The 57,671-nt window shown below is 45.5% G+C and carries 50 protein-coding genes and 1 tRNA gene (1 of these 51 running past the window's edge); 13 read left to right on the top strand and 38 right to left on the bottom strand.

The features are described 5' to 3' along the window. The 5 genes in view from Q0218_RS04200 to Q0218_RS04180 are tightly spaced (at most 51 nt apart) and all read right to left on the bottom strand, a layout consistent with a single transcriptional unit that may run on beyond the window. Positions 1-834 carry the 5' portion of a hypothetical protein gene (locus Q0218_RS04200; RefSeq protein WP_297966559.1) on the bottom strand. Its footprint begins 648 nt before the window's first position, so 834 of the gene's 1,482 nt are visible here — the first part of the coding sequence; its start codon is at positions 832-834; the stop codon falls past the left edge of the window. Beyond that, positions 831-2,426: a DUF262 domain-containing protein gene (locus tag Q0218_RS04195; RefSeq protein ID WP_297966555.1), complete on the bottom strand. Its 1,596-nt coding sequence runs from the start codon at positions 2,424-2,426 to the stop codon at positions 831-833. The genes Q0218_RS04200 and Q0218_RS04195 overlap by 4 nt, the downstream gene beginning before the upstream one ends. Positions 2,427-2,446: 20 nt before the next feature. After that, entirely contained in the window at positions 2,447-3,361 is a 915-nt protein-coding gene (locus Q0218_RS04190; RefSeq protein WP_297966552.1) for a DNA ligase, read from the bottom strand. Further along, a complete protein-coding gene (locus Q0218_RS04185) occupies positions 3,358-4,416 on the bottom strand; it encodes an NAD-dependent epimerase (RefSeq protein WP_297966549.1) in 1,059 nt (352 codons plus the stop codon). The genes Q0218_RS04190 and Q0218_RS04185 overlap by 4 nt, the downstream gene beginning before the upstream one ends. Before the next feature lie 51 nt (positions 4,417-4,467). Further along, entirely contained in the window at positions 4,468-5,385 is a 918-nt protein-coding gene (locus tag Q0218_RS04180) for a 3'-5' exonuclease (protein WP_297966546.1), read from the bottom strand. Between the two features lie 63 nt (positions 5,386-5,448). Between Q0218_RS04180 and waaC the strand changes: the two genes are divergently transcribed. Genes waaC through rfaQ form a run of 4 tightly spaced genes read left to right on the top strand, consistent with a single transcriptional unit; the run spans position 5,449 to position 9,164 of the window. Further along, complete coding sequence (gene waaC / locus Q0218_RS04175; protein WP_297966544.1) at positions 5,449-6,435, top strand: lipopolysaccharide heptosyltransferase I; 987 nt, start codon at positions 5,449-5,451, stop codon at positions 6,433-6,435. Next, complete coding sequence (locus Q0218_RS04170; protein ID WP_297966542.1) at positions 6,428-7,321, top strand: lipid A biosynthesis lauroyl acyltransferase; 894 nt, start codon at positions 6,428-6,430, stop codon at positions 7,319-7,321. Before waaC ends, Q0218_RS04170 begins: the two co-directional genes overlap by 8 nt. After that, positions 7,315-8,079: a glycosyltransferase family 2 protein gene (locus Q0218_RS04165; protein WP_297966539.1), complete on the top strand. Its 765-nt coding sequence runs from the start codon at positions 7,315-7,317 to the stop codon at positions 8,077-8,079. Before Q0218_RS04170 ends, Q0218_RS04165 begins: the two co-directional genes overlap by 7 nt. Beyond that, positions 8,076-9,164, top strand: coding sequence for a putative lipopolysaccharide heptosyltransferase III (rfaQ, locus tag Q0218_RS04160; protein WP_297966536.1), 1,089 nt, complete (start codon positions 8,076-8,078; stop codon positions 9,162-9,164). The genes Q0218_RS04165 and rfaQ overlap by 4 nt, the downstream gene beginning before the upstream one ends. 730 nt (positions 9,165-9,894) lie before the next feature. On the opposite strand, the gene Q0218_RS04155 is transcribed toward rfaQ, so the two are convergent. The 3 genes from Q0218_RS04155 to Q0218_RS04145 all read right to left on the bottom strand — a co-directional run bounded on the left by Q0218_RS04155 (position 9,895) and on the right by Q0218_RS04145 (position 12,862). Then, on the bottom strand, positions 9,895-10,653 hold the full coding sequence (locus Q0218_RS04155) for a hypothetical protein (RefSeq protein ID WP_297966533.1): 759 nt from the start codon (positions 10,651-10,653) through the stop codon (positions 9,895-9,897). A 117-nt stretch (positions 10,654-10,770) separates the two neighbouring features. After that, positions 10,771-11,529 (bottom strand): polysaccharide deacetylase family protein, encoded by a 759-nt coding sequence (locus Q0218_RS04150; protein WP_297966530.1) that lies wholly within the window; start codon positions 11,527-11,529, stop codon positions 10,771-10,773. Continuing rightward, positions 11,519-12,862 (bottom strand): hypothetical protein, encoded by a 1,344-nt coding sequence (locus Q0218_RS04145; protein ID WP_297966528.1) that lies wholly within the window; start codon positions 12,860-12,862, stop codon positions 11,519-11,521. The genes Q0218_RS04150 and Q0218_RS04145 overlap by 11 nt, the downstream gene beginning before the upstream one ends. A 163-nt stretch (positions 12,863-13,025) precedes the next feature. On the opposite strand from Q0218_RS04145, the gene Q0218_RS04140 reads away from it, so the two are divergent. Further along, positions 13,026-14,507: a lipopolysaccharide heptosyltransferase family protein gene (locus tag Q0218_RS04140; RefSeq protein WP_297966526.1), complete on the top strand. Its 1,482-nt coding sequence runs from the start codon at positions 13,026-13,028 to the stop codon at positions 14,505-14,507. On the opposite strand, the gene Q0218_RS04135 is transcribed toward Q0218_RS04140, so the two are convergent. Genes Q0218_RS04135 through Q0218_RS04120 form a run of 4 tightly spaced genes read right to left on the bottom strand, consistent with a single transcriptional unit; the run spans position 14,455 to position 18,683 of the window. After that, positions 14,455-15,642 (bottom strand): glycosyltransferase family 4 protein, encoded by a 1,188-nt coding sequence (locus tag Q0218_RS04135; protein ID WP_297966523.1) that lies wholly within the window; start codon positions 15,640-15,642, stop codon positions 14,455-14,457. The genes Q0218_RS04140 and Q0218_RS04135 overlap by 53 nt on opposite strands. Continuing rightward, positions 15,639-16,712: a glycosyltransferase family 9 protein gene (locus Q0218_RS04130; protein ID WP_297966520.1), complete on the bottom strand. Its 1,074-nt coding sequence runs from the start codon at positions 16,710-16,712 to the stop codon at positions 15,639-15,641. The genes Q0218_RS04135 and Q0218_RS04130 overlap by 4 nt, the downstream gene beginning before the upstream one ends. Continuing rightward, positions 16,699-17,751, bottom strand: a complete 1,053-nt coding sequence (locus Q0218_RS04125) for a glycosyltransferase family 4 protein (protein WP_297966517.1) — start codon at positions 17,749-17,751, stop codon at positions 16,699-16,701. The genes Q0218_RS04130 and Q0218_RS04125 overlap by 14 nt, the downstream gene beginning before the upstream one ends. Continuing rightward, positions 17,748-18,683, bottom strand: coding sequence for a glycosyltransferase family 9 protein (locus Q0218_RS04120; protein WP_297966515.1), 936 nt, complete (start codon positions 18,681-18,683; stop codon positions 17,748-17,750). Before Q0218_RS04120 ends, Q0218_RS04125 begins: the two co-directional genes overlap by 4 nt. A gap of 133 nt (positions 18,684-18,816) precedes the next feature. Between Q0218_RS04120 and Q0218_RS04115 the strand changes: the two genes are divergently transcribed. Both Q0218_RS04115 and Q0218_RS04110 read left to right on the top strand, forming a co-directional pair. Then, positions 18,817-19,848, top strand: coding sequence for a glycosyltransferase family 4 protein (locus Q0218_RS04115; RefSeq protein ID WP_297966513.1), 1,032 nt, complete (start codon positions 18,817-18,819; stop codon positions 19,846-19,848). Then, the gene (locus Q0218_RS04110; protein ID WP_297966509.1) at positions 19,832-21,421 is read left to right on the top strand and encodes a glycosyltransferase family 9 protein; all 1,590 of its coding nucleotides are present in this window, start codon (positions 19,832-19,834) and stop codon (positions 21,419-21,421) included. The genes Q0218_RS04115 and Q0218_RS04110 overlap by 17 nt, the downstream gene beginning before the upstream one ends. A 702-nt stretch (positions 21,422-22,123) precedes the next feature. On the opposite strand, the gene Q0218_RS04105 is transcribed toward Q0218_RS04110, so the two are convergent. From Q0218_RS04105 to Q0218_RS04095, 3 genes are read right to left on the bottom strand one after another with little or no spacing between them, the layout of a single operon-like run. Beyond that, entirely contained in the window at positions 22,124-23,512 is a 1,389-nt protein-coding gene (locus Q0218_RS04105; RefSeq protein WP_297966506.1) for a CAP domain-containing protein, read from the bottom strand. A gap of 17 nt (positions 23,513-23,529) precedes the next feature. Next, positions 23,530-25,107, bottom strand: a complete 1,578-nt coding sequence (gene pckA, locus Q0218_RS04100; protein ID WP_297966504.1) for a phosphoenolpyruvate carboxykinase (ATP) — start codon at positions 25,105-25,107, stop codon at positions 23,530-23,532. An 18-nt stretch (positions 25,108-25,125) separates the two neighbouring features. Beyond that, positions 25,126-26,946 carry a biotin/lipoyl-containing protein gene (locus Q0218_RS04095; RefSeq protein ID WP_297966502.1) on the bottom strand — a complete coding sequence of 607 codons (1,821 nt, stop codon included), beginning with the start codon at positions 26,944-26,946 and terminating at the stop codon, positions 25,126-25,128. A gap of 108 nt (positions 26,947-27,054) precedes the next feature. On the opposite strand from Q0218_RS04095, the gene Q0218_RS04090 reads away from it, so the two are divergent. Beyond that, a complete protein-coding gene (locus Q0218_RS04090) occupies positions 27,055-28,062 on the top strand; it encodes a hypothetical protein (RefSeq protein ID WP_297966500.1) in 1,008 nt (335 codons plus the stop codon). Between the two features lie 512 nt (positions 28,063-28,574). On the opposite strand, the gene Q0218_RS04085 is transcribed toward Q0218_RS04090, so the two are convergent. From Q0218_RS04085 to Q0218_RS04065, 5 genes are read right to left on the bottom strand one after another with little or no spacing between them, the layout of a single operon-like run. After that, positions 28,575-30,014 carry a DUF4139 domain-containing protein gene (locus Q0218_RS04085; RefSeq protein WP_297966497.1) on the bottom strand — a complete coding sequence of 480 codons (1,440 nt, stop codon included), beginning with the start codon at positions 30,012-30,014 and terminating at the stop codon, positions 28,575-28,577. A 54-nt stretch (positions 30,015-30,068) separates the two neighbouring features. Next, positions 30,069-31,394 carry a TRAP transporter large permease subunit gene (locus tag Q0218_RS04080; protein WP_297966495.1) on the bottom strand — a complete coding sequence of 442 codons (1,326 nt, stop codon included), beginning with the start codon at positions 31,392-31,394 and terminating at the stop codon, positions 30,069-30,071. Beyond that, positions 31,391-31,942: a TRAP transporter small permease subunit gene (locus Q0218_RS04075; protein ID WP_297966493.1), complete on the bottom strand. Its 552-nt coding sequence runs from the start codon at positions 31,940-31,942 to the stop codon at positions 31,391-31,393. The genes Q0218_RS04080 and Q0218_RS04075 overlap by 4 nt, the downstream gene beginning before the upstream one ends. Next, positions 31,943-33,283: a sodium-dependent transporter gene (locus Q0218_RS04070; protein ID WP_297966490.1), complete on the bottom strand. Its 1,341-nt coding sequence runs from the start codon at positions 33,281-33,283 to the stop codon at positions 31,943-31,945. A 2-nt stretch (positions 33,284-33,285) separates the two neighbouring features. Next, a complete protein-coding gene (locus Q0218_RS04065; RefSeq protein ID WP_297966488.1) occupies positions 33,286-34,623 on the bottom strand; it encodes a sodium-dependent transporter in 1,338 nt (445 codons plus the stop codon). 272 nt (positions 34,624-34,895) lie between these two features. On the opposite strand from Q0218_RS04065, the gene Q0218_RS04060 reads away from it, so the two are divergent. Together Q0218_RS04060 and Q0218_RS04055 are read left to right on the top strand one after the other, a co-directional pair. Continuing rightward, the gene (locus Q0218_RS04060; RefSeq protein WP_122874270.1) at positions 34,896-35,195 is read left to right on the top strand and encodes a F0F1 ATP synthase subunit C; all 300 of its coding nucleotides are present in this window, start codon (positions 34,896-34,898) and stop codon (positions 35,193-35,195) included. Between the two features lie 42 nt (positions 35,196-35,237). Then, positions 35,238-35,321 (top strand) — tRNA-Leu (locus Q0218_RS04055). Between the two features lie 412 nt (positions 35,322-35,733). On the opposite strand, the gene Q0218_RS04050 is transcribed toward Q0218_RS04055, so the two are convergent. From Q0218_RS04050 to nhaD, 12 genes are all read right to left on the bottom strand, one after another. After that, complete coding sequence (locus Q0218_RS04050) at positions 35,734-36,585, bottom strand: universal stress protein (RefSeq protein ID WP_297966484.1); 852 nt, start codon at positions 36,583-36,585, stop codon at positions 35,734-35,736. A gap of 16 nt (positions 36,586-36,601) precedes the next feature. Then, positions 36,602-38,797, bottom strand: a complete 2,196-nt coding sequence (locus Q0218_RS04045; RefSeq protein WP_297966482.1) for a polyribonucleotide nucleotidyltransferase — start codon at positions 38,795-38,797, stop codon at positions 36,602-36,604. After that, the gene (locus Q0218_RS04040; protein WP_297966480.1) at positions 38,782-39,492 is read right to left on the bottom strand and encodes a phosphoribosyltransferase family protein; all 711 of its coding nucleotides are present in this window, start codon (positions 39,490-39,492) and stop codon (positions 38,782-38,784) included. The genes Q0218_RS04045 and Q0218_RS04040 overlap by 16 nt, the downstream gene beginning before the upstream one ends. Next, positions 39,492-41,663 (bottom strand): LPS assembly protein LptD, encoded by a 2,172-nt coding sequence (gene lptD / locus Q0218_RS04035; RefSeq protein WP_297966477.1) that lies wholly within the window; start codon positions 41,661-41,663, stop codon positions 39,492-39,494. The genes Q0218_RS04040 and lptD overlap by 1 nt, the downstream gene beginning before the upstream one ends. Beyond that, a complete protein-coding gene (locus Q0218_RS04030) occupies positions 41,653-42,102 on the bottom strand; it encodes an RDD family protein (RefSeq protein WP_297966475.1) in 450 nt (149 codons plus the stop codon). Before Q0218_RS04030 ends, lptD begins: the two co-directional genes overlap by 11 nt. Further along, on the bottom strand, positions 42,099-43,352 hold the full coding sequence (purD, locus tag Q0218_RS04025; RefSeq protein ID WP_297966473.1) for a phosphoribosylamine--glycine ligase: 1,254 nt from the start codon (positions 43,350-43,352) through the stop codon (positions 42,099-42,101). Before purD ends, Q0218_RS04030 begins: the two co-directional genes overlap by 4 nt. Before the next feature lie 232 nt (positions 43,353-43,584). Further along, complete coding sequence (locus Q0218_RS04020) at positions 43,585-44,217, bottom strand: uroporphyrinogen-III synthase (protein WP_297966665.1); 633 nt, start codon at positions 44,215-44,217, stop codon at positions 43,585-43,587. A gap of 208 nt (positions 44,218-44,425) precedes the next feature. Beyond that, positions 44,426-45,643, bottom strand: coding sequence for a PIN domain-containing protein (locus Q0218_RS04015; RefSeq protein ID WP_297966470.1), 1,218 nt, complete (start codon positions 45,641-45,643; stop codon positions 44,426-44,428). A 38-nt stretch (positions 45,644-45,681) separates the two neighbouring features. Continuing rightward, positions 45,682-46,326: a cupin domain-containing protein gene (locus Q0218_RS04010; RefSeq protein ID WP_297966468.1), complete on the bottom strand. Its 645-nt coding sequence runs from the start codon at positions 46,324-46,326 to the stop codon at positions 45,682-45,684. A 106-nt stretch (positions 46,327-46,432) separates the two neighbouring features. After that, complete coding sequence (locus Q0218_RS04005; protein ID WP_297966466.1) at positions 46,433-47,035, bottom strand: NAD(P)H-dependent oxidoreductase; 603 nt, start codon at positions 47,033-47,035, stop codon at positions 46,433-46,435. A 1-nt stretch (position 47,036) separates the two neighbouring features. Next, the gene (guaA, locus tag Q0218_RS04000; RefSeq protein WP_297966464.1) at positions 47,037-48,569 is read right to left on the bottom strand and encodes a glutamine-hydrolyzing GMP synthase; all 1,533 of its coding nucleotides are present in this window, start codon (positions 48,567-48,569) and stop codon (positions 47,037-47,039) included. 9 nt (positions 48,570-48,578) lie between these two features. Continuing rightward, complete coding sequence (gene nhaD, locus Q0218_RS03995) at positions 48,579-49,970, bottom strand: sodium:proton antiporter NhaD (protein ID WP_297966461.1); 1,392 nt, start codon at positions 49,968-49,970, stop codon at positions 48,579-48,581. Between the two features lie 137 nt (positions 49,971-50,107). Between nhaD and Q0218_RS03990 the strand changes: the two genes are divergently transcribed. Genes Q0218_RS03990 through uvrC form a run of 3 tightly spaced genes read left to right on the top strand, consistent with a single transcriptional unit; the run spans position 50,108 to position 52,544 of the window. Beyond that, positions 50,108-50,590, top strand: coding sequence for a hypothetical protein (locus tag Q0218_RS03990; protein ID WP_297966458.1), 483 nt, complete (start codon positions 50,108-50,110; stop codon positions 50,588-50,590). Continuing rightward, a complete protein-coding gene (locus tag Q0218_RS03985; protein WP_297966456.1) occupies positions 50,587-50,736 on the top strand; it encodes a hypothetical protein in 150 nt (49 codons plus the stop codon). Before Q0218_RS03990 ends, Q0218_RS03985 begins: the two co-directional genes overlap by 4 nt. Beyond that, on the top strand, positions 50,730-52,544 hold the full coding sequence (uvrC, locus tag Q0218_RS03980; protein ID WP_297966455.1) for an excinuclease ABC subunit UvrC: 1,815 nt from the start codon (positions 50,730-50,732) through the stop codon (positions 52,542-52,544). Before Q0218_RS03985 ends, uvrC begins: the two co-directional genes overlap by 7 nt. A gap of 235 nt (positions 52,545-52,779) precedes the next feature. Here the strand turns inward: uvrC and Q0218_RS03975 are convergent, their stop codons facing one another. The 6 genes from Q0218_RS03975 to Q0218_RS03950 all read right to left on the bottom strand — a co-directional run bounded on the left by Q0218_RS03975 (position 52,780) and on the right by Q0218_RS03950 (position 57,241). Continuing rightward, positions 52,780-53,073 carry a hypothetical protein gene (locus Q0218_RS03975; protein WP_297966453.1) on the bottom strand — a complete coding sequence of 98 codons (294 nt, stop codon included), beginning with the start codon at positions 53,071-53,073 and terminating at the stop codon, positions 52,780-52,782. A 5-nt stretch (positions 53,074-53,078) separates the two neighbouring features. Next, on the bottom strand, positions 53,079-54,899 hold the full coding sequence (locus tag Q0218_RS03970; protein ID WP_297966450.1) for a hypothetical protein: 1,821 nt from the start codon (positions 54,897-54,899) through the stop codon (positions 53,079-53,081). A 70-nt stretch (positions 54,900-54,969) separates the two neighbouring features. Then, on the bottom strand, positions 54,970-55,998 hold the full coding sequence (locus Q0218_RS03965) for a hypothetical protein (RefSeq protein WP_297966447.1): 1,029 nt from the start codon (positions 55,996-55,998) through the stop codon (positions 54,970-54,972). 3 nt (positions 55,999-56,001) lie between these two features. After that, positions 56,002-56,265 (bottom strand): YkgJ family cysteine cluster protein, encoded by a 264-nt coding sequence (locus Q0218_RS03960; RefSeq protein ID WP_297966444.1) that lies wholly within the window; start codon positions 56,263-56,265, stop codon positions 56,002-56,004. Beyond that, entirely contained in the window at positions 56,262-56,780 is a 519-nt protein-coding gene (locus Q0218_RS03955; protein ID WP_297966442.1) for a hypothetical protein, read from the bottom strand. Before Q0218_RS03955 ends, Q0218_RS03960 begins: the two co-directional genes overlap by 4 nt. Positions 56,781-56,782: 2 nt before the next feature. Beyond that, positions 56,783-57,241 (bottom strand): hypothetical protein, encoded by a 459-nt coding sequence (locus Q0218_RS03950; protein ID WP_297966440.1) that lies wholly within the window; start codon positions 57,239-57,241, stop codon positions 56,783-56,785. Between the last annotated feature and the right edge of the window lie 430 nt (positions 57,242-57,671).

Below are 57,671 nucleotides of genomic sequence, written 5' to 3'. Positions count from 1 at the left end.
TACCATATCCATACTAAGCAAAATATCATCTAGCACTATTAGTTTTAGTATATTTGGATTGTCCTGAGGCAACTTCTCTTCTTTAATTGACACAAAAAACATCATTATAGAAATTAGCTTTAATCTAGCCTCATTTATTCTAAATTTAAAGTCCTTAAATTCATTTATTTTAATATTAATCTTGGGCTCATTTAATATTGCTCTTCCATCAGCAGGTATCTCTATGAGAAATATCTCTTCTATCTCAAACGAGATTTTTAAATCACCTTGAATTTTATTTAGACCATCATTGATTAAATTCTCTAATTTATTTAAGCTATCCATCAACTTTTTATTAATATCTTCTGTATTTATTTTTGAGCTATCATTTTTAAATTCATTAACTTCTATATTAAGTTCACTAAATAAATCAAATTTTTCTACAAAGTATTTCTTTAAAATATCATAAAAATTACCCTCTAATATTTTTAGCAATTTATTATGATTGATAAAATGCATAAATTTAGCAGATGTTACATCTATTATGCTCAAATTATCTATGCCGTCCTTTGAAATTTTTATAGAACCGCCATTATCAAAAGTTAAATTTAATACAGCATCATCTTTTTCATTGTGGTTACATAAATTTTCATTTGGATTATTATGGTCAAGTTTTTTACAAAAATCGCAATCATTGTCCTGAATAAGAATTTTATGTATAGTATGCAAAGCATAATACAACGAGCTTTTTCCACTTCCATTTTCTCCAAAAAGAATTATATTTTTACTATTCGCATTAAAACAACTTTTTTTATGAAATTTAAAATTATTAATCTCTAATTCTTTTATTTTCACTCTTTATTCCTTAAAAAATTATCTATGGTTGCTTTTATCTCTTTTTCCCTATTTATCATCAAACTTTCATCCCAATTCTCTATCTTATCTACTATATATTCTTTTAATTCTATAATTGAGGATTTTCTAAAAGCTTGTTGCCTAGAATGAATGCTTTTTTTTCTACTAAGATATGATAAACGATCAACAACTAAGTAATTGCCGATATTTCTTGGATCATCACCAATACTATCAATAAAATATTCAGAAATCAATCCCTGCCCCCATCTTTCATATAAATATATAAGTAAAAATCCCTTTTTTAACTTACCATAAAATTCCAATTCATTATTATTTGGCATTTCATATTCATGCGAATAACCATCCATAGTATCTTTTATTACTTTATATATCTCAAATTTTACGGTAGTTGTTGCACCCATTTTATATACATATCTAATTAAATTTTTAATATATAATATAAAATCATCTATGTTTTTATTAGGCAAGTTATCTTCTTGTATATTTTTAAACAGATATATAAAGATTGCTATTTTTGGGATATTATTTGAATATACATTAATAATTTCAAGCCACTTAGAAATTTCTTTGTCCGTATCACTACTTGGCTTTTTCAATAAAATACAATAATACTCTACACATAAAACTATTTTCTCTAAATCGCTCATAATTTCACTATAATTTTGCTTTTTCAATGCCTTTGTATATTCACCATCAGTTGCAAAAAAGACCCTTAAACTCTTTTCAACCTTTATATCCGCATTTTTTCCACGAATTATATGCATATAAACACGAAATACATCATCTATTTTATAATTTATAGCATCACATCTTTTTGCCATCTCATTCCATCGCTCTATAAAATCATCTTGCTTGGATATGTTAATAGCGGCACTATAAATTTGTGCTTTAAATATATCGGCATCAGATAGATCAAGTCCCCTATTGTTAATGGTTTCAAATATCGTTAATGCGCTATTTCTAGCTTTATCTTGAGTGCTTTCCTTTGTCTCTATTGGCAAAAGAAATACTTTATCTAGTAAAAAATCTATAAACTGTTGCAAATCAAATTTATCACGTTGTTTTTTAAGCTCAGATAGAAAATATGTAATATTTGCATGAAATTTTGATTTTTTATTATCAAAATTTATATCTTCTATTTCTAAACATTCTTTAAGATTATCATTATCAGACTCCTCAAAAACAGCCGTCTTTACTCGTTGTTTCTTATCACTTTCGTCTCTTCTATTTTTAGCCCATAAAATATTCTCTAATGCTGTATTTTTATCATCATATAAGGATAATGCCTTCGCTAACAACACAATAGTAATAAGACGCTGTTGCCCATCTATAACCTCACAATATCCTTTGTTGTCATTGCCTCTGGCTAAAACTATATTTCCTAAAAAGTATCCATCATCCTTTTCGTTACCCATAGAACTATCTTCAAAAACATTAAACAAATCATCCCATAAAATTTGACAATTTTGCTCATCCCAAGAATATGGACGTTGATAGTTAGGAATTAAATATTCCACGTTAGCAAAAATATTTAAAATAGATTTCTGCTCTGCATTTAGATTAAGTGCCATTTTGTCTCCTTTAAGTTTGTCTAGTCCTCCCTGACCCGCAAAAATACGGGAAATCTCGGAAGCCCTTTTGCCGTTAAATTTTGATATTTATATGTTATGACCGAGCCGATCTTTGGTGGGTTTGCGCGCTCTTTGTCACTAAAACCAGAGCCTATTTTAAAGCGTTTTTTATCGCTTAAATTTTCGCAAACGACCGAGCCAAGAAGCCTGCTAAATTTGCCCTGCCCCACCTTATGTGCGACCACCACGCACTCGGCGTCTTTAAATTTTTTGTATTTCAGCGCGTTTTTGCTTCGTTTTCGCTCGTAGGGCGCGTTTGGTTCTCGCGCGACCGCGCCCTCGCCGCCTTTTGCGACGATCTGCTCGGTAAACGCCTCAAATTCGGCGTTATCTTTTACTTTTACCTGCTTGATTATCTTTAAATTTTGCCCCGCTTGCGGGTTTTTTGCGATAAATTTTTCAAGCTCGCTAAGGCGCTTTAAAAGTCCGCCGCTAGCTTCTGGCACATCGAAAACGCAAAATTTAACCTCGCTCCACGCCGCGACGCTAGGCGTTTTATCCATCACGATCGATTGTATTTTTTCAAATTCGCCCCGCGCGGTGTAAAGCTCGCCGTCAAGCGCAAATGGCGGAAAATGCGCGCTCCAAGCCTCTGGCGCGGCTAAAATTTTACCGTTTCGCGAACGCAAATTTCGCCCGTCCCAGTAGGCGCGCACGCCGTCAAGCTTCTCGCTAGCTAGCCAGCCGCCGACGTTTTGGCCTTTGTATTCGCTAAGCTTTAAAAGCTCAAATTTAGCGTTTTTATCAGCATCTGCACTTGCGGCGCTACTTAGATTTTCGCCCTGCGCCGAAAATTTTTCAGGCTGCAAAGCAAAATCCTGCGCCGCCAAAGCTAAATTTAAAAAGGCAGCCAGCAAGAGCGCGAAAAATCTCAAATTTTAACCCCGTAAAACTCGCAGTACCACTCGATAAACCTAGCCACCCCATCGTTTACGCTAGTTGCGGGCTTATACTCAAAGTCCGCTACCAGATCGCTAACGTCCGCAAAGGTCGCAGGTACGTCGCCGGCTTGCAGCGGGAGGAAGTTTTTCTCTATCTCGCGACCGATTTTTAGCTCGACGGCCTTGATGTAGTCCATGAGCTCGACGGGGCTATTGTTGCCGATATTATAGACCTTAAACGGTGCGCTTGAGGTGGCTGGATCAGGGTGCTTCGCATCCCACACGGGGTTTGGTTTTGCGGGGTTATCGACGCATTTTATGATGCCCTTTACGATGTCGTCCACGTAGGTAAAGTCGCGCTTCATCTTGCCGTAGTTAAAGACGTCGATTTTCTTGCCCTTTAGCGCGGCGTCGACGAACAAAAACAGCGCCATATCAGGGCGTCCCCATGGGCCGTAAACTGTGAAAAATCGCAGCCCCGTAGTCGGCACGCCAAATAGATGCGAATACGTATGCGCCATCATTTCGTTGCTTTTTTTGGTCGCGGCGTAGAGGCTGATGGGGTGATTTACGCCCTCGTGCGTAGAAAACGGCATATTTTCGTTTAGTCCGTAGACCGAGCTCGAGCTTGCGTAGACCAGATTTTTAGTTTGGTTGTGGCGGCAGCATTCAAGGATGTTCATAAAGCCCGTGACGTTGCTGTCGATGTAGGCTTGCGGATTTATGAGCGAGTAGCGAACGCCCGCTTGCGCCGCTAAATTTACCACTACGTCAAATTTTTCCTTCTCAAAAAGCTCTTTCATCATCTCTGTATCGGCTAGATCGGCTTTTATAAATTTTAAATTAGGCTGTGTTTTTGAGCTTATCAGCTTGCCTTGCTTGATCTCGCTTGTCTCAAAGCCAGCCGTTTTTAGGCGCGCAAGCTTTAAATTTACGTCGTAGTAGTCGTTTATCACGTCGTATCCGACGACCTCGTCGCCTCTTTTTGCAAGGGCGTTTGCCAAGTGAAATCCGATAAATCCCGCCGTTCCGGTTACTAAAATTTTCATGTTTTTTCCTTTGTGATTTGACGCTATTTTAGCGTATTTTTGCGCCCGTTCTCACTGCTCGTCTAAATTTATCTCGGGCATATTTTCTTCGGTGTAGTACTCCTCTACCCCGGCCTGCTCGTCGTCTTCTCCGAGTTCGGGCTCATCCTCGTAGTTTTGCGTTTCAAGGCGCACCAGCTCGCGATCGACCGCCTCGCAAAAAACCGGCGTATAGCCCATCTGAGCGCAGTTTGCTGCGAGCCACTCGCTCATCACCGAGATATCGTCCGCGTAATCGTCCAGCGTCAAATTTCCGCGCAAAAGCTCGTATTTTAGGAATAGCCAGTAGGTATTTAGCACGTCGCTTTCGCAGTATTCGTTGATCTTATCTATCTTGCCGTCAAAAAATAGCTCCATCACCTGATCGCCGTGCACGTCGTATTTGCCGGGCAAATTTAAGCTAGCGCAGAGCGTATCGAGCTTTAGCCCGCGCACGGAGCCAAACTCGCTCACGTGATCGAGCAAATCGAAGTGAAATTTGCCGCTGTACCTGTCGCGGTAGTTGCCGTCCCATTTGCCTTTGCCAAGCTCCTTGTTTTCGACCTCGTAAAAGCTCGGAAACGAGACGTTATACCTCATCGCGCGCGTTAAAATCATCGGCAGATCAAAGCCGCGCCCGTTAAAGCTAACTAGGCGCGGGTTGTGCGAGTTTACGAAGCCGATAAATTTATTTAGGATTTCGCGCTCGTTTGCGCCTTTCATCGTGCTTACGCGCAAAAATTTACCGTACTCGTCCGCCATCACAGCTGAAATTGCCACGACGCGGTGAAACATCACGGGTAAAAACTCGCTTCCGCTTGCTGCTTTTTGCGCGGCAAACGCCTGCCTCGCCACCTCCGCATCGCTTCCCTCAAAGCCGTAAATTTTACGCAAAAGCGCGGTGTCTGGCACCGTCTCGCAGTCAAAAACGCAGATATAATTTTTAGCCATTTCAAACCTTTTTTAGCTATTTTTGCCTAAAATGATAGCTAAAAATCTTTATAAAAGCGATAAATGAATAAAAACCCAGCCCCAAACATCGCCGTTATCAAGCTCTCCGCCCTGGGCGACATCGTCCACGCGGTAGTCATTTTGCAGTTTATCAAAAAGTACTTGCCAAAAGCGACAATAACGTGGTTTGCCGACGCTAAATTTAGCGAGATTTTATTCCTTTGTCCGCAAATTTCGCGCGTCGTATCGCTACCGCTAAAAAACGGCGAATACAAAAAAAGCTTGGAGCTGATCGCGTCTGCTAAGCAGGAGGGCAAATTTGACTACGTCATCGACCTGCAAGGACTTCTCAAATCCGCCGCGGTTGCGAAGCTTCTTGGCAAAAATAGCTACGGATTTGATAAATTTAGCGTGAAAGAGCCACTCGCGGCACTGTTTTACGGGCATAAATTTAACTGCGACTACGCCCAAAATATCATATTGCGAAATTTGGGCCTTACGGCTTTTGCTCTGGGGTTTAGCTTTAGCGAGGATGAGATTTTAGCCAAACAGCCTTGTTTTAGTGCTTCTCAAAGTAAATTTGATAGCTCAAAAAAGAAAATTTTGATAGCACCCTTTGCTAGCGAACCGAGTAAAATTTACGATAAATTTGGCGATGTTATCGCGCTGCTAGACGATTCGCAAAATGAAATTTTCGTCTGCTTTAACGGCGAAAAAGAGAAAAAAAAGGCTCTAAATTTGATAAAAAACTCAAACGCAAAAACTCTAAATTTGAGCCTAAAAGAGCTTGTAAATTTTATCTCGTCCTGCGACCTTGTTATCGGCAACGATAGCGGCGTGACGCATATCGCCTGGGCGCAAAATCGCCCCTCTATCACGCTTTTTGGCAACCGACCAGCAGAGCGAAACGCCTACGCGACGCCCGCAAATTTGACCATAGACGCAGGCAAAAAAATAGACGCAAAAAAGATAGACAAAAGCGACTTTTGCGTGCGAGATATAGCGCCGCAGACTATCGCAAACGCGGCAAAAAGGCTACTTGATGCGTGATTTATTTTACCTTTGGCTTTATAGATTTTTTAAATTTATCTTTACCGTTACGCCCGCGTTTTTGCTTGATCCATTTTTAAATTTCATCGCGTTTTTGTTTTATAAATTTGACGCCAAACACACAAAAATCATCAGAGCAAATCTAAATTTCGCCTATGCGGGCGAGCTAACGGCCGAGCAAAAAGAGCAAATCATCAAAGACACGTACCAAAACTACGCCAAATTTGCGGTAAATTTTATAAAAAACCAAAACGCGAGCAAGGAAAAAATCCTAGAAAAGGTCGAATTTAAAAACGAGCAAATCTTTCAAAACGCGCTCGCATCGGGCCGCCCGATCATCGTGCAAACCGCGCACTACGGGCAGTGGGAGCTCTTTTCGCTGGCGATGGCGGCGAAATTTGGAGGCGTTAGCATCGTCGGACGCGCGCTTGATAGTGCGGTCATGCAGCGCATTTTGGAGGCGAACCGCACCCGCTTTGATATCGAGCTCATCGATAAAATGGGCGGCGCCAAGCAAATTTTAAAAGCGGTTAAGGCGCGCCGATTAGTCGGTATCCTAGTCGATCAAAACACCGCAAAAGACGAGGGCGTAGAGGTCAAATTTTTCGGACGAAAGGTCCTGCATACGCCTGCGGTTAGCATTTTCGCGCAAAAAACGGACGCGCTCATCGTTCCCGCCTTTATCCGCGAAAAAGGGGCAAACCTCAGCGAAATTTGCTTTTTTCCGCCAATTGACGTTAGAGATTTTGACAAAGACGAAGCCGTACTAAAGGCCACGCAAGCGCAAGCTGACGCCACCGAGGCCGCCGTACGCGAGAAGCCGGACGAGTACTTTTGGTTTCACAAACGCTTTAAGCATTTTAACGAGGAAATTTATAAATGCTAAGCGTCGTTATCCTCACGCTTAACAGCGAAAAATATCTCGCCGAGGTGCTAAAAAGCTGCGAATTTGCAGATGAAGTCGTCGTGGTCGATAGCGGCTCGCAGGACGCTACGGAGCAAATTTGCTCTGGGTTTAAAAACGTCAAATTTCACAAAGAAAAATGGCGAGGATTTGGCGCGCAAAAGCAGCTAGGCGTGGATCTAGCGCGTAATCGCTGGGTTTTCGTGCTAGATAGCGACGAGGTGATTTTAGAGCCGCTGAGGGAGGAAATTTTGCGGGTTTTACAGCGACCCGAGTTTTGCGCGTACGAGGTAGCCCGCGCAAATATCTTTTTCGGCAAAGAAGTGCGCACTATGGGGCTTTACCCGGACTGCACGGTTAGGCTTTTTGATAGGACACTGGCGAAGTTTGACGGGCGCGAGATACACGAAAAGGTCGTTTTAAAAAGCGCGGCAAAAATGGGCGAACAAATCCAAGCAAACACCGCAAACGGCGCAAATTTAACCGCTCTGAAAAATGAAATCGGTAGGCTAAAAAACCACTTCAAGCACTACGCCTACGACAGCATCGAGCAGTTTATCGCTAAACAAAATCGCTACTCAAGCCTCGGCGCAAAATCAAGCAAATTTAAGGCCGTTTTAAATCCCGCGTGGACGTTTTTTAAGCTATTTTTCCTAAAAGGCGGCTGGCGCGAGGGCTGGCGCGGCTACGTGATAGCAAGGCTTTACGCGCAATACACATTTTGGAAGTACGTAAAATGAAAGATAAAAAAATCAAAATCCTAGTTATGAAATTTAGAAACATCGGCGACGTGCTACTCACGACTCCGCTCATCGAAAACCTACACCGCATCTACCCTGACGCGCAGATAGATTTCGCGCTAAATAAGGGCACGGAAGCGATGATCGAAGGCAACCCGAACATCCAAAACATCCACGTTTACGACCGCGCAAATATAAAAGAGGTCGGCTTTTTCAAACGACTTTGGCGCGAGCTAAAGTTTATCCGCGCTATCAAAAAGCAAAAATACGACATCGCCGTGCAGACCACGACGGGCGACCGCGGCATCATCGTCGCCAAATACGCTAAAATCAAAACCATCGTGGGCTTTGAGGGTAAAAACAAGACCGTAAATAAAATAATAACGCACAAAGCCCCTAAAATAGGCGGCCTGCGCCACACAGTGGATCGTAATCTAGACGCCCTGGCCGCGCTCGGGCTTGAGCCTAGCGGCAAGCGAGTTAGCGTGTATTTTGATCCAGAGTGCATCAGACATCTAAATTTACCGCCTAAATTTATCCACGTGCACCTAACTAGCCGCTGGATGTTTAAGTGCGCGGATGACGAAACTATGGCGCATATCATCGACTTTTGCGAGGGGCTGGGCGCGCGAGTGGTGCTAACGGCCGATAACAACGACGCCGAGCTAAAAAAGCTGGACGACGTGCTGGCGCTGTGCTCCTCTAGCCCCGTAAATCTAGGCGGCAAACTCACCCTAAAACAAACCGCAGCGCTATCAAAGCACTCTGCGATGTTCATCGGCGTAGATACGGCGATCATGCACCTAGCCGCGGCCAACGACGTACCCGTGATCGCGCTGTTTGGGCCTAGCGGAGCGTTTGAGTGGGGGCCGTGGGACAACGATCTAAACGAAAGCGGCTACACGCAGCGCAACGGCAACCAAACTATGGGCAAGCACGCGGTGTTTCAAAAGGACTGGGACTTCGTGCCGTGCGATAAAGAGGGGATGATAAAGCACGGCGTGGAGCGAACGCTGATGAGATTTGAGGGCGAGGAGCTAGAGGCGATAAAAAGCAAAATCAGGGAAAATTTGAGCCAGAGCTAAGCGTACTTTGTAAAATGCGGCCGCTTTGGCTAAATTTTACGAGCAAATTTGAGCCGCGAGCGGTAAATTTGGTAGCTTTGGTCAAATTTGGCGATTAAATTTATCGGCTCAAATTTTGTAAAGTCAAATTTGATTTGAACGCTGGCCGTCAAATTTGACCTTCTTGATTTTATAAATTTGGGCGCTTAAATTTGACGCCTAGGCTTTCTTTTCGTTAAACACATACGAGATCACGAAAACGATCAAACAAACGGGCGCGAACGCAAATGCAAACGCCACGCTCCAGCTGGCAGCCTGCTCGCCCTAAAAATATCCCTCCGCCAAGCACGCCAAAAAGCTGACGTAAAAAGCGCCGAGCGATAAATTTTCTACCGCAAAAAGCAGCAAACTAAGATCGGATTTTTTACAAACAGCTTGCTTGGCTTAAAGTTTTTATACCTGATAAACAAATACCAAAACAGCGCGCAAGCCAAAATCGCAAATATTACGATAAAAACGGCGATTCTTGGCACGCCATCCAAGGGCAAAACCTGCCAAAATTAAAGCCGCTGCCTACCTACAAAACTAAGCCAATCACGCCCGCCGCCCGCCAAACAAGCAAGAAAACCACCCGCTAAGCGAGCAAATATCTCGCTACCCTGTGAAATTTATATCTTTGTTCTGCGTTCATCGATCTTGAGTCTCCTAAATTTTTTATTTCAAAATTTTAATAAAGTTTATTATAAAACTTTTAGCGCCTCTCTATATCTCTACCGCCCAAATAATATTTTTCCAGCGGATAATTTAAATTCCCGCAGTTATCAAATTTAAAACCTTTTCCTATTCCCGCTACAGCATTTTTTCTCTCTTTATAGTATTTCTTGATAATATTAAAATTTTTTATTGTATCGCACAGATACTCCGAATGGTTAAATTGCATATAATTGCCGTTAAATATAGCAAATTTATCAAGGAACAAAGTGCCTGTAGCGTCTTTATCACCACCGCCGATCCTAATTATCGGCCTATCAAGCCCCAGGCTTACGCCATCCGGAGATATTTTTAGATATTTTTTAGGATCGGTTTTTTTAGCTTTTAATTCTTTCATCAGTATCTGCTCGGTCGTTTTTCCCTCTTGATAATATTTTTCTAATACTTCAAAACAATTCGATAAATTTATATTTTCTAATTCATAGTATGCAACCTCATATCTACTGGACCAAAGACTACCGAAGGTTTTCAACCTATAAGCATCGATCATTTGGTATAATTTTACATTATTATCTAAATATGCTCCTCCCACTTTTTTATACAGCTCCTCTTTGGGTAAAATTCTATTCTCTTTGAGGCAGTATCCTTGCTTGTATTTGTCGTAGTCGGAAAGAGAAACTATCACAAAGCCTCGTGAAGTGGAATAATCGGGGATTATACGGATAAATGCGGCACAAAGTATCGCCGCTAGAAGTAGCGCCGCGGCTATCATTTTAAATTTAAGTTTGCGAAATTTCATCACGATCCTTTAGACGCCAAAGCGAGCAAAAACCTCGCCGCGCGAATTTAAGCCCATTATTCCGCGCCTTTCAAATTTGGGCCAATTTTTAGCTAGACTCGTCAAAATACCCAAATTTTACTTTTTTATCTTTGAGTATATCCCGCCCAAAAAGTCGTTTTGATAGATAAAAAGCGTTCGCTTTAGCCACGCGGCGTCCTTTTTAGCGGCGATTCTCTTGATAGCAGATAGGTCGCCGTCAGGCCTGTTTATGCCTCGCTGCGTCGTAAAAAACGCCTCGTAACCCACCTGCCTAGCTAGACGCATCAAATTTTCGTCGTATTTGCCGCGCGGCCAGCATAAAATTTTATCCTCGATGCCTAAATTTTCGCGCATAAACTCGCGGCACCGAGCGAAATTTTCCTCAGGCGAGAGCGCGCCGAAATACTCGTCAAAATGCGTGTGCGTATGCGAGTGAAAGTCAAAAACGTCCCGCATCGCAGCTATCTCGTTAAGACTCAAAAATACGTCCTGCGGGCGCTGGGGCGCTGCTTTTTTGTATTCGGAGTGAGTTAGCTCGATAAACTCGCCCCGCCGCATGCTCGCGCGCTCTATCCACTGCGTCACTAAAAATATCGTCGCCCGTAGCCCAAACTTGCGCAAGACCTGGTAGGCGTAAACGTAATTATCCTTCCAGCCGTCGTCAAAGGTGATGAGGACGCTTTTTTTGGGCACGGCTAGCTCGCCCTTTTTGTAGGCGATAAATTCGCTCATCGTAAGCGTTTTGTAGCCCGCCTCTGCCAAAAACCGCATCTGCGAGGCAAAATCCTCCGCGCTAGAGGCGATAAATCCACCCTTTTTTAAAACGTGATGATACATCAAAACGCTAACGCTCAACGCCGCCTCCTTTAGCTCCCGCCCGCGAATTTGCCGCCAGTAAGACGAAAAATCCTAGCATATAAAACATATAAAGTATGCGTAAATTTATCGCCTCAAACAGCCCGCGCACGCCGAAATAACACGCAAGCGAGATAAAAATCGCCGCAAAAAGCAGCTCGCGCGAGCGTAAAAAATGCCTAAACGAATACGCCAAGAGAGAGATGAAACCACCAAGCAGTAGCACCGTACCGACCGCGCCGTAGTAGTAGTAGTGCCCGATAAAAAACGGCTCGTCGTTAAACCAATACCGCTCGCCGTTTGGCCGCGTCTGCATCATCGAGATATGTGCGCCTTTGTCCGCCTCGTCACGCAAAAAGGCGTCATACTGCTCCTTGCCGTATCCAAGCCCAGTTATCGCACGCGGACTAGCAAAAAGCAGCGGCAAGCGCTCCTTTAAAATCAAATCGCGCCCCGAGCTAAAGCCCGCACCCGCGATACGCTCTCTCATACTCTCGTTTTCGACATTTGCCTCGCTCACTATCCCGATCTGCAAAAATTTATACATCGCCGTGGGCGAACTCAAAACCGCCGCCGACGCGCCCGCGACGCAAACGGCAAAAATAACGGCAAAGAGTTTAAATTTACGCTTCGCCTCGCCGTCTAAGATATACAAACAAAAACCAAACAAAACAAAACAAACCAGCATCGCGCCCCAGCTGCCCCTAACGCCGCTCAAAACGTCAAGCCCGACGGCCGCTAAACAAAGCGCGCCGCACGCAACCCGCGCCCAAAGTCGCCTAAAGATAAAAACTCCCGCCAGCGCAAAAGGCAAAAACCTATCCACATAGTCCGCATACGCTCGGCGCACGACCCGCGCGTCAAATTCGCTCGCGTTGCCAAGCCTCTCAAATTCGCTAAAAAGTGGCGCGGCGTAGTAAATGCTAATAACCGCAAAGGCCGCTATCAGCGCGTAAAAAAAGGCTTTTGCTTGAGTGGTCTCGCCGTTTGCCGCGACGTAGACGATGAGCAAAAAAGCAAATCCGCGCCCAAACTCGCCCGCAGCGTTGCCCAGCGAATCAAACTGCGGCGCGTAGGGAAAAGCCGAGATCAAAAACGCGTAAAAGGTAAATGCGATAAGACAAAACGCTGGCGTGCGAGAGATGCTAAAATTTACGCCAACCCTTGCGGCAAATCGCGTCCTATCGGTAAAATAAAGCCAGATCGCGCAAACGAGCGCGAGGTAAAGCGAGATATTTTTCGCCGCCGTCATACGCGGGATATGCTCGCAGGCGATAAAAACGCAAACGAGGTATAAGGCGGCGTTTTGCAAGCGGTTTTGTAGCTTCGTCATTTTCTCCCTTAATTTTAAAACGCCCATTATAACGATAAAATCATTAAAATCCAGTAAGCGGTTTTTGGCTAAATTTTACTCGCAATCGCTCAAAAACCGGCCGTAAATTTATAAATTTATGCTAAATTTAGGCTAAATTCTATAAATAATAAAGGTCTAAATTTTGATATATTTTCTCATATATTTACTGATTTACCCATATCTTTTTGCGATGAAAAAGCTAAAATTTAAAGGCGAAAAAGGCAAAATTTTACTCATACAAACCGCTAAAATCGGCGACTACGCAAACTCGGCCGTGATCTTTGAAAAGCTGGGCAAATTTGACGTGCTAATCGACGAGATAAATCTAGCCTTCGCAAAACACGACCGGCGAATAGAAAAAATATTTACGATAAACGACGTAAGGCGTAAAAAGGCCTCAAAACTAGGACTCGCGCTTGGGCTTTTTTCGCGCGGCTACGAGAGCGTCTACGTACTGATGCCAAACAGCCTAAATCTTTTTTTGGCGCGCTGCACGCTAGCTAAAAATATCGTCGTCGTGCGTCACTACGCGGTATCTAGCGACTTTGCCCTGCTGGCGCTCGGTATGAAAAAAGTGCCGCATACTCTAAATGATCTAACGCTACTAACCTACCTAAAAACGCTGGACGAGAGCGAGCTAAAATATGAAAAATGCTTGCAAAAACCGCTCGTTGTTCCGCAAGAAAATCTAATAAAAAGCGGCAAATTTAAGATCGGCGTGAGCCTAAGCGCGGGTAATAAAATGAAAACGCCGCCAAAAAAAACTTGGGAAAAAATCTTTGAAATTTTCGCCAAATTTGACTGCGAGGTTTATATTTTCGGCGTCGGCGAGGAGGCTACTCTGCTAAAAAACCTGCTCGCGGAAAATGCGGATCAAAAGCAGGCAAAAAATCCTGGCGATGGACAAATTTGTGCAGATTTGGCTAGCGATACGAGCGAAATTTACGGCGGTCTTAAAAATGCAAACGAGGAGCAAATTTCATATACCCAAAATCAGACCGAAGCAAGCTGTGCCGCAGTAAAATTTGCCGTTCAAAACTCCGCATATAAAAAGCTAAATTTAAACGCAGAGCAAACCGCCGAAAACGGCGACGAAAACATAAATAGCGCGCCACCCCTAAGAGCTAAAAACACAGGCAAGGCGGCATACGATAATGCAAACGGCAAGCAATCAAAAGCTCAAATTTACAGCGAAAAGGGCATTAGCGACGAGTCAAATTTTAGCTCGCAAATTTGCGATACTTACGTCAAAAAATTCGGCCAAAACGAACTAAAAATCATCTCTTTGATAGATAAAATCAAACTTGAGGAGTTGCCGTTTTATCTCTCGCAGATGCAGCTTTACGCGAGCTCGGACACGGGCAACTACTACGTCGCAGATAGCGTGCGCACGCCCACGATCTGCCTGATGGGGCCTTGTTTTGCCAGCGAGCAAAGGGGCGTCGCCGACTCGCTCGTGATAAACTCGCATTTGCCGCCCGTTAGCTCCGTGTTTAAAACTGTACGCGACATCGACGCGAGTGCGTTTTTCGAGCTTAGCGAACAAAACCTCGCAGACATCGAGGCCTTCGTCAAAGTTCGCTATATATCCTATCTATCCCGCGAAGATAATTTTCTATGCTAAATGCCTTTATAACGGCATCGTCGGGGCTTTTTGAGGCGGGTTTTCGCAAGCTCTCAAAGCAGGCTAAAAGCGCGTCCGAGCTTCTTTGAACTATAAAAAAATCTTGCTTTTTTGAGGAAATTTCATAAATCTCCCTTATAACGACGATATCAGAGTACACCACGCCAAGCCCGCAGCCAAGCGCCTCGATGACGACTCTGGGCAGCCCCTCGTCGCTAGAAAATCCAAGCACGTAGTCGCACGCGGCGTAAATCTCGTCCATCTTGGAAACAAAACCCAGATACTCGGCCTTACCCGATTTTATCAGCGCGTCAAATTTGGCTTTCGCACCCGCTTTTAGCTCGCCCGCGCCCGCGAAATAAACCTTTACATCGCTTCTTTTTAGTCCCGCAAGCGCGTCAAAAACGAGCTCATGGCCTTTAAGCGTCAAGAAATTTGCAGGCATTACGATATTTATTTTTTCGGCGTCAAATTCGGCTTTTAGGACGGCGCTTTTACCGTCGCCGCTATCTTTTAAATTTGTCTGCGAGGAGCTCAAATTTTCGCTCGCTTCAGACTTTTCTCGTTTCAAAACAGGCGCCTCCACGGGATTATAAACCACGTTTTTAGGTATCTTTATCTGCGCGGCGTAAAATTCGTAAGTCGCATTTGAAACGCAAACGGGCGTAAATTTTAGCCGCTTTAAAATCTCAAGTTTAAAGGACTCGACGGCAGAGTTTTTACGCAGATGCTGCACTACCGCGATATTTAGGGCGTTTGCGGCGGCGATGTAGGCAAGATTGGTTGAAAAGTGATTATTTAGATGAAGGATATCGGGGCGCGCCTGCCGCAGCAGGCAAAGCGCGTAGTCGTAGTCTTTTTTATAGAGGTGTCTTGCTAAAATTTGACCGCCTAGCGCGCGTAAAAGTTCTTTTTTTAGCTTTGAGGGCTGTTTTTTAGGCGCAAAATTTATAAATTTAGCCCCGACCTCTTCTATGATTTGCGAGATTTTGCGTCCGCCCGCCTCGTAATCAGTCTCAAAAAATGCGCAAAGATCGTATTTTTGCTGCGCGGCAAGCCCCCGCAAAAGATACAAAAAACTCTTCGTCCCGCCGCCGTATTCGCGCCCCGTATCGACGAACAAAATCTTTTTCAAATCATTTCCTTTAGCATCTCCCAGACCTCATCCGCCTCGATTTGCAGCATACACTCCTGAAATTTGCAGTTTTTGCCGACGCAAGGCGAACAGGTGCGCGGCTTTTTGATAAATTTATGGATATTTTCGTCAAAATCCGGATTTGAGTTCACGGGCGAAGCGACGGCAAAAAGCCCGATCGTAGGCGTTTTTAGCGCAGCTGCGACGTGCAGCGGGCCGGTATCGGGCGTGACAAGCACGTCAAGCCTAGCTATCAGCGCGGCAGCCTCTCGCAGACTAAATTTACCCGCCGCATCTATCACGCGAGAACTTCTTAACTCCTCGTCTAACTGCGCGGTCATCGCTCGCTCGGCGGGGCTGCCCGTTAGCACGATGACGGCGTCCGTGCGCTCCAAAATAATTCCCGCCAGCCCCCGCCAACGCTGCCAAAACCACTGCCTGGAAACCGTGCTAGCCCCCATCTGAAAGCCGATAAATTTGCGTTTGCCGTCTTTTTTTAGCATTTCATCGACGCGGGTAAAGTCCTCGTCTCGCAAATATAAATTTAACCTCGTGTCGCGACTCTCGATGCCTACAAATTTAAGCTGCTCTAAGCGGTTTAGCACGACGTATCGCTCATCTCCGTATGGCTCTGGCGCGTTTGAGTGGAAGGGGCTAAATTTACTGCCCGCATTTGGCAGCTTAAAGACGTATTTAGCTCCGCTTAAAACTGCTAGCGGCGTGGCCTCGGGCTCGTTTGAGTGCAGGATAAAGATGACGTCGGGTTTTATCTTTTTTAGCTGCGATAAAGCGCGCAAAAAGCCGCCTTTTTTGCCGTCGTAAAGCAAAATTTCGTCGATATTCGGATCGGTTTTAAAAAGAGGAGCGGTAGATGGATTTAGCAGCGCGACGGTGCGTACGTGCGGGAAATTTTGCCGAAAAACGCGAAAAACGGGCGTGTTAAAAATCGTATCGCCAAGCGCGGTGTTGCTAAAAGAACAGACCGTTTGTATGGGCTGCGTAACCAGCTGCGTTTTGCGCACGCTTTTAAAGCGCAAAATGAGCCGCGCCGCGCTCTCAAAGAGCTTCATACATCGCTTCCGTCTGCGCGACCATCGTCTCTATCGAGAAATTTCGCACGATAAATTCCCTCGCGTTCGCGCTAAATTTCGCCCGAAGTGCCGCGTCTTCTATCAGTGTTTTTAAGGCCGCTTTGAGCGATTCTTTATCGCCGTTTTTAAACAAGAGCCCCGTTTCGCCGCTACTTATCGCCTCGCCGATGCCGCCCGCATCGCTACCGATGCAAGGCACCCCGCACGACTGCGCTTCAAGCAGCGCCGTGCCTAGCGCCTCCATCTTTGATGGCAGCACGAAAACGTCAAAACTACCCAAAAACTCGCTCACGTCGGTGCGGGGGCCCAGCATGTGGATGTTTGGCGTCTTAATTTTTTTTAAATTTTCTTCCTGCGGACCGTCGCCGACCACGACTAGAGTGGTATTTGGCAGATTTAGCTCGCTAAAAGCTTCAAATAAAAGCTGATGATTTTTTGCCGCGCGCAATACCGCTACGATACCGACTACGACGCAGTCCGCGCTCAAATTTAGCTCCGTTTTTATATTTTTAGTAAAATTTGGACTAAACCGCGCCGTATCCACGCCGGTATAGATAACGTCTATCAAATTTCCCTGCACGCCCTGCGAGACGAGTTGTGATTTTACGGCGTTTGAGACGGCCACGATTTTATCGTTTACGTTGTAGCTAAATGCCGACCTGATCGGCGTTTGCAGGTGTCTAGTACGCACGACTTTCGCGCCCGTTAGCTTGGCGACGATCGCGCCGATGTTGCCGTCCTTGCCCGAGTGCGTAGCGATGACCGAGATGCCTTTTTCGCGCACGAAACGGCAAATTTTAAAAATTTCAAAAATATTATAGACCTTGCTTAGGTTAAATTCCGCAAACTCGCAATCAATGGGCTTTTCAAAGCTTTTTGAGCCTGGATTTAGCGCGTAAAATACCTTAAATTTATCCTTATTTAGGCCGTTTATGACGCGCTGCGTACGGTGCTCCTGACCGCCAAAGCCTAGCGAGCTTTCAAGCTCTAGGATGTTGATTTTATCCGTTTTTTTCATATATTTTTGACCGCCTCGTAGATTTCCTCGTCTGCGACGTCTTGCGCCCTTTTACTCGCGCTTTGCAGCAAGGCGCACTCCGCTCCGCCGTAAATGGGAGCCCAGCGAGCGGCGTCCGTTTTGCCAAGTACCAGAACCGTTTTTACGCCAAGCGCAGGAGCTAGATGCGCTACGCCGCCGTCAAGCGTAAGCACGAATTTAGCCGCCCAGATGTAGCCCGCAAGTTCATCTAGGCTCGCTGTCGCGGCAAACTCTACGCCCGCTTCTTGCGCTACTTTTTGGCCTAGTTTCACGTCCTCGGCGCTAACGGCGACGCGTCCGAAATTTTGCTTTAAAAATCCCAAAATTCGCAAAATTTTAGCCTCGTCAATACGGTTTTGCTCCACCCTCGAAGAGACGTGAAAAAATACAAAATCCTTAAATTTTTCGCTTTTAAAGCTCGGTACGTAAAGCGTCTTTTCTCCGTCAAATTTCGCCCCCAGCGGCGCTACTAGCTCGTAACAAAGCAGCACCTCGTGAGGAGGCGGAGGATTAAAGTTTAGTTTATGCGTTATTAGTGGCCCGCCCTCGTTTTGCTTTGCTGCGCCTATGGTCGTTTTAGCTGCGGCGGCTCTGGCAAATATCGCGGCGGAGGGCGAATAAGCGCTTCTAAAAATCACCGTCGCATCGTATTTTTCGCGGCGAATTTGAAGCAAAATTTTGCATTTCCCCCAAAACGCTCGCACCTTTGCCGCCGCTCCTTTTACGTGCTTTGGTTTAGTGTAGATATAGATTTTATTTAAAAATGGATTGTCGCGAACGACGCATGCGTTTAGGCTATTTACCACGATGTCGATTTGCGCACGCGGATGAGCCTTTCGCAGCGCTTCAATCGCTGGCGTCGTGCAGATGAGATCGCCGATGTTATCGTTTCTAACGAGCAAAATTTTCACTATTTTCCTTTTTTGGCGCGATTATACCTATTTTACGCTTATACTTATTTGCGCCCTCATCCGACGCCAGCCCGGCATAACCTAAAATTCATCAAAAAACTTATAAAATACCGCTAAATTTTAAAAGGCGAACATGAAAAAAATAGTATTTTTAAGGCTCGATCCGGGCGCTATCGGCGGGGCGCAGAGGTATCTCTCGCGGCTCGTTAAAGCTCTAAAAGACTCGGGCGTTGCGTGCGAGACGCGCGGATTTAACGGCAGCAAAAAGCTAAGCTCATGGATCAAAGCTCTGCTTTTTAACTCGCAAGCAAAGCGGCAAAAGGGTGCGGACGAGATTTATTTTAGTTTAGAGCGCGTCACCTGCGCCGACATCTACCGAGCGGGCGACGGCGTGCATAAAGTCTATATGAAAACCAAGACTTTTTGGTTTACAAACCCCCTAAATTTCGTCATTCCATACCTTGAAAAGCGCACTTTTAAAAATGCTAAAAAAATCATCGCCAACTCAAATTTCATAAAGCGTCAAATTTGCGAAACCTACGGGATCGCCCCTGAAAAGATCGCAGTTGTCTATAACGGCGTAAATTTGCCTACTCGCGTGCAAAGAGGCGCGGCAAAGCTCGCTCTTTGCGAGGAATTCGGGCTTGATTTTAACCTGCCGACGCTGCTGTTTGTGGGAAGCGGCTTTAAACGCAAGGGCACAAGCGAGTTTTTACGCATCGCGGCTCGCCTAAAAACGCCCGTAAACTGCCTGATCGTGGGCCGCGACAAAAACGCCGCCCGCTACAAAAATCTAGCCAAGGAACTAGGCCTAAACGCCGTATTTACGGGTGCGCAAAAAAGTACGGCGAGATTTTACGAAGGCAGCGAGCTGTTTTTGTTTCCGACGGCGTACGAGCCGTTTTCAAACGTCGTTTTGGAGGCGCTTAGCTACGGCTGCATCGCTATCACGACCGCTCAAAACGGCGCAGCGGAGATACTGCCGGGGGAGTTTGTGATGAACTCGCCGCAAGACTACGGCATCTGCGCTCTGATCGATGAAATCCTAAACGATAACGAGCGGCTAGCAATGCTGCAAGAGCGAAATACGGCGCTTGCCAGCGAGTTTAGCATCGAAAAAAACGCGAACGCGACGATGGAGATAGTGCGTGCGAATCTTGATTGAGCTGCCGACCTGGCTGGGCGACGCCGTGATGGCAAGCGCCGCGGTGGAGGCCATCGCAAGGCACGCGGCGGCGTTTGACGCGGGGAATCAGGCGCGTAAATTTAGCGGCTCGGCAAGCAAAATTTTGAGCGAAGCTAAACCTGATGGTCGAAATTTAGACGCCAAACCCTGGTTTAGCTCGGCGAGTGTGGACGATGTTGCGGGCGATTTTACCGACAATTCAAAACCCGGCGCGGCAAACAAAAGCGCGGGGGAATCAGGCGAGCAAAATTTGACGAGCGACGGTGGCGCGGACGACGGCGACGTTTTTTTTAGAAACGGCAAATTTGACGGGGAAAATTTGGCAAGCGGCGATAACGCGAGCGCTTTTTCGGCTGATGCGAGCGGGCGAAATTTTAGCTTTTTATCGCAAAATTTCGGCGCCGTGACGCAAGAAAGGCAAATTTTTACCGACGAAATTTTAGCTAGCGACGAGGCGAATTTAGGCGGCAAATTTAACGATAAATTTGACGGCGTAAATTTGACGGCAAGCGAGCAAAATTCGGCGCCAGACGGAAAAAAATTTAGCGAGTTAGTTTTCAAAAACTCGGAACTAAAAAACAAACAAGCTGCGCAAAATTTAAAGTCTTGCTTAAAAATTTCCGCCGAGGAAAATCAAAATCTCGAAATTTCGCAAAGCCTAGCGGGCGAAGCGGTCAAAATCGTATTTTTCGGCTCGTTTGCGGCGTGCGAGCTTTTTAAGGCTCATCCAAACTGCGAGCGCGTCGTCGTTGATAACAGCAAAAAGGCTAAATTTAGGCTCTGGCGGCTATTTTGGCAGGCTAGAAATCTCGGTAAATTTGACGCGGCGTTTAGCTTTAGAAGCTCGTTTGCGAGTAAAATTTTACTTTACGGGGCGCGGGCGGGGAGAAAATTCGTTTTTCAAAAGAGCAAAGACGGCGCGCATCAGGTGCAAAAATACCTAAAATTCGCCAAAGCGGCGTTAAATTTAAAACGGGCGGACGACGAGCTAAAGCTTTACTTTGAGCCGCGCAAATTTGACGCTCCGGTGCTCGGGCTAAATCCGGGCGCTAGCTACGGAAGCGCCAAACGCTGGTATCCAGCCTACTTCGCGCAGGTGGCGCTGCATTTTAAAGACGAATTTAAGATTATGATTTTCGGCGGCGCTGGCGAGCGGGATATGTGTGAGCAGATCGAGGAAATTTTAAGCCAAAACGGCGTAGAGTGCCTAAATCTAGCGGGTAAAACGAGCGTGCGGGAGCTTTGCGAAAATATCAGCGGCATCGGACAAAGCGGCGGGATATTCGTCACGAACGACAGCGGCCCGATGCATATCGCCGCAGCCTACAAGACGCCCACGATCGCGCTTTTTGGACCGACGAGATTTACGCAGACCTGTCCATGGCGCAACGAAAACGCCCGCATCCTGCACCTAAATCTAGAGTGCATGCCGTGTATGAAGCGCGTCTGCCCGCTAAAAACCCACGCCTGCATGAAAGATCTCTCGCCGCAAGCCGTCATCCAGACGATCGAGCGAGAGTTTATTAAAAAACGCGAAAAAATAAATTTTTAAAAATAGAAAATTGCGTTTTAACTCTGCTTTTTAATCGGCACTTCGTTATTTTAGCGCTAAAGCATTGCGATATTTATATGAGAACGGTTCTGCGTAGCTAAAACGTCAAAAGCAAGCCGCCCAAATTAATAAAATTCTCAAGATTTCGCATTAATTTAGAAGCAACAAGAAGTAAAGCTATCGCTAACGGAGTCGGTTATTTTCTTTGATATTTAAACGGTAGATACTTGAAACGACAGCGTAAATTCGAGTTTTAAAAATAAAAAATTCGTATCGGTATATTCATAGATTTAATTATTTTTAAATGCACATAGACTAACTTTATCAAAACCAAAATACCCGCACATAGTTTTACGGCGAAATTCGCCTCGCGCATGCCGTTTGTCGCCTTTAGTTTGCCGTAGCGCGTTTTTACGCAAATCTTGATTTTCAAATTATATTGTTTACGAGCCGATTTCGTATCCGCAGCTCACCTATCGCTTACTTTTTTAGACTCTTTTGGAGCTAATCCCAGATCATACCGCTTAAGTTTGATTTGCGTCCATTTTTGCCACATTCGCAAGGTTGGCTTATCGTAAACGCCGTGGCATATTTTACGATTTTTCCAAAATTAGCCGAAAATAACCGACTTAGAGCCGCGATTTAATTAATCGCCGTAAAAATTACGAGATTTATTAAGATTACGCTAAGCTATAGTTAATCCTACCGCCTCATCCTTCTGCCGATCAGAGCAAAGATCACGATCACGCCGGCGATCATCGCTCCCGCCTTCACGTAAAACGCCCTCCTTTCGCGCACGGTCTCGGGCGAGCTGGTTTTGAGCCGCACCTTGACGCTAGTGCTGCCCGCCGTTATGCTTAGCGTATCGCCCGCTAGGCCTTTTAGCTTCACGCTTAGCGTGTTCGTGCCGCTTTGTTTTATTTGCGCTTCGGCAAAACCGGAGACCCTATAAACATAGCGCGTCATGAGGTCGTTGCAGTCTTTGGGGCGGAAAAATATCTCATAAGTCTTACCTGCATCCACGCCCAGCACGTCGCCGTCTCGCGCGTCGAAATACGGGTTTTGCGGGGTTTTGGTTTTAAAACTCCATTTTATCTGCTTTAGCTGCGCGCCCGCGCTTTGGGCATTTGCTTGCTCGTAGCTAAAAACAGCCTCGTACTGCGCGCCGAAATCAAAAACCTCGCGCGCAAAAGCCGCAAACTGCCCTTTGCTAAATTTAGAATTTACGTCGCTTTTACTCGTGATGACGTGCAAATTTTGAAGTTTTTTGCCGTCTTTAAATATCTCAAAATCCTTAAATTTTATCTCGCCCGCATTTGCGTTAAACTCGATGCTAACGGGATTTGCCGTGATCTTGCACTCGGGGAATGGGTCTGGAATCTCGCCGCTAAAGTATGGCGTCACGGCAGTAGAGCCGGGAAATTTGACGAAAGGCTTGCTAGAGCCGGTAAAATTATCAAATTTGTCGTCTTTTATTTTTAGATTTTTATCGGCGCAGACGTTGGTATAAAACCGCCCCGCGCCCGTATCGCTCGCACCCCTAGCGCAAAAAGCGTTAAGGCGCGAGTTGCCCATCTCAAAGACGAAGGCGTTAAATTTATCCTTGGACGCAAGCGCGTAGCCGACCTCATCGACGCTTAGATTTAAAAACGCGAATCGGTGATATATCGCCGAAAACAGCCCGTCCACCGCCTCTTTAAAATCATTTTTATAAGCGATATTTTCAAGAATATGCCTAGATTTATATCCGGCTGCGATAGCTCTACTAACGGGGTCCGCGCCGCTAAATTTAGCCCGTCCGGCCGTCTCGTCGTGGCCCATGTATTCGTTTTGGGCGCTATACTCGGCGTGATTTTTGGCGGCTTGGCTTAAAATTTGATTTTGTTTTAGACCGGAGAGTCCCGAGCCTCGGCGGTACTCGTTTAGATACGAGACCGCGTCGGAGTCAGGAACAAAAGAAAACTCAGGCTGCTTGGCGGACTTTAGCGCGGCGTCTTTACCCTGCCCGCCCAAGATATCGCAACCCGCAAGAAAAAAGGCGCAGGCTAAAAGGCTAAATTTAAGCCCGCATTTTACAAAGTAAAATTTCAATCCCGCGCCCTTTAAATTTAAGCCTTAGGGCCTGCTTTTGCGTATTCCACGCCCTCTTTTACGTCCTCGTAGCGTTTAAAATTCGCCTCAAACATACCCGCTAGTTTATCGCGAGTCGCGACGTACTCGTCCTTATTTTCCCACGTGTTAATCGGATTTAGCAGCTTCGTCTCGACACCTGCGAGCTCTTTTGGAATCGCTAGGTTAAATTTCTCGAAATTTTCAAATTCGCACTTTTTGATGCTGCCGTCCAGTATCGCGTTTATGCAGGCGCGCGTAGCTTTGATGCTCATTCGCTTGCCCACGCCGTATGCGCCGCCGCTCCAGCCGGTGTTTATGAGATAGACGCTGACACCATGTTTGTCGATCTTTTCGCCCAGCAGCTTAGCGTAAACGGTCGGATGTAGCGGCATAAACGGCTCGCCAAAGCACGCGCTAAAGGTCGCCACGGGCTCGGTGATACCGCGCTCGGTGCCCGCGACTTTTGCCGTGTAGCCGCTTAGGAAATAATACATTGCTTGCTCTTTAGTAAGCTTTGCGACCGGCGGCAAAACGCCGAATGCATCGGCTGTTAGGAAGATTATGTTTTTCGGATGGCCGCCCGCAGAGCTTGGCTCGTAGTTGTCGATGTGATAGATCGGGTAGCTGACGCGTGTGTTTTCGGTCTTGCTGCCGTCTTTGTAGTCCACGACGCCAGCTTCGTTGGTGACTACGTTTTCAAGCAGCGCGTCGCGTTTGATCGCGGCGTAAATTTCGGGCTCGCTGCTCGGGTCTAAGTTTATGCACTTCGCGTAGCATCCTCCCTCGAAGTTAAATATACCCTCATCGTCCCAGCCGTGCTCGTCATCGCCGATTAGCTTGCGATTAGGATCGGTCGATAGCGTCGTTTTGCCTGTGCCGCTTAGGCCGAAAAATAGCGTCGTGTCACCCTGCTTGCCCACGTTTGCCGAGCAGTGCATGCTTAGCTTGCCCTCAAGCGGCAGCCAGTAATTCATCATCGAAAAAATTCCCTTTTTCATCTCGCCGCCGTACCACGTGCCGCCGATAACCGCGACATTTTCCTCGACGTTAAAGATAACGAAAACGTCGGAATGCAGCCCGTCGCTCGCGTAATCTTCGTTTTTGCATTTGCACGCATTGAAAACCACGAAATCAGGGCTAAATTTAGCCAGCTCAGCCTCGTTTGGACGGATGAACATATTTTTTACGAAATGCGCCTGCCATGCGACTTCGGTTACGAAACGAACCGATTTTTTACTCTTTTCGCTCGCGCCGCAAAATGCGTCTTGGATAAAGATTTCCTTGCCGCTTAGCTGAGCTTTTGCTTTGGCTAAAAGCTTGTCAAAAAGCTCTTTTGAGATGGGCTGATTTACCTTGCCCCAGGCGATGTATTTTTGGCTCGGATCCTGTTTTACGAAGTACTTATCCTTGGGGCTGCGACCCGTAAAGATGCCGGTATCGACCATAAAGGTGCCGTTGCTTGATACGCGCCCTTCATTCATCGCCTTTTCAAGCTCGAAAAGCTCGTCGTAGCTTAGGTTGTGGTTGATTTTTTTGATATCCTTAAGCCCTAATTTTTCTATTTCATTTACCATTTTTCTTCCTTTTTTAGATTAAATTTTCGCTAAAATTTGACCGTTTGCTACGGTTTGTCCTTGCTGTACCTCGATAGACGTCACCAGCCCGTCTTTTGGAGCGTTTACGTCTATTTCCATCTTCATGGCCTCTAGCACGAACATCCTTTGCCCCTTTTTCACGCTATCGCCCACTGCGACTAGGATTTTAAACACGTTTCCAGGAAGCGTGCTTTTTACAGGTTCGCCACTGCCGCCGGTCGTTTTAGCCGGCGAGAGCTCCGGAGGCGGCATGTGCGCTACGCTTGCGGGTTTTACGCTTTTTATCTCGGCTTTGCCCTCAGCGTCCGAGACCTCGACGTCAAATTTCTTGCCGTTTACGGTGACGCTGTATTTTTCGTTTATCGGAGTTTTTACACGTGGAGTCGGCGCGCTCGTTTCGCACGCGTTTGCGGATTTTTTTCGGATATTTATCTTGCCTTCGCCTTTTAAAAACGCGATGCCCTTTTCTTTGCACGCCGCAGCGATAAAGATATTTTCCTCGCTAGGCTCGATACCCTCTTTTTTAAGCAGCTCGCGCGTAAATTTAAGCGACTTGCTCTCGTCTTTGTCCGCGATATCCATGGCGTGTTCTTTGGTCGGTTTTAAGCTTAACTGCTCGCTAGCTAGCTTAACTACGCTCTTATCGGGCTCCACCGGCGTCTTGCCGAAGTAGCCTAGCACCATTTTACCGTAGCCCTCGGCGATCTTTTTCCATGGGCCAAACATTACGTTATTAAACGCCTGCTGGAAATAAAACTGACTCACAGGCGTCACGCTCGTGCCGTAGCCGCCCTTTTGCACGACTTCGCGCATCGCGAGGATGACTTCGGGGAATTTATCCAGGATATTATTGTCGCGCATCATCTGGGTATTTGCCGTTAGCGCGCCGCCGGGCATCGGGCTAAACGGGATGAGCGGGCTAACCTGCACGGCCTCAGGCGGCAGGAAATAATCTTTCAAGCACTCATTTAGCACGCTTTCGTATTTTAGAATTTTCTCCACGTCAAGTCCGCCCAGATCGTAGTTTTTGCCCTTAACGGCATGCAGCATCGTTAGGATATCAGGCTGACTGGTGCCGCCGCTAACCGGACTTGCGGCTAGATCTATGCCGTCTGCGCCCGCTTCTAAAGCAGCCATATAGCACGCGACGCTAACGCCTGCGGTTTCGTGAGTATGGAGTCTAATGTGGGTATTTTGCGGGAGGAGTTTGCGAGCCATTTTGATGGTCTCATATACTTTTTGCGGACTAGAGGTGCCGCTGGCGTCTTTGAAACAAATGCTGTGATACGGGATGCCCGCGTCTAAAATTTCGCGCAAAATCCGCTCGTAAAACGCCACATCGTGCGCGCCCGAACAGCCTGCTGGCAGATCCATCATCGTGACGACCGCTTCGTGCTTTAGGCCGTGATGAGCGATACGCTCGCCGGAAAATTTTAAATTTTCTACGTCGTTTAGCGCGTCGAAGTTTCGTATCGTGGTCGTGCCGTGCTTTTTAAAGAGCTTCGCGTGCAGATCAACCAGCTCGCGGCTGCCTGTGTCTAGCGTCACGGTATTTACGCCGCGGCTTAGAGTTTGCAGGTTTGCCTCGGGCCCGACGGTTTCGCGAAATTTATCCATCATCGCAAACGCGTCTTCGTTTAGATAAAAATAAAGGCTCTGAAACCGCGCCCCGCCGCCGAACTCAAAGTGCGTTATACCGGCCTCTTTAGCCGCGCTAACCGCGGGCAGAAAATCAGCCATCGCCACGCGCGCGCCGAAAACCGACTGAAAGCCGTCTCTAAAGGTAGTATCCATAACGTCTATAAATTTTTTCGCCATTTTGCCGCCTTATAAAATTTCAAAATCGTGCTAATTTTACCTTGTTTTAGATTAAGTGGATATAATAAATCAAAGCATTATCACAAAAATGTTTAACAAGGGGAGCAAATGCAAGAGCGCACGCTAGAAGAGCTTTATAAAAAGCTAAAAGAATTTGATAGGCTGATGGATAAAGAGGAGTATCTACTTGACGAGATAAGAGACGCCGTAGAGGCGCAGGATTTGGCGTTTGCCGCGCAAATTTGCGACTTTGTGCTAAACGAGGAATTTGAAAAATTCGGCGCATTTTTAAGAACCAGAGCGCTAATGTGGCTCACGGGCTACATCGCGCAAAATTTAAAAGAAAACGAGAGCGAATATCCGAATTTTGACGACTTTGTAGACTGCCTGTGGAAATTTAAATGGATCGTCTCTGGCATCGCTAAAAGCTCGGCGATAGAAAAAGAGCTCATAGACAAGGTAAACGAAGCGATGCTGTTTTACTACGAGCGCTTGGAGCTCTCGCTGGCAGCCTACTACAAGGCCTTGATGAATCAAAACATCGATATGGGCGACGCTAGGGAGGCGAAGGCAAACTATGAGCTGTGGAAAAAGCTCGCCAAGGACGATATGGGTGATTGCGAGGCGTGCGAAGCAAGCGATGAGATCGCGTATTTAAATTTTGCAGGCGAGCACGAAGCGGCGCTGGAGCTTGCCGCGCCGATACTCTCAGGCGAGCTAACCTGTGCCGAAGTACCTCACGCGACCTACGCGCCGATACTTTTTAGCATGATTAAAACAGGCAAGATAGAAGAGGCAAAAGCCCTTTTACCAAAGGCCGCGGCGACGATCGAGTCAAATCCTCGCGTCATAAACGAGATCGCCCCGCTCATCGAGATCGCCGCTAGGCTAGACGAGCGCGAGACGGCGCTAAATTTAGCTTGCAAGCACTCCGCGGCGATCCTAGATGGCAACGACGATCTAAACGACCTGCGATTTTTCATCGCAGTTAGCGCGTTTGGCGACGAGAACGACTACAAAACGGCTTTACGGCTAGCGGGCGAATTTGACGCTAGAAACGGCAACACATACTACTCGGACTACCTGAACGAATTTTACGCTGAGTTTGGTTTTTAGCTTTTGCGGGTTAAATTTTATGGATAAATTCGGAGTTAAATTTATAAAATTTGACGCACCGAGACCCGCATCTCGACGATAGTAAATTTGGCTTGGTTAAAATTTGGCATTGCGAGCTTGGTTTCCTTGAGTAAAAAACAACCGTTTGAGGTTGTTTTTTACTTTATATAAAGGGGGTGGGGGCTTAAATTGCGAAGTCGCTCCCCACCCCCTTTAAATCCCCCTCCCCCTACGACGCTTTTAAGGTGGCGACATGGCTTTGCTGACGCAAAGCGTCGCAGGTTTAAATTTACATTTTCAAGGTACGGGTCTCGGCGACTCAAATTTACAAATTTGACTTCAAATTTGAATGCAAAAAGATAAGGCGAAGTATTTTTGTTCTAGACGAGGCGGATTTAAATTTTACGACGGGAGCTACCTCGTCGGTAGTGACCGAGTAAAATTTAAATCCAACGACGTATAGGGCAAAAAGACAAGCCGAAGCAAGCAAATTTAAGCTAGATTTTGTGCCGTTATTTCCCGGGCTTAGTCAGCTCGTAAGCGAAATTTATCTCCTTGCTCTCGTTTGGTTTAAGCGCGAATTTCCACGTCACCTTGCCCTCTTTATCCAGTTCGCTCTCTTTGGGATCGTTTTTCATGTTTACGCTTACGCTTTCATGCGCGCTAACGGGCGCTCGCTCCTGCAAGACCACGTCCCACGCGAATTTAGAGCCGTTTTTTACGATAAATTTATAGCCCTGCGAGATTTTATTTTTCGAGCCGAAAAACGACTCTTTCGTAAATTCGCCGTTATTTTCCTTTTTTACGGTTACAAGCTCGTTTTTGCCGAAAAACTCCTCGGCCTCCTCGCCCGCAGCGTAGCCTACGTATCTTTTGCCGATATTCACGTCGCCGATTTTAAACTCCGCGTCCGAACTCTCTACGCTTCGTTCGGGCTTAAATTTAGCTCTAACGTATGCGTTTGCTCCGCCGTATCCGTCGATAACTAGGTCAAATTTCGCGTCAAGGCTTTGCTTGTCGTAGCTAAAGCTCTTTTCCTCGCCCGCTTTTAGACTTACGTTATCGATGCGCCAAGTATTTGCAAGCTCGTTTTGGACGTTGCTAGCCTCCGTCTCTTTAGCGTAATTACGGGATACTTGCTTTGCCTTTTTCATCGGCGCGACCGCGGCTCTATCGTAGGCCTCCATCGCTGCCGGGGCCGCTGCTAGCATAGGTTCTGCCTTGCCCTCGTACCACGGATAAAAAGGCTCAGGCGTCAAATTTGACGAGTAGTAAAACGGATAAAGCGCGATCGTGAGATTTGATAAATCCGTATAAAGAGGATTTTTTAGGGTCAAATTTTGCGAGATTTCGACCTTGCCTTTTTCGACCAGGGCGGAAATTTTATTTTTTAAATTTACGCTAACGCCCACCGGATAGGAGATTTTGACCTGTTTTGGATCGCATTCGAATTTAAGGTCTAGCTTTTGAAAATTTACGACCTCTCTTTCTAGTTCTTGCATTTTTAGATTCGCGTCGTTAAGCAGCTTTTTAGCCTGCGAAGCCTCGGCTAGTGCTTTTAGCGTTATATCGTAAAATTTATCCGCATCGGCGCTCAAATTCTCGACGCTTTGCTCTTTGAAAGCCGAGAAATTATTTAAAAATTTGTTTTTCGCGTTTAGTGCGCCTACCTTATTTCCCAGCTCTTCAAACTCGTTTTGAGCTTTTTTAAATTTATCGTATCTTTCGTCTTCTAACGGTTTTGGTTCGTTTAAATTTAGACTGATTAGCTCGCACGACGCGCTCACGTCGATATCCTCAAGCGCTACGAACTCGGGTAAATTTAGGCTAAATTCGCTTTTTTGATCGACGAAGCTTTGGTGGATGAAGGACTTGTTTTTGTAGATCTCCAGTAGATTGCTCTGCGCGCTAGCCAGCGCGGCAAGCGTCGAGATCAGGGCTATTTTTTTCATTTTTTTCCTTTGGATAAATTTGAAAAATTATAGCCCAAAACGTTAAATTTAAATCTAGCTCAACAAAATAACGGCAAAAATCGCTAAAACTAAAATTTGCAGTCCGATAAAAGGCACGACGCCTTTGTAGATATCAGAAGTCTTAATCTCTGCGGGCGCCACGCCTTTTAGGTAAAAGAGGCTAAAGCCAAACGGCGGCGTGAGAAACGACGTCTGTAAGTTCATCGCGATAACGATGGCAAAATAGAGCGGATTTATGCCTAAATTTACGGCAATCGGCGCCAAGATCGGTAGCACGATATACGAAATCTCGACGAAGTCTATAAAAAATCCCAGCGCGAAAATCGTAATCATCGATAAGACGATAAAGCCCCATTTTTCGCCCGGTAAATTTGACATAACTTCCTCGACTATCTCGTCGCCTCCGGTGTAGCTAAACACCATCGAAAACGCCGTCGCGCCGATAAGGATAGTAAAGACGATGGCCGTGGTTTTGACGCTCTCTTCAAGCGCTTCTTTTAGCATTTTAAACGAAAAAGTTTTATAAAAAACCGAAAGCAAGATCGCGCCCACGCAGCCAAACGCCGAGCTCTCAGTCGGCGTAGCGATGCCTTCAAATATCGAACCAAGCACCAGCACGACAAGCACTAGCGGTGGCAAAATCGCGAGGATAGCGTTTAAAATTTGCTTTGATTTAGGCATATCGCTCTCTACTACGACGGGCGGCGCGTAGTCCTTTTTAACGTAAGAGACGATGAGGATGTAGGCTATATAAGCGCCCACGAGCGCAAGACCCGGATATATCGCCTCGCGGAAAAGATCGCCGACGGGCACCGTAAAGACGTCGCCTAGGATAATCAGAACGATCGAAGGCGGGATGATCTGCCCAAGCGTGCCCGAAGCGCAGATAGTGCCGCAGCCTAGAGCTTTGTTGTAGTTGTACTTTAGCATAACAGGCAAGCTCATGACGCCCATAGCTACGACGCTAGCACCCACGACGCCCGTAGATGCGGCTAATAGCGCGCCCACTAGCACGGTGCTAATCGCCACGCCGCCTCTAATCTCGCCGAATAAAAACGCCATACTCTCAAGCAATCTCTCGGCTAGCTTGGTCTTTTGTAAAATAATTCCCATAAAAACGAAAAGCGGCACGGCGATGAGGATTTTATTTTCCATTATCGAGTAGATGCGATAAGGCATGAAGTTAAAGGTCTCTTTAAAAATCTCAAGCCCGCCCATAAAGCCGCCCCCGTCGCCAAAGCTCTCGACCATACCGCCGATGAGTCCGAAAATGACGGCTATCGCGCCAAACGTAAATGCGACGCTAAAGCCGATAGCAAGCATAAAAAGCGCGGCTAAAAACATTACTATGCCGGTCATTTTCCCTCTCCTTGTTGCGCGGTTTTGCTTAAATTTGACCCGGCATCCAGATAGACGTTTAGCCACTTTATAAAATATCCGACGCTAAAAAATATAAGTAGCCAAAAGCTAAACGGTATAAAAGCCTTGATAACCCAGCGGTGCGGCAAACCGCCAGGATCTGCGCTACCCTCGCCACTCTCGTACGCCTCCACGACGTAGTCCCAGCTCAGCCACGCGACCAAAAGCGCAAGCGGCAGGATAAAAAGGATGACGCCCGCCATATTTATGAGCGCCCTTTTCTTTACGCTCATCTTTTCGTAAAATATATCCACTCGCACGTGAGCGTCGTCTTTTAGCGCGTAGCTCATGCCAAGCAGGATGATGACGCTAAAAAAGTGCCACTCAAGCTCTTGCAGGCCTACGTTGCCGTATTTGAAAAAATATCTCGCCGTGACGTTAAAAAAAACGTCCGCAATCATCAAAAACATCACGAGTATACAGACGTAGCCCGCGATGTCGCCTAATTTACCAAAAAATCTCTCTACTTTTTTTAAATTTCGTTCCATTTAACTCCCCAAAATTTGTCTTATCATTATAGCTAAAATACAAATCGGCGCGACGAATCGCAGTAAAAAATACCAAATTTCAAAAACCGCCCTACCCATATACGGCAAAAATAGCTCCTCTAGGCTGCCTCTTTTCATAGCGTAGCCGACAAATACCGCAATCACTATACCGCCCAGCGGCAGCATGATATTTGAGCTAAGATAGTCTAAAACGTCAAAAAATCCCTTGCCGAAAAACGTGAGCGCGTCTTTAAATTCGGCGATATTTGAAAGCGCGCAAAGCGTGCCCAGGCAATAAACGCAAACGCCCACGATCGCGATCGCGCCTAGGCGAGGGATCTTAAACTCGTTTATAAGATAAAAAACGAGCGGCTCGACCATCGAGATAGCAGACGTAAGCCCCGCAAAAATAAGCGCGGTAAAAAACGTAAAACTTAAGACGTTTCCCATCCCTCCTAGCTTAGCAAACAGCGTAGGCAGCGAGATAAAGGCTAGTCCCACGCCCTGACTAGGCTGCTCGCCGTACTCAAAAACAAAGGTAAAAACGATGAGTCCGATGACGACGCTAACGATGATGTTTAGCGCGACGACGTAGAGCGAAGAGGTGAAAAGATTGGTCTTATCGTCCAGGCTAACCGAATACGTCGCGATCGCGCCGATACCCACGCACATCGTAAAAAACGCTAGCCCAAGAGCTACAAACACCGCCTCGCTCGTGATCTTAGAAAAATCAGGCACTAGCAAAAACTCCGCCGCCTGCGAAAATCCGCCCATCTGCGCCGAGTAAATCAGCATAAAAATAAGCAGTAAAAAAAGCGTCGGCAAAAGCCATAAATTTATGCGTTCGATGCCGCCTTTTATGCCCTTTGAAAGGATGAAAAAATATGCCGCAAACGCGATGCTAAAGTATAAAATTTGACCCGAGATATCAGAGCTTATAAATTTGCCGAAATTTTCGCCCGAAACCGCGATACTTTGCGGAAGCTCGCCAAGAGATAAGACCGAATACCTAATAACCCAGCCGATGATGACCGTATAAAACGACGCAACTAAAACGCCCGTTATCATTATGACGCCGGCGTAGCCCCAAAATTTGCCGTTTTTAGGAGCGAGCGAGCGAAAGGCGTTAACGGGATCGGCGTTTGAAATTTTACCCATCGCCATCTCGGCAAAAAATATACTAAGCCCGACCGCAACGGCAAAAACAAGATACAAAAGCACGAAAGCCGAGCCGCCGTTTGCGCCGACCATGTATGGAAATTTCCACGCATTGCCAAGCCCGATCGCGGCACCCACGATGGATAATATAAATCCGATTTTAGAAAATTTATCGCTTGCCACGGTTAGCCTCTTAGCGCATTTATCGTGATGATGACGATGCTAATAGGGGCTACGAATCTAATCATAAAATACCAAATTTCAAAAACGGCCCTGCTCATATACGATCCAAAAAGTATATAAAGCGCATCTTTTTTGATGACAAAGCCCACAAAAATCGACACCGTGATGCCGCCGATCGGCATGATGACGTTTGAGCTAAGAAAATCGAGGCAGTCAAAAAAGCTCTTACCAAAAAACGTCAAATTTTCTTTAACGCCTTCGATGCTTGAAAGTATGCACAAAATGCCCATACAGTAGATGAAAACGCCGATTAGCGCGAGGGATTTTTTACGAGAAAGGCCGAATTCTCGGATGAGATAGTGCGTGAAAGGCTCTAGCATCGAGATAGCCGAGGTAATGCCGGCAAAAAGCAGAGCAGAAAAAAACGCAAACGCAAGCACGTGTCCGAGCGTACCGAGCTTCGCAAACAGCGTAGGCAGCGAGATAAACACGAGTCCCGCACCCTGACTAGGCGTCTCGCCGAACTCAAACACGAAGGTAAAGATAACAAGCCCCATCAAAATGCCCATCACGACGTTTATCACGACGATGATGATCGAGGAGCTAACGAGATTGGTATTATCGGGCAGCGATGCGGAGTAAACGATGATAACGCCAACGCCAAGAGACAGCGTAAAAAACGCTAGTCCAAGCGCGGTTAGAACGCTGCTTACGCCTAGTTTTGAAAAATCGGGAACCAGTAAAAATTTAGCCGACTGCACGAAGCCGTCCATCGTAAAAGAGTAGCCAAGCATTATGATAAGCAAGATAAGAAGCGAGGGCATCATCCAGACGTTTACGCGCTCTATGCCGCTTTTTATGCCCTTTGATACGATAAAAATACAGAGGAAAAACACGATCGTAAAGTAAAAAATTTGAGATAAGGCATCGTTAGCGTAGAAATTTTTGAAAATTTCCTTTGAAGCTTCGACGTCTTTTGGAAGTTCTGTTATTACCATTACTGCGTATTTTAGTATCCATCCGATGATAACCGTGTAAAAAGAGGCGATGATGATCGCGCCTATCATCGTAAAACCCGCAAATTTCCAAGTTTCTTTGCACTTTAAAGCGAGATTTTTAAAGGCATTTACAGGATCAGACTCCGAAAGCTTACCGATAGCTATCTCGCCGAAAAATATCGCAAGTCCGACGAAAAAAGTCATAAAAAGATACAAAAGCACGAAGGCCGAACCGCCGTTTTGACCGACTAAATACGGGAATTTCCACGCGTTTCCAAGCCCCACCGCAGAGCCCGCGACGGCTAAGATAAAGCCGATTTTTGAAAATTTATCCTGTGCCAAATTTAACCTTAGTATTTAAAATTTCAGAAGCGAGGCTAGCATAAAAAAGCTTTTAAAATTCTAATTTTTAAATAAAATCGTAGAAAAACGAAACACGGCTGAAATTTTTTGTAAATTTGTAGCACTACGCGGCGGCAAATTTGACGAGCGGAAAATTTATGAAAAATTTTCTCGGTTTTAAGTAACTCAAAGCTAAATTTTTATAAAATGCGCTCTCAAAGCTTCAAAGTAGGGGTCTGATCCGAAATGGCTTAAATTTACAAGGAGACTTTATGAAAAAAGTTGTTTTTTTAATGATGGCTCTTGCTAGCTTTGCGTTTGCGGGTGACGGCGAGATGTTAAGATCTTACTCTGTTCTTGCAGCAGCGGTCGGTCTAGGCCTAGCAGCTCTTGGCGGCGCTATCGGTATGGGAAATACCGCCTCTGCGACTATTTCAGGCACGGCTAGAAACCCTGGCGTGGGCAGCAAGCTAACTACGACGATGTTCGTTGCTCTTGCGATGATCGAAGCGCAAGTTATCTACGCGCTAGTTATCGCGCTAATCGTTCTTTACGCAAACCCAATGTTTTAATATCGGGCGGGTTAGTCCCGCTCTTTTTCTTTTAATCCACGTGCGACCTTGGTGGAACGGTAGACACGCTACTTTGAGGTGGTAGTGCCGAAGGGTGTGCGAGTTCAAATCTCGCAGGTCGCACCATCATACTTATTAACCTCGACAAAAATTCCCAAAATAGCCAAATACATCAAACCCATCGGCAGGAAATCTATCAAAAAACCGCCAACTAACTGACCAAAAGTACTGACTAACCAAATTTTAGTCAGTACCTGTAAGTATAATCTAAAAGTCACCTTCTAAAATATTATTATGATTATTTAATATATCTTGGCTGATTTCCAATTATGTCCGATTTTTAGACCTCATTAAAAACCATAAACCGTAATTTAGCGATATTTTTGGACTTTGCTTAGTAATAAGCCTCAATAGTTATGCTTTATTTGGAGTCGAATTTAGCATATTTTCTCTTGGATTACGATATTTTAGCCCTGCTTCAAGCTAAATTTAGATTTTGGAGCTAAATTTAAGCTGTAAATTTAGCTCCGATTTTACCTTACATAAATACCGGTATCGTGGTATTTTGTAAGAAATACTTGGTCGTGCCGCCCAAGAAAATCTCCCTAAAGCCGTTTTCTGCGTATCTAGCCGCTACGATTAGGTCAAAATTTCCATCCGTCGCGGCTTTTAAAAGCGGTTCGCCCGGGACCGAAAAAGTTCCTACGACCTCAAAATCCGCATTTATGCCGTGCAGCGCGAAGTATTCGTCCAGCCTCTTTAAGCTAGCCTCGCTTTGATCGCCCAAATTTGCCTTTGAAGTGATGCATTTTACGCGCTTAGCCTCTTTTAAAAGCGGTAGCGAGCTGGTGATGGCGCGCGAGCTCTCAGGCGTACCGGTCCAGCTTACCAGGATATTTTCTGCGCTAAATTTAGTAAGTTTTCTAGGGATCGCGATAACGTTTTTACCGCTTTTTAGCACCGCCGCTTCAAATGTGCCCGTGATCTTGCCGTCAAGCGGTACGGCTGCTACGACCATATCGCAAAATTTAGACTCTTGCTCGACGATTAGGCTTCTTTTGCCACTTTTGGTTATAAATTTCGCGCTCGCCTCGCCTTTTATCGGAGTATCGCTGACGCGTACGCCAAGCTCGGCGCAAAGCTTATTAAAAATAGCCTCATTTTGCTCGTGCTCAAGCCCCAAATCAGCCTTAGCAGCCTTTAAAAACTCCTCGTAAAGCACTCCGCCTCGAAGCGTCATTTTCATATTATAAACGACGCTAGGATCGAGCTGGCAGGCTAAAATTTCGATGTGTCCGCTAAAGTATTTAGCCACTAGCAAAGCCCCTTTTATACGCTCTTTGACGTCGTCGCCGGCACCTATGGGGAAGAATATTTTTTTATACTGCATCGGTTCTCCTTTAAATTTATTGCGCCAAAGAAAGGGAGATTTTGTGCCCTTTTTGCTCGCTGATTTTTACTTTGACCTTATCGCCGGCTTTTAGAGGCGTTTTGATCTTTGAGATGTGTAAAAGTCCGTCTACGCCGCCCGGAAGCCCGATAAAGGCGCCAAATTCTACCACGCTTTTTACCTCGCCCTCAAATTCGTCTCCGATATTAAATTCAGGCGTCTTATGAGGCTTGCCGTCTTTGCCGCCTCTTTTGCTGCCAAAGCCCTTGCCGCCGTCTTTTGAGACGATTTGTATGATGTAATCTTTAGCCGCATCTACGCTTGATTTTTGCGCGCCGGCGATCTTTACCTCGCCTTTTTCGCGGTCGAGGTCGATGGCGACGTCAAATTTATCGATAATCTCTTTTATCGTTTTTCCAGCTTGTCCGATGATATCGACGATCTTGCCCGGATCAACGCTAAAAAGCTCTAGTTTAGGCAGTATGTCTTCGTTTACGGAGATATTTTCGTTTGCTTTTTCCATCAAATTTAATATATGCAGCCTACCCTCGCGCGCCTGCAAAAGCGCCTCTTTTAGCACGTCAAGGCTTATGCCGCCCAGCTTTATATCCATCTGAAGCGCGGTTATGCCGTCTTTGCTACCGGCGACTTTAAAATCCATATCACCGTCGTGATCCTCTAGCCCCATGATATCGGTTAGCACGGCGTGCTTATCGCCTTCGAAAATTAGCCCCATCGCGACGCCTGCGACTAGTTTTGGCGTATCGACGCCAGCAGCCCTTAGCGCCAAAGAGCCCCCGCAAACGCTGGCCATCGAGCTTGAGCCGTTACTTTCTAAAATTTCGGACACGAGTCTGATAGTATAAGGCGAATTTAGATCGATGCTAGGCGCAAGCGCGCGTTTAGCGAGATTGCCGTGACCCAGCTCGCGCCTGCCCGGAGCCTTTAGCGGGCTAGCTTCGCCGACGCTAAAGCCGGGGAAGTTGTAGTTAAACATAAATTTATCCGTCACGGCGCCTTTTTCCGTTAGCATATCGTACATCTGCGCGTCGCCGTCGGTGCCTAGAGTGGCGACTACTAGAGCTTGCGTCTGGCCGCGGGTAAAGAGGCAGCTACCGTGAGCGTTTGGTAAGATGTTCGTCTCGATACTGATCGGGCGAACCTCCTTAAGCCCTCTGCCGTCGGCGCGAACGCCCTCGTTTATGATCTGCTCTCGGACGATTTTTTTCTTAAATTTAGCCAGGACGTTAGAGACGACTTCCTCGTCCCAGCCCTCTTTTTGGGCTACTTCGTCGGTCAAAATTTGCTTAGCGATCTTGGTTAGCTCGCTAGCGCGCTCGCTTTTGGCCATCTGATTTATCGCGGCTTTTACGTCGTTTTTATAAAATTCGTTTAGATAAACCGCGACGCTCTCGTTTTCGATCTCGGGTTTTAGCTCTAGCTGCGCGTCTTCTTTTTTATGCTGGCTAAATGCTTCTTCATAAGCGTTTGAGGCGCGAAGTATGGCTTTACCTGCCTGCGCGATCGCCTCTACGATGAGGTCTTCGCTAAATTCGTTCATATCCTGCATCGCTATAGCGCCGCTTAAATTCGGATCCATCATAGGATCAAGCGCGATAGGCACTATCTCGTCTTTTTCGGTCGGGATACTTCTCATCTCTATCATCAAAAGCTCGTCTTTAACGCCTGCCACGTAAAGATCGAGCGCGGAAGCTTTTAGCTCGGAGTTGCTAGGGTTTATCACGAATTTATTATCTATATATCCCACGCGCACGCCGCAAACTGGCGCATTTACGGGGATGTCGCTAAGATAAAGTGCAACTGAGGCCGCATTTAGAGCGACGACTTGCAAATCAACTTCCGGATCGCAAGATAAAACCATCACGACGATTTGCGTCGGATACGCGTAGCCCTTTGGAAAGAGCGGACGAAGCGAACGGTCGATGATGCGCGAAGTTAGCGTCTCAAAATCCCCCGGCTTAGTTTCTCTTTTTACGTAGCCGCCCGGGATCTTGCCTGCCGCGTAGCTTTTTTCGATGTATTGCACCGTTAGCGGTAAAAAATCCTCGGTAACTTGCGTATCCTCGCGAGCGACGGTGGCCAAAACGACGGTATTTTTTACGCGCAAAAGCGCCGCGCCGCTAGCTTGCTTGGCGACCTTGTTTATATCGTAAATTTCGACTTGATTATTGACTTCTATTGAATACTGCATGCCCTGACGTCTCCTTGTTTTTGTAATGGTATATAAAACGGACTCTCCTCTAATATGGAAAGCACGGTTTCGGGTTTTGGCTCGATTTTGTTTTTGTAGTAAAAATCCACTTCGATAAAATTTGCGATCTTATGCACGGCGTAAATTTCATCCACCAGCGGCGCGATAGCCGCGGCTACGTCGGTAGCAATGAGAGGCGTAGCGTAGGTGACCGACTTTACCCGCTCGCGCATGAGCGTTTTTAGACAAGTTAGCGCCGTGAGTCCCGTCTCGCAGCCCTCGTCGATGAGCAAGATATTTCTATCCTTTAAATCGCCGATGAGATTGCCTTTTCTAAATTTATAGACGTTTTTTAGGATTTTTTCGTCGTACTTGCGGTCGGCCTCGCCGTATACGAAGTCGTAACTAATGCCAAAGCTCTTAATCAGCTCATTGTTTAGCACGACGTCATCCTTTTCGCTAACCATAGCGATCTCGCACTCGGGGTTATTGGGCGCAAAAATACGCTCGCAAAATAAAATCTCATAGCTCAAATTTAGCCCGCGAGCTACGCTATCGACCATGATGACCGAGTCTATAGAGCCGCATATCATTAGATATTCGCCCGCAACTAGCTCTTTTTTGGGTAAAATTTCAAGCAGTTTTTCGGCCGCCTCGAGCTGGTTTTCAAAGACCAAATCCTCGTAGCCGCTCATCAGCTACCCTGCGTCTGACCTACCGAAAAGTCGTAATGCACGCCGCCCATCGGATAGAAATTTATAAAGAAATAAACACCTCTTGATTTCTTTGCAGCCGTTCCGCTCGTGGTCGTAGTAGGCTCTAGCTCCTCTTCATAGACGAATGTATAATTCCAGCACTTTCTGCGGTGAGAGACGCCTAGTTGCCACTGCTTATTGTAGTCTCGCTCGAGGTCATACTGCGAACCGCCAAAAAGCCTATAGTTGTGCGGAAGCTCGACATAACCGTTTAGGTGTAGGTAGTTTTGTTTTTCTTGCGCGTTTTTCCTTTGCATCGTATGCCAGAGGCTAGCGCCGAATTTATCGTGCGTATAGCTAGCTCCGCTTTGAATTTTTTCAAAGTATTTATTTTCGTAAGAGTACTCAAGCCTGTTGTAAAAAGATAAATTTACTAGCGGATACCAGCCGATTATATTTTTCAAATTCGAGCGCTTGTTCTCTTTGGTATAATAACCCTGCGAAATCGTATGTCGTAAAAATTTTCTTCCGTTTTCGTTAAAGAAATACTGCGTCGCTCTGGCTAAAATCTCGTCTCTGGTATGCTGAGGATTTATAAAGCTTTGGTATTTTCGTCCGAGCATATCGTAGACGTATACGTTGCCGTCATCCTCGGCAGTTTCGTATTTATCGGGCAGGTCGCCTTCATTGTAGGCTTTTACGACGTAGTCGATGCCTAAATTCACGCTATGATAAAAGCTCTCGTAAGCTTTAGCTAGATCCGTATAAAGCGAGAATTTGTGATAGTTTTCTATATAATTTGCGCTTCTATCCTCATCTCCGGTCGGACGATACATTTTTTTTGCGTAATCCACGTGAGTAGCATATAGATAGTGATAGTAAGAAAATTTAAGATAATCGTCCGCCAAAGGTAGGTGAAAAGAAACCGGCAGATTAAACTCATACTGCGTCGCTTTTACGCCGATTCTTCTCGTGTAGTTATGCGAGCTTAAATCAACTGAGTAAAGCACGTTAGGCAAGATAAAGCTGTCGGTAAATTTATGATATTGGAAGCTTGGATACTCTTGGAGCGTATCTTTGTTTTCGTTTGGGCTACCGATTTTTGAGGTATTTACATAATATCTCGCGTATGCGCCAAAATAGTGCTTATCGCTACTTAGAAAATAGTTTAGCTTTGACGTCACGAGAGGATTGTCGTCGCTACCAGCGCCGCGTTTTTTCAAATTTATATAATCGATATCGTTTAGCGCCGTAGCATCAAGCCACAAGCCCTCCTGCAAATCCTCGCTTATTAGGTGCTTAACGAGCCTGTCGCGCTCGTATTTGACCTCAGCGCCTTTATGCGTTTTGTTTTTTAGAGGAAGTCTTAGCGAGTTTTTCTCGATCTGTCTTTGGCGGTAGCCCTCCGTATCTCTAAATGCGCCTAGCGTCACCGAGCCTCTGGAATACGGCGAATCGGCAAATCTAAACGTACCGTAGATACCCGTGCCGCGTCTAGTGCGAATTTGTGGATCAAACTGCAAGTCCCAGCTGTCGTATTCTGCGATGTAGATCGGTTGTTTGTAGTAAAATCCGTCGTTTTTGCCGTAGCCAAGCTCCGGCGGCAAAAGCCCGGTACGTCTGCGCGTATCGGTGGAAAAGCCAAAATACGGCAGGTAAAACACCGGGACGTTTCCGACGTAAAATACGGGATTATAAAGGTGTAAAAATTTACTCTCGCGGTTTAGCTTGCCGCTGCTAAATTTGATCTTCCAATCAGGATCTTGAACGTTACAGCTTGATACGACCGCGCCGTTTACCTCGTAAAATTTAGAAGTACTATTGCTCTCGTCGCTTTGCATCCACACTTCCATGTCGCGGTTCATCATAAATAGCGTCTCGTAGTTGCTGTCTTTGCTATTTAGGTCGATCTTTGCATACGAGCAGCGCGAGATTTCGTCTTTATTTCTTATCAAATTTACGTTACCGAAAAGCTCCAAAATCTCTTTTTGCTGATCGTAAACGGCCCTATCCGCGCTCATCAAATAATCCTGCGAATAAACAAGTACGTTTTTATCCGCCGTAACAATGCCGTTGTCGCGTTTTACGTCATCAGCCAGAAGCTCGAAATTTTGAGCCGCAAAGCAACTAAAAGCCCCAAACATTAGTAAAGAAAAAATTCTAGTAAACATCTATAACTACCGTTTTCGCGGCCTTGTCTTGCCACGTTTGAAATAATGGATTTGAAAACGCCCATGCAAAACCAAGAAAGCACAAGTTTTCGCTAACGATACGCATAAAGGCGCGGACTAAGGAGTTTAAAAAGCTCGGTTTGTCGAGCAAATTTACGTCTACGCAGACGATTTTCATAGCTATTTTACCCATCGTCGCGCCGCAGTACCACGTAAAAAAAGTCTGATAAATCACGTCTAGTAAAACGATTTGAAGGGTTAAATTCGCAAGCAAAACGACGGTTTGCTCAAAGTCTATTCCGTCAAATTTATCGTAATAAATCACGAAAAATAACGCAGAAAGTAAAAATTTATCTATCCCCCACGCGACGGCTCTTTTGCCGACGCTAGCGAGCGTGATATTTTCGTTTTCGAGCCTGTCGATAACGCTTCTGCTCATTCGCGTCCTTTTAGCATTTGCCAGGCGATATCTTTTCGGTACTGCGCGCCGTTAAATTCTACGTTTTGGCAAAGCTCATAGGCCTTTTGTTGCGCTTGTTTTATGCTTTTGCCAAGCCCCACGCACACTAGCACTCGTCCGCCGTCGGCATATATTTCGCCGCCTTGCTCGCTCACGCCGGCAAATGCTATGTGCGAGTTTTCAGGCACGTTTTTTACGCTGATTTTGGCCCTAGGCGAGCTTGAAAAAGGATAATTTTTACCGGCCATCACGACCCCGACGGCAAATTCGTCTTTTAGCTTCACGGGTTTTAGATCGCCTTTTGCCGCGTTTAGTAAAATTTCGCCCAGATCGCCGTCGATCAGCGGCATTAGCACTTCGCACTCCGGATCGCCGAAACGCACGTTAAACTCAAGCACGTACGGCACGCCATTAACCACCATAAGTCCCGCAAAAAGCACGCCGCAGAAAGGATTTCCTTCGACCTTCATGCCTTTTAGAGTCGGTTTTACGACCTCTTCCTCGACCTGTTTTATTAGCTCGGGACTTGCTAGCGGACTAGGGGCGTAGGCGCCCATACCGCCGGTATTTGGTCCTTCGTCGTTATCTTTTAGGCGCTTATGGTCTTGGGCTACCGGCAAGCTAACGAAATTTTCGCCGTCGCAAATCGCAAAAAAGCTAAGCTCAAATCCGTCTAAAAACTCCTCCACGACCACGCGTTTGCCCGCCTCGCCGAAGCTCTCTCCACTCAGCATATCACGAGCAGCAGCCTTTGCTTCCTCGCGACTTTGCGCGATTATCACGCCTTTGCCCGCGCACAGTCCGTCGGCCTTAACGACGACCGGAGCGGCGAGAGAGTCGATAAATTTAGCCGCAGCATCGTAATCGTCGGTATTTAGATAAGCAGCCGTTCGGATAGCGTTTCTAGCCAAAAAATCCTTCATAAACGCCTTGCTACCCTCAAGCCTAGCCGCAGCCTTGCTCGGTCCAAAAATATTTAAATTTCGCGCCTTAAAGATATCCACGACGCCGTCGCTTAACGGCGCTTCGGGGCCGACGATTGTTAGTTCTATCTGCTCGGTTTCCGCAAATTCTGCGAGCTGATTATAGTCTTTGATGTTTAGATTAGTGCCGAGCTTTGAAGTAGCTCCGTTGCCCGGGGCAAAGAAAAGCTCGTGTTTGCGGGATTCTTGAAGTTTTAGAGCTATGGAGTACTCGCGCCCGCCACTTCCGATTATCAAAATTTTCATAATTTCTCCAAAAATAAAAACCCAAGTGAGCGGTGCGCATATAAGTGGCCCGAAAATTCAAAGCCAACCTTGCAAATAGGCGGTTCCTTTAGGTCGCAACTTCTCGCGCTCGCACGCTCAAACGAAGCCGCGTCGCACGGTCGCCGCACATCTTCGCCGAAACTAATGTGTTGGACCCTATAAAAATACGCTGCCAAATCACTCAGGGAAGGCTATTATATAAAATTTTAGCTTAAAGTAGCGTTTTTGCGAGGCTTACACAGGAATTTATATTTTGCTGAGCACTCACTGCGGGCGCCGTAAAATTTCCAAGCTCTTTTGCCGTCGTAAGCCCGATGGCGACGGCCTTATAGCTCTCATCCCAGCCGAAATTTCGAGTAAAATTTCGCACCGCCGAGGGAGCCGTAAAAATGATCGCCGAGTTTTTGGGCGGTTTTTGCTCCTCGTTAAGCGGTTTAAAAACGTTTTCGTAAGCGATTATCTGCGTCAAATTTACGCCGCTTTCTCTCAAAATTTCGCCCACGCTTGAAGCCGTCTCGCGCGCTCTTAAAAATAACGTTTTTTTGCCCTTTAAAAGCGGTGCGATCTCGGCGGCAAAGTCGTTTCCGTGAGCGTTTTTTGCAGTGTAAATTTGAGCAAAGCCAAACTCGCTAGCCGCGCGGCTAGTGCCGTCGCCGATGGAGTAAATTTGCAAACTAGCGGGCGAAATTTGATTAAATTTTAGCGCGTTTACGGAGTTTTTGGAGGTCAAAACCAGTGCGCCAAATTCAGCCAAATTTACGCTAAATTTATTAAATTTGATCTCGTTTAAAACCAGCGTCTTTACGCCTTCAAATTCCAAATTTGACCCGACTAGATAGATCATTTTCGCCCTTAAATTTATGATTTCGCGCCTAAATTTCGTAGCGATGCGCACGGCATTTTGCCAAAAATCCATCCGAATTCGTTGCTAAATTTAAACACCGAATTTGATCAAATTTAAGCCCAAAAAGCTTTTAGATGCAGTCTCATCGGCCGCTTGTTTAAGAAATACAAAACGCCAAATTTTAAAAGCCGCAGCCAAAAAGCAAACTCTACTTCGCCGCGTCGCGCCTACTTAGATACTCTTTTGCTTTTTGTTTTAGCGCTTTATACAGCTTGCCGGCGTCCTGCGCGCCGTATTTTTTCACCAGTCCGTTGTGAAAATCTCCCAAATTTTTACTCTCAAACGCGATTTTTCTAATCTCTTGCTTTTTAACCTCGTCTATCTTGATAGAAAGCTGCGTTTTTACCGCATTTTCGGCTTTATTTTTTGCTTCGTTTTGCGGTGCAAAAGCTTGATTTGATTTTTGCGGCGGACGCTTGTTTGATAAATTTTGCCCTTTTTCATCAGCTTTAGTACCATCACTAGAAGCTTTGACGCTCGAATTTTGCTCCGCGTCTTTCGGGTGCTCGGTAGAACCCGGGTCATCGCTCAAGTTTGCTTCTGCGGCTTTGGCTTCTTGTAAATTTTTCTTGTTCGTTGCCGCGTCGTTCTTACTCTCCAAAGATTGCAATTTTTCAGGCTCCGAATTTTGAGCGATTTGCGAGTGATTTTCTAAATTTTGCTCCTTTGCCCGGGCGCTTTGAGTCTGCAAAACCTCGCAGCCAAAATTTGACTCGGTTTTTGACTTTTCTCGCTCATCAAGTTTTTGCTCGTCGCCCTGCGCCGCCGGCCTAGATTTTGCGGAATTTGGCGCTGCGATACGCTTTACTTCGCCTTTTTGCGGGTTTTCTAGTTGAGGTTTTTTGTAAATTTTCCTCGCATCCTCTTTTAGTGCGTTATACACGCCGGCGCCATTTTTGCTACCGAATTTTGAGATAATTTTCATATGAAGCTCGCTGAGGCTGCCAGAATTTCGTATCAAGACCGCGATTTCGTCTCGATTTTCTTCGATGAGCTGCGCCGTATGCGAACGGCTAAAATCAAATTTGAGTTTATGAAATTTGCCGCCGTTTTTATCTTGCTTATTAAAAAACTCTATCACGTCGTCGTAAAATTTATCGTTGCTGACGATGTAAATTTTGTCTTTTTTGCGCGAGAGTTTACCCATTAAAAACGTAATTATTTTATCGGCATAGTCCTTGTGAGCGCTCTGTAAAAGTATGATTTTTATTTTGATTTTTCGCGCCAGAAACCACGCCAAAACGGAGATACTTAGCTTTTGTCTATCGTTAGTTACGATATAAATTTTATCTTTTTGTCCTAGCTTTTTTAGCGTCGCTAGATTATCTACGCTTATGTTTTCATCATCTATTATAAATCTTGCCATATATTTCCTAAACGAGTCGGGGCAAGCGCCCCGAAACTCTACATCTTATCTTTTGTCACGATAAGCAGCATTTTAAATTTTTCCGGGATCTTTAGTCCGTGCGGGATTTTACCAGGAAGTACGATGGTATCGCCCTTTTTGATATCAAAATGCTCGTCGCCGATGGTTAGCTTCATCTCGCCGTCAAGCGCGATCAAAAGCGCGTCGCCCGGAGCCGCGTGAGTAGATAGCTGCTGGTCTTTTGAAAACGATAGCAACGACATCGAGCCGTTTTCGTTTTTGACGAGCGTTTTGCTCACGATTTTGCCCTCTTCGTATTCGACTGCGTCCATTAGGCTAAAAATAGCCGCCTTAGGTAAATGATCTATCATTAAGTCCTCCTTAAAATCGATTGAGACGTATTTCGTCGGTTCGCTAAAAATTAATTTTCGCCATACTTTTTTCTCTATCAGGCAAGCCTGCTCGCTACCTAGATGCATTTGCCTTTCGCCGTAGTGCAGGCTCGCGCCGCCCTCGACGACCCACGCTAGGCTGTCGCAAAATAGCATCTCGTGGTCTAGCTCCTCGCCCGTATCGAAAGCAAACACGTCGACGTGAGCGTTCTCGCAATCAAAAATTCTCTTGCTAACGACGCTTTTTGCGATGACTTTCGTGTCGGTATTTAGATTGTAAATTTTACTCATTTTTCTTCCTTTCGTAAATTTACGCGTCATTGTAGCGAAAATTTTCGGAGGATTTGTTGATAAGGGTTATCTCTTTTGGGCAAATTTAAGCCATTTTTTTACAAATTTACGCAAGCCCAGGAAAGCGTCTATCTAGCACCCCTTTGACCTGTTCCAACCAGACCTTTCGCTCAGCTTCGTCACTTTCTGCAACCACTCTAAACATCAGCCGCTCAAAGGTTTTCACGCCACAAAAATCGAAAATGCAGCTTTTCCAAATTCTTTCCAGCGGATCGCCGAATATCTCGTTTTCTCTGGCCTCGGGGGTGTTGGAGGTGTTGAAAACTACGGCGGCTTCAGCTTTTAAAAGCCCTATCGGAAGCCCGCCGCCATTATCGCCCGGCGCAAAATCGTAGGCTACTCCTTGCCTTAGCACTCGATCAATCCAGCCCTTTAGGATGGCTGGCGGCTCACCCCACCAGTTCGGATGGACAATCACGATGCCGTGGGCGTTTGCTATATCTTTTTGATGCACTTTTAACAGCTCGTCATCGCTTTCGTCACTCACGAGCTCGGTGCCGCTAAGGATTGGGTTAAATTTCTCCTTATATAGATCGTGAAATTTAACCTCGTAGCCGCTATTTTGCAGCTTTTCTGCCGCTACGTTTGCAATAGCCGCATTTAGGCTTCTCTCGTAAGGATGTGCTAAAATTATGCAGATTTGTTTCATCTCATTCCCACTCTATCGTTGCGGGCGGTTTGCTTGAGATGTCATAAACTACGCGGTTGATGCCGTCTACTTCGTTTATGATGCGGCGAGAGACGTTTTCTAGCAGGTCGTACGGCAAGCGCGAGAAACTAGCCGTCATGCCGTCGCTAGCATCCACCACGCGTACGCATACAGCGTTTTCGTAGGTGCGGTTATCACCCATTACGCCGACTGAATTTACGTTTAAAAGCACGCAGAAAGCTTGCCACGTTTTGTTGTACCAGCCGCTTGATTTTAGCTCATCGCGCAATATCACGTCGGCTTTGCGAAGGAGTTCTAAGCTCGGCGTATTTACCTCGCCCATTATGCGGATCGCAAGGCCCGGGCCAGGGAACGGGTGACGAAACACGAGCTCTCGCGAAAGACCAAGTTCAAGGCCGAGCTGGCGCACCTCGTCTTTAAAAATCTCTCTTAAGGGCTCGATTAGCTCAAAGCTCATCCAGTCAGGCAGCCCGCCCACGTTGTGGTGGCTTTTGATCGTCTTTCCGGCGCCTACGACCGAGCTTTCGATGATGTCGGTATAGAGCGTGCCTTGGGCTAAAAATTTGACATTATCGTGCTTTTTGGCCTCTTTTTCAAAGATTTCGATAAAAGTTTCGCCGATGATCTTGCGTTTTTTTTCGGGATCCGTTACGCCGGCAAGCCTTTCTAGAAAAGTTTTACTCGCGTCTATGCTAACTAGCTCTACGCCAAGCTTGGTTCTAAAAGTCGCCTCGACCTGCTCGCGCTCGCCCGTTCTAAGTAGTCCGTTATCGACGAAAACCAGGATCAAATTTTGCGGTATCGCAGCGGCTAAAAGTGCGGCGGTGACAGAGCTATCTACGCCTCCGCTAACGGCGCAAAGGACTTTTTTGTTGCCGACCGTTTCTTTGATTTTGGTGATCTGGATTTTGGCAAAACTGCCCATATTCCACGTGCTTTCGCACTCGCAGATATATTTGGCGAAATTTTTTAAAATTTGAGTACCGAACTCGCTATGCTGCACCTCTGGATGAAACTGCAAAGCGTAAAATTTACGCGCATCGTCGCCAAACACGCAATAAGGCGAATTTTCGCTCGTCGCCATCGCCTCAAAGCCGTTTGGTAAATTTTTTACGAAGTCGGAGTGGCTCATCCAGACGATCTGCTTTTGGGGCAAATCGGTAAAAAGTCGGTGCTCCTTAGTCACGCTTAGCTCGGCTTTGCCGTACTCCTTGTGTGATGCCGGAGCGACCTGGGCGCCGAATTTGTGCGCCAAAAGCTGCATACCGTAGCAAATGCCCAAAATCGGCAGTTTTAGCTTAAACACGCCCTCGTCGCAAAAATACGCATCAGAAGCATAAACGCTAGCAGGTCCGCCGCTTAGGATTATGCCTTTTGGTTTTTTTGCTTTGATCTCCTCGACCTTGATGTTAAAAGGCAAAATTTCGGTATAAACGCCCTGTTCGCGCAGACGCCTAGCGATTAGTTGGGTGTATTGCGAACCAAAATCCAAAACTATTATCGTGTTATTCATACCCGCCCTTTAAAAATATAAATGCAAAATTTCAAACTGCACGTACCAAATCGCCACGGATACGATGTAGCCGACTACTACAGTCCAAGCAAGCCTCATATGCGCGCCGAAGGTATATATGCCTTTTAGTTTGCCCATCACGCCTACGCCGGCAGCAGAACCAAAGCTTATCATAGACCCGCCTATACCCGCGGTTAGCGTTACCAAAAGCCACTGGCTTAAGCTCTCGCCCGCATCTGCGCCCATCATAGGATTTGCTTTTAGTACGGCAGACATTACGGGGACGTTATCAACGATGGCAGATAGGAAGCCCACGCCGATATTTACGGTCGTAGCGCCGAATTTATCGTAGAGCGAAACGGCGTAGTTTAAAAATCCGACGAAGTGCAGCGCGCCCACGGCGGCAAGGATACCGAAAAAGAAGAAAAGCGTGTTGTTTTCGATCTTTGACATATAGTGAAAGACATGCATCGGCTCTTCGTTTTTATTAGTTTTTTTGTAGATGTAAGTGTAAAGGCTAAGAAGCGAGAAGCCAAACATCATGCCCCACATCGCAGGTAGGTGGAAAAGCTGGTGCATCATAACAGCCGAAAATATCGTAAATGCGCCAAGTCCGATGACGACTTTGCCGCCTTTTTTGATGCTTACTTTCGGCTCTGTCGCAGGGTCAAAGTGCGGACTGCCTTCAGGCACGACGCGCGCTAGTAAAAACGCCGTAACCAGCCAGCCGATAAATGAAGCAGGGAAAAGCGCGAAAAAGTCGATAAATGGAGCCTTACCCGCAGCCCAAGCCATCAGAGTCGTTATATCGCCGAACGGACTCCACGCGCCGCCCGCATTTGCGGCTACGACGATGTTTATCGCGCCCGCGACTAGGAAATTTACGTTATTTTTATCTATCGTTAAAAGAACGGTAGAAAGGATAAGAGCGGTAGTTAGATTGTCGGCGACGGGGCTGATAAAAAACGCCAAAATGCCCGTTAGCCAAAATAGCTTTTTATACGTGTAGCCCTTTGAGACGAGGTTGTATTTTAGCGCGTTAAACACGTCTCGCTCTATAAGCGCCTCGATATAGGTCATCGCGACCATGAGGAAAAATACGATCTGCGAAATCTCTAAAATCAGGTGATTTACCTCATTTTGCAACGAATGTACGTCTAGGCCGTTTGCCAGCATATAAAAGCCGATGAGCAAGAACATAAAAGTGCCGATAAATATAGCCGGTTTAGCCTTGTCCATATGAAAATTTTCTTCCGTGGCGATGAAAAAATATCCCACGACGAAAATAATGAGGCATGCTATACCCACCCACGTAGTCGTTAAATTTAACGCCTCGCCCGCAGCGTCGCCGCTACCGAAAGCAAGCGCGAAAAATAGACCCAAAAGTCCGACGATCTTCATTTACTCTCCTTGATTTATAGTTTATTTATCTTTTCGGTTTTGCTGTTTGAGGGCTCAGACGGCTCTTCGTAGAACGGATCGCCCTTGTGGCCGCAGCCTGCTATAAAAATTAACAAAAAAAATGCTAAAATCGCTTTATGAAAGACGCTAAGACTATTATTCGACATATTGTTGATAATCCTTTTTATAAAGAGTTAAAAAACCGTAGCGAATGCGGAGAATTTTTACGGCTTTTAAGCCTAAATCATCGCAGGCTCATCGCCTTTTGCTACGAGAAAAACGGCGTTTTGTTTTTCGCCCTGTTTCATCCGCTAGGACTTCAGGAATTAAAAAGCGATAGTAGTATAAAAATGTTAAAAGGCTTATTAAAAATCTATTCTAGCGTAAATTTTGACGGCAGGCTCGCTCGCGTAACGGACGTTAAATTTTTTGTGACAAAGCATTTAAAATTTAAAAAAGTAACCGATCCATACGAAAAAAAGCGAATTTTTACCTACGCCGAGCCGGCCAAAGGCGAGTTCGTAAATTTAGCCAAAAGCGAGCGGATTTTCGAGGGATTTGAAAAGATACGCCTAGCTATCAAGCAAAATTTATCCAAAGAATCAAGCGGGGCGCGATGAAACGGGATAAAATAAGGCTAAATTTAGGCGCAAAGCGCGCAAACGCAGAGCTTTTAATTTATAAAAACTATATGGCGCAAACCTCGCCAAATTTAACCGCGCAAAGCAAAAGCGTAAATTTGCAAAAGGGAGCTAAATTTTGCTAATCGACGAGATCCGTTCGCTACCCGCCCAGCCCGGCGTTTATCAGTATTTTGATAAGGCGGGCAAGCTTCTTTACGTCGGCAAGGCTAAAATTTTAAAAAACCGCGTCAAAAGCTACTTTTCATTTACGCCAAGTCTCGCCCCCTCGCCCAAGGTTAGCCCGCGCATCCACAAGATGATCAGCGAAGCCGTGCACCTCGAGTATATCGTGACTCCCAGCGAAGCCGACGCGCTGATACTGGAAAACTCCTTCATCAAGCAGCTAAGACCCAAATACAACATCTTGCTGCGCGACGATAAGACCTACCCGTACATCTACGTAAATTTGGACGAGGATTTTCCGCGCTTTGAAATCACGCGCAAGATCGTCCGAGGCAAAAACGTCAAGTATTTCGGGCCGTATTTTCGCGGCGCGCGCGAGCTTTTAGATGCGCTTAGGCTAAGCTTTAAACTCGTGCAAAGCAAAAGCGCGCTCAAAGCCACGGGCGCATATCTGCCCTATCAGATCGGCTATTCAGAAGCCCCGCTCATCAGCAAAATTTCGCCCGCAGACTACGCCAAGGTCGTAGAGGGCGCGATCGCGGCGCTAAATAATCCGCTTTCTATGCTGCCAAAGCTCGTAAATTTGATGAACAAATACGCCCAAAACGAAAACTACGAGCAAGCCGCCCTCGTGCGCGATAAGATCAATGCGATCAAGGATCTAGACGTCAAAATCGAGGTCGATCTGGCTAAGCTCGAGGATTTTGAGGTTTTTGCCGTGGGCGCGGAGCAAAATTTGCTTTGCGCGGTGCGTTTTAGCGTGCACGGCGGCAAAATTAGCGGCGTGTATCAAAATATAACAAACGCCAAAATGAGCTCGCAAGGCGATCTAAACGACGCGTACAAACAAATCGTTTTAGAGAGCTTTCCAGCTGGCGCGCCAGTAGTTAGCGCAAAAATTTACGTACTAGAAGCCTTTGAGGACGCAAGCCTCGTGGAGGAGATTTTAACCGCTCGTCACGGCCGTAAATTTAGCATATCGGTGCCTAAAATCGGCGAGAAAAAGCGCATCTGCGAGATGGCGCTAACAAACGCGCAGGTCTTTATCCAAAAGTACCTAAAAACCCACGACGACGCATTTTTGGACGAGCTAAAAGAGTATTTCGGCCTAGCATGCGCGCCGTACGTCATCGAGACTTTTGACAACTCGCACATGTTCGGCGCGGCCGCGGTCGGCGCGATGGTGCGCTTTGAGCACGGCAGCTTCGCCAAAGAGCACTACCGCCACATGCACCTCTCCCACGCAAACGACTACGATCAGATGCGCCAGATGCTAACAGAGCGTGCTTTGCGGTTTGACAAGCTTAGTCCGCCCGATCTCTGGCTCATCGACGGCGGTCAGGCGCTACTGGATCTTGCCACGGATATCATCGCTAGTAGCGGCGCGAACGTCGATATACTCGCCATCTCAAAAGAAAAAATAGACGCCAAAGCCCACCGCGCAAAAGGCGGCGCGAGGGATAAAATTTACGCTAGTAGCGGCGTATTTACGCTACCGACGAACGACAGACGGCTACAGTTTTTCCAGCGACTTCGCGACGAGGCGCACCGATTTGCCGTTACCTTTCATCAAAAAACCAAGCGCAAGGAGGATCTAGGCGCTAGCAAGCTAGCAGACGCGGGCGTATCGGCGGGAAGTATCGCAAAGCTCGTTAAATTTTACGGCAGCTTTGAAGCGATAATGACTGCAACGAGCGAAGAGATCGAAAAGGTGACGAATAGGAACGTGGCGGCCAAAATCGAGCAGCTAAAAGAGAGCGAAATTTGATGAAATTTAGGGCTTGTTTTGCAAAATCCGCCCTGAAATTTGAGCTAAATTTGACGCATTTGTTTTCGTTAAATTTAAAAGCACAAATTTAACTCCCCGCTTTTGGGTAAATTTCGCCGCAGTTATTTGCAAGTCAATCCGCCAAATTTGACGTACAAAGCGATCAAATTTACGCAAGCGATTACGTAACGCAAATTTAAATTCCGCGCCGCCGCCAAGGTCTGCTTCGACAAATTTAGCGTTTCGCGGCTTTTTCTATCGCTTTTGCGGCTTCGCAGCCGTCATTCCAGCCGTAGGCGCACGCCTTTTGCAGATAGTTTTTTGCGCTAGTTACGTCTTTTTCACCAAGCATTGCGTTGTAGTAAAGTACGCCTAAATTAAAGCATGACATCCCGTCTTTTGCCGCGCAGGCTTTGCGCCAGATTTCGCCTGCTTTTTGCGTGTCTTTTTTGACGCCGAGCCCCTGCTCGTAAAGCGAGCCTAAATTTGCGCAACCTAGCAGATAGCCGACTAATGTAAATTTAACCAAAAAGATTATATTTTGATGATATCGCCGCTAAGCGCCGCATTCCAGAATTCTTCTTTATCGGTGTATTTTAGCTTCTTACCGTATATATCGTTTATAGATATCAGACTTTGGAGCAAAAGTTCCCCGTCGTCTCTACTAAAAGCCTTTTGCAAAGTCTCAAACGAACTTTCTAGGCTCGCGCTTATTTGCTTAAATTTCGTCTTCATTAGCTCTTCTATTTTATCATTGTCTTTTACTAACTCTGGCAATACCTCATCAGCTAGGGCAGAAATCTCCGCAGCCTTTTGCCTTGATTTTTGAAGCTGTGCATACACGCCAAAAAAACAAGACAGCGCCTTATCTATAAATTTAGCTCCCATTACTACCGCGATAGAGCAAAGCACGATGGTTATAGCAGGTGATAAAATGCTAGAAATGGTAGGGGTTAAAATAGGCGCTAGATACGCGTCTAGCTGAGTTTCTAGTAGCGCCGAGCCAAAAACCATGGCAGCTGAGAATAGCGACTTTACGATTACGCTTACCATCTCGCCAAAAGTTTTTATTTTACCGCTTACATAGTCGCAAATAGCGTTATATATAGACTTTGCGCTAGTTCTTACGCTATCCCACAACTTGGCTATTCTTTTGCCTATTTGGGTCAAAATTTGCGCTAGGCTTTTTATTAAAATATCTATAGCTCCAAAGCCCGCTCCTCTTTTAAAAGTTTGTGCAAAAGGCTCCAGCGATTTTTTTATTAGCCTCTCCAAGCGCTTGATTAGCGATATTTCAGAACCGCCGATAAAAGCGTCTTTTATCTCATATATCGCTCCATTAGCCAGAGTAGATAAACATACAACTGTAGCATCGGATAGTCCAGCTTGTGCTATATGCGAGGCAGCTACGACAGACTGTACGGTTGCGGCCGTAGTTCGCGGATTTTCTAGCATCGTTCGGTTTAGCAGATTATTTTTATTTAGCTTTTCTAGCGCCTGCTTGGCTCTTAATCTTTTTTCCTGCGGTTTACTCGTATCATTTATTATTTTTTCCAGCTCTTCTTTGCAAAACACATAATCATCGTAAGGTACGGTTATATTATCGTTATTTTCTATGTATTTATAAATATCGCTCCCGTCTTTGTGTTTTATGTAAATTTTCGAGCCGTCTTGACTTGTTATGTACGAAATATCGCTTTTGTCCTCATTCACCATAAAGGCATTATTTTTATCATTTTCTTTGGTAGCGTCTATGCCGTTTGGAGTTTGTAAAAACTGGCTTTCGGGATTTTTCGTTGTTTTTAGTTGCTCTTTTTTGATTATTTTTCCGTTTTTATCAAAAGTTACCGAGTCGGTAGATTCATGGTTTTTTAGTTTTTTGCTTTTATAGTTACCGGAAGTAGCTAAATTTTGCAGCTCTTTTGAGTTAAAATCCATATTTTTAACTTCGTCTGCGTAGTTAGTCATTATAAACTCATAAAATTTAGGTAAAACTTTAGGCTTTTCGCCCTTTTTTATTTGCTCGTTTATCTTTTGCGTCTCTTGTATCTCATAAAGCCTATCAGTGCTATATAACCTCTCGCCGCTACCGTCTAAAGCACTCTTTAGATTTAGGGTACTAGAGTGCAAAGCATCAAATATATCGCCTCGGTAGCTAGAGTATTCGTCGGGATTATTTTGAGTAGGCTTTATTTTATTTTTATTTGCATTATGCGTATAAACGGCTTCATTCGTCATCGCTATGCTAGCTTCGTATCCGGCATATGTATTTAGACTAAAAATATTTAGTCCAAATCTTGCCAGCGTCTGCGTTCCTATCTCGTCTATTATTTCTTCGTAAATAGCTTTTGACATCCTATCTCCTTGCGATTAGGCGAAGCTAAGGTAGATAAAAGCTTCGCCAAGGGGTTAAATTTAGATAATCTTATTTGTATTTAGCGTCGATGCTTGCCATCTTTTTTAGCATCCTATCGGCTTTCATCCTGGCTTCTCTTATCTCTTTTGTTATTTCGCCATTTTCGTCCATTAGCGCGACGCTTAAGAGATTTTTTATAGTTTGAGCCATATATAAGGCGTTCTCCACGACAGCTCGCTGTGCCTGCGAGTAGAGACTAGCGTCGTTGTTTTCATTAACTAAATTCTCAAGATTTTTTAGTAACGGATCGTTAAAAAATCCCGTAAGTTTAGATAGCGTATTCGTGACCGATTTTATGGTGTTACTTACGCTTTGCAGCTGTAGTATGACGGTTTTATTACTCTCTTCTATAGCTCTTGCTTTTTGCAGATTAGAGTAGGCTTCATTTTTGGCAGCCTCTGCTTTTGCAGATAGCACCCAGCCGGCAACCGCTAATGCAGGCCCTGTCACCAAGCCGCCTAGAACCGCCATACCTCCCGCCATACCGAGTCCTCCGCTAGCTAGCGACCCACCCCCAAGCCAAGCCAAAGTGGCATTTGTGGCAGCTACTCCGCTAAGCGAGCCGATAGCCGTACCCGTACTAGCAGTCGCCAAAGCTCCGGTTAATCCAAATGCTCCAAATCCTGCCGCAGCACCCGCACCTACGCTAGCTACTCCGCCTCCAAGCATAGTTTTTATATCCAAAATCGCAGCCTTTAGCGCTTCAAATTCTTTTTCAGTTACGTTAAATTCGTCATCCAAGCCCATATCTTGCTCGTATTCGAAATTTACAATCCTAGAAAAAATATCTATAAATTTAAGCATCGAAGAGTTAAAAATACCAAGTTTATATTCGCCGAATTTTACTATGTCGCTATTTGTTGTCTTTCTTTGTTTATCAAGCGCGTTTTGCGACTCTTCAAATATCGCACTTGCGTTTTTATTATATCTATCGGCATCTTTTTTATCGCTATAAGCGTCATAGCCTTTTTTAGCTCCGAAAGCTCCTGCCAAAAGGGAAGCTCCTCCCAAAACCACGGGTATTAACGGTAACGGCATATTTTATCCTTTATAAATTTCTTTTAGTTTTTTGCAGGCGTTTTCGTTTAGTTTGTAAAACGCCTCTTTGCTGAAGTATCTTTTAAACTTCGCCTCGTACATCTGCTCTATCCTACAAATTTGCGGCCTCGTTTCGTAAATTTTACAAAGATTGCTAACTTTATCTAAATTTACGCAACTACCGTCATCCAGCATAAAATGCTCAAGTTCCCTTATGCCTCTAATGTGTCTGCAGCAAATACCGCAAGCATCACACGGAAACGTCATTTTATCTTTAGCTCTTGTTTAGCGCGGTTTATAAAGAATAAAGCGCTCTTTACCCAACTATCGCATAAACTTATTATCTCATCGCTTGCTTTAAGCTCGGTTTTTATAGACTCTTCTGCAAGATTTAGGATATCATTTCGCTCCAAGATCATAGACAGCATCTTAAACTCGGCGTAAAATTTTAAATCGGCACCGCTAACTAGACTATATATCTCCTTAACAAGCTCGCTACGTTCCATTTTCGCAACGACTATAGCATCATCTATCGCACCTTGCAGATCAAATTCGTTTAATCCAGCTTCCGCAACATAGCTGCTAAGTATAATATTTTTTTGCTCTTTTTCATCCGTATGATTTCCGAATACCTTATAAATAGGCTCATAAATAGGCTTAGATAAAGCGGAGATCGTATCTTGGCCGGTAGTTTTATCGGTATTGCACGATACAAATAAAACGGCCGCTAGCCTAATGAAATTTTCTTTTATCTCTTCGTTTGCTAAATCTTTTAAAAACATCTTTAAGCCTTTCTAGTTTGATCGTGAAGTTTTTCTATATCGCAAAAAGCTCTAAAGTGGCTATTTACGGTAGATGCTAGTATCTCAAGATCACCTGCATCGATAGCATCGTATACTTTTGTTAATATCGCCTCTTCTAGCTTATCTTTTACGCCGTCTGCGTCTATCATCGCAAACAACTCAAAATAAACAATTCTTTTAGCTTCTGTAAAACTAAAGGTTATGATGGTTTTTACTATCTCCTCTATCTCTGCGTTAAATTTAGCCCTATCGCTAGTAAAAGCATCTACTATAAAATCGGCCCTAAATGTCTTTTTGGGTACCTCTATACCCATTTCGTCGCAGTATCTTTTTAGCACTTCATTTTCGGCTTCCGCGCTATATTCGCTTGATTTGGCGCATATTAAAGCAAGCTCTAAAAACGCCTTTTTAGACTCTTCGCTCAATAAATTTAAAAACATATTTTTCTCCTTTTGATTTAAAATTTAGCTCCAATACGAGCGCCGTAGATTAAATTTATCGCTTAAAACCAACCTCCTTTTTGCTTGTTTTGAAATTTTCTGTAGAAAATGGATATTTTTGAATTGTTTAAAAGTGCATAGTAGTAAAAACGCGGGAAAATATAGGGAATAAAATTTAAAGTCGTAAGCAAAACGGTAAAATTTAACGGGCTTTTTTGAATGGTACCATCTTGTAGAGAGACTTCTCTCTCTCTCTCTCTCTCGACTTTTGGTTTTTCAAGAGTCTTCCTTTGCGTTTATTTTTCGTTATTATACAAAAATTAGCGACAGGTTGAGTCAAATTTTAAAATTTAATCCAAAGCAAAATAAATCTACTCCGGATCGTCGCTAAACTCGTTATCTCTAAATATTTTATAAAAATCGGTAAACC

Source organism: uncultured Campylobacter sp. (assembly GCF_938039245.1).
In the GTDB taxonomy this organism is placed as follows: domain Bacteria; phylum Campylobacterota; class Campylobacteria; order Campylobacterales; family Campylobacteraceae; genus Campylobacter_A.
Note: the sequence above shows the minus strand (reverse complement) of the source record. Positions and strands in the feature narration are given on the sequence as shown.

Bases quoted from the DNA above. Each gene is read 5' to 3' on its own strand.
- Q0218_RS04195 (WP_297966555.1), bottom strand. From the start codon at position 2,426: ATGGCACTTAATCTAAATGCAGAGCAGAAATCTATTTTAAATATTTTT.
- Q0218_RS04185 (WP_297966549.1), bottom strand. From the start codon at position 4,416: ATGAAAATTTTAGTAACCGGAACGGCGGGATTTATCGGATTTCACTTG.
- Q0218_RS04180 (WP_297966546.1), bottom strand. From the start codon at position 5,385: ATGGCTAAAAATTATATCTGCGTTTTTGACTGCGAGACGGTGCCAGAC.
- waaC (WP_297966544.1), top strand. From the start codon at position 5,449: ATGAATAAAAACCCAGCCCCAAACATCGCCGTTATCAAGCTCTCCGCC.
- Q0218_RS04170 (WP_297966542.1), top strand. From the start codon at position 6,428: ATGCGTGATTTATTTTACCTTTGGCTTTATAGATTTTTTAAATTTATC.
- Q0218_RS04165 (WP_297966539.1), top strand. From the start codon at position 7,315: ATGCTAAGCGTCGTTATCCTCACGCTTAACAGCGAAAAATATCTCGCC.
- rfaQ (WP_297966536.1), top strand. From the start codon at position 8,076: ATGAAAGATAAAAAAATCAAAATCCTAGTTATGAAATTTAGAAACATC.
- Q0218_RS04155 (WP_297966533.1), bottom strand. From the start codon at position 10,653: ATGAAATTTCGCAAACTTAAATTTAAAATGATAGCCGCGGCGCTACTT.
- Q0218_RS04145 (WP_297966528.1), bottom strand. From the start codon at position 12,862: ATGACGAAGCTACAAAACCGCTTGCAAAACGCCGCCTTATACCTCGTT.
- Q0218_RS04130 (WP_297966520.1), bottom strand. From the start codon at position 16,712: ATGAAGCTCTTTGAGAGCGCGGCGCGGCTCATTTTGCGCTTTAAAAGC.
- Q0218_RS04125 (WP_297966517.1), bottom strand. From the start codon at position 17,751: ATGAAAAAAACGGATAAAATCAACATCCTAGAGCTTGAAAGCTCGCTA.
- Q0218_RS04115 (WP_297966513.1), top strand. From the start codon at position 18,817: ATGAAAAAAATAGTATTTTTAAGGCTCGATCCGGGCGCTATCGGCGGG.
- pckA (WP_297966504.1), bottom strand. From the start codon at position 25,107: ATGGTAAATGAAATAGAAAAATTAGGGCTTAAGGATATCAAAAAAATC.
- Q0218_RS04095 (WP_297966502.1), bottom strand. From the start codon at position 26,946: ATGGCGAAAAAATTTATAGACGTTATGGATACTACCTTTAGAGACGGC.
- Q0218_RS04090 (WP_297966500.1), top strand. From the start codon at position 27,055: ATGCAAGAGCGCACGCTAGAAGAGCTTTATAAAAAGCTAAAAGAATTT.
- Q0218_RS04085 (WP_297966497.1), bottom strand. From the start codon at position 30,014: ATGAAAAAAATAGCCCTGATCTCGACGCTTGCCGCGCTGGCTAGCGCG.
- Q0218_RS04080 (WP_297966495.1), bottom strand. From the start codon at position 31,394: ATGACCGGCATAGTAATGTTTTTAGCCGCGCTTTTTATGCTTGCTATC.
- Q0218_RS04075 (WP_297966493.1), bottom strand. From the start codon at position 31,942: ATGGAACGAAATTTAAAAAAAGTAGAGAGATTTTTTGGTAAATTAGGC.
- Q0218_RS04060 (WP_122874270.1), top strand. From the start codon at position 34,896: ATGAAAAAAGTTGTTTTTTTAATGATGGCTCTTGCTAGCTTTGCGTTT.
- Q0218_RS04050 (WP_297966484.1), bottom strand. From the start codon at position 36,585: ATGCAGTATAAAAAAATATTCTTCCCCATAGGTGCCGGCGACGACGTC.
- Q0218_RS04045 (WP_297966482.1), bottom strand. From the start codon at position 38,797: ATGCAGTATTCAATAGAAGTCAATAATCAAGTCGAAATTTACGATATA.
- Q0218_RS04040 (WP_297966480.1), bottom strand. From the start codon at position 39,492: ATGAGCGGCTACGAGGATTTGGTCTTTGAAAACCAGCTCGAGGCGGCC.
- lptD (WP_297966477.1), bottom strand. From the start codon at position 41,663: ATGTTTACTAGAATTTTTTCTTTACTAATGTTTGGGGCTTTTAGTTGC.
- Q0218_RS04030 (WP_297966475.1), bottom strand. From the start codon at position 42,102: ATGAGCAGAAGCGTTATCGACAGGCTCGAAAACGAAAATATCACGCTC.
- purD (WP_297966473.1), bottom strand. From the start codon at position 43,352: ATGAAAATTTTGATAATCGGAAGTGGCGGGCGCGAGTACTCCATAGCT.
- Q0218_RS04020 (WP_297966665.1), bottom strand. From the start codon at position 44,217: ATGATCTATCTAGTCGGGTCAAATTTGGAATTTGAAGGCGTAAAGACG.
- Q0218_RS04015 (WP_297966470.1), bottom strand. From the start codon at position 45,643: ATGGCAAGATTTATAATAGATGATGAAAACATAAGCGTAGATAATCTA.
- Q0218_RS04010 (WP_297966468.1), bottom strand. From the start codon at position 46,326: ATGAGTAAAATTTACAATCTAAATACCGACACGAAAGTCATCGCAAAA.
- Q0218_RS04005 (WP_297966466.1), bottom strand. From the start codon at position 47,035: ATGAAACAAATCTGCATAATTTTAGCACATCCTTACGAGAGAAGCCTA.
- guaA (WP_297966464.1), bottom strand. From the start codon at position 48,569: ATGAATAACACGATAATAGTTTTGGATTTTGGTTCGCAATACACCCAA.
- nhaD (WP_297966461.1), bottom strand. From the start codon at position 49,970: ATGAAGATCGTCGGACTTTTGGGTCTATTTTTCGCGCTTGCTTTCGGT.
- Q0218_RS03990 (WP_297966458.1), top strand. From the start codon at position 50,108: ATGAAAGACGCTAAGACTATTATTCGACATATTGTTGATAATCCTTTT.
- Q0218_RS03985 (WP_297966456.1), top strand. From the start codon at position 50,587: ATGAAACGGGATAAAATAAGGCTAAATTTAGGCGCAAAGCGCGCAAAC.
- Q0218_RS03970 (WP_297966450.1), bottom strand. From the start codon at position 54,899: ATGTCAAAAGCTATTTACGAAGAAATAATAGACGAGATAGGAACGCAG.
- Q0218_RS03965 (WP_297966447.1), bottom strand. From the start codon at position 55,998: ATGCCGTTACCGTTAATACCCGTGGTTTTGGGAGGAGCTTCCCTTTTG.
- Q0218_RS03960 (WP_297966444.1), bottom strand. From the start codon at position 56,265: ATGACGTTTCCGTGTGATGCTTGCGGTATTTGCTGCAGACACATTAGA.
- Q0218_RS03955 (WP_297966442.1), bottom strand. From the start codon at position 56,780: ATGTTTTTAAAAGATTTAGCAAACGAAGAGATAAAAGAAAATTTCATT.
- Q0218_RS03950 (WP_297966440.1), bottom strand. From the start codon at position 57,241: ATGTTTTTAAATTTATTGAGCGAAGAGTCTAAAAAGGCGTTTTTAGAG.